Annotated in this window: 46 protein-coding genes and 2 tRNA genes (1 of these 48 only partly in view); 11 read left to right on the forward strand and 37 right to left on the reverse strand. The window is 63.8% G+C overall.

Annotated elements, in window-relative coordinates; translation table 11 throughout:
• A protein-coding gene (locus CBW66_RS17630) for a quinone-dependent dihydroorotate dehydrogenase (RefSeq protein WP_086139987.1) crosses the window boundary here: on the reverse strand, positions 1-325 show its beginning. 725 nt of this gene lie to the left of the window's left edge; only the first 325 of its 1,050 coding nucleotides appear in the window; the start codon lies at positions 323-325; its stop codon lies beyond the left edge, outside the window.
• A 223-nt stretch (positions 326-548) separates the two neighbouring features.
• On the opposite strand from CBW66_RS17630, the gene CBW66_RS17635 reads away from it, so the two are divergent.
• Entirely contained in the window at positions 549-3,842 is a 3,294-nt protein-coding gene (locus CBW66_RS17635; RefSeq protein ID WP_230492057.1) for a S41 family peptidase, read from the forward strand.
• A 48-nt stretch (positions 3,843-3,890) separates the two neighbouring features.
• On the opposite strand, the gene CBW66_RS17640 is transcribed toward CBW66_RS17635, so the two are convergent.
• From CBW66_RS17640 to CBW66_RS17650, 3 genes are read right to left on the reverse strand one after another with little or no spacing between them, the layout of a single operon-like run.
• Positions 3,891-4,613, reverse strand: coding sequence for an arginyltransferase (locus CBW66_RS17640; protein ID WP_086139985.1), 723 nt, complete (start codon positions 4,611-4,613; stop codon positions 3,891-3,893).
• 54 nt (positions 4,614-4,667) lie between these two features.
• The gene (gene aat / locus CBW66_RS17645; protein ID WP_086139984.1) at positions 4,668-5,384 is read right to left on the reverse strand and encodes a leucyl/phenylalanyl-tRNA--protein transferase; all 717 of its coding nucleotides are present in this window, start codon (positions 5,382-5,384) and stop codon (positions 4,668-4,670) included.
• Positions 5,385-5,414: 30 nt separating this feature from the next.
• Positions 5,415-5,993: an NUDIX hydrolase gene (locus tag CBW66_RS17650; RefSeq protein WP_086139983.1), complete on the reverse strand. Its 579-nt coding sequence runs from the start codon at positions 5,991-5,993 to the stop codon at positions 5,415-5,417.
• Between the two features lie 186 nt (positions 5,994-6,179).
• Between CBW66_RS17650 and CBW66_RS17655 the strand changes: the two genes are divergently transcribed.
• Positions 6,180-6,256 (forward strand) — tRNA-Met (locus tag CBW66_RS17655).
• A gap of 129 nt (positions 6,257-6,385) precedes the next feature.
• A tRNA-Met gene (locus CBW66_RS17660) sits at positions 6,386-6,462 on the forward strand.
• A 46-nt stretch (positions 6,463-6,508) separates the two neighbouring features.
• Here CBW66_RS17660 and CBW66_RS17665 read toward each other — a convergent pair.
• Positions 6,509-7,309: a helix-turn-helix transcriptional regulator gene (locus CBW66_RS17665; RefSeq protein WP_086139982.1), complete on the reverse strand. Its 801-nt coding sequence runs from the start codon at positions 7,307-7,309 to the stop codon at positions 6,509-6,511.
• A gap of 110 nt (positions 7,310-7,419) precedes the next feature.
• Here CBW66_RS17665 and CBW66_RS17670 point away from each other — a divergent pair, with 110 nt between their 5' ends.
• Positions 7,420-8,646, forward strand: coding sequence for an MFS transporter (locus CBW66_RS17670; protein ID WP_086139981.1), 1,227 nt, complete (start codon positions 7,420-7,422; stop codon positions 8,644-8,646).
• Here CBW66_RS17670 and CBW66_RS17675 read toward each other — a convergent pair.
• The 5 genes from CBW66_RS17675 to CBW66_RS17695 form a co-directional block, all read right to left on the reverse strand.
• Positions 8,643-9,431, reverse strand: coding sequence for an anti-sigma factor (locus CBW66_RS17675; protein WP_086153648.1), 789 nt, complete (start codon positions 9,429-9,431; stop codon positions 8,643-8,645). The two genes, CBW66_RS17670 and CBW66_RS17675, sit on opposite strands and share 4 nt — an antisense overlap.
• Positions 9,428-9,955 (reverse strand): RNA polymerase sigma factor, encoded by a 528-nt coding sequence (locus CBW66_RS17680; RefSeq protein WP_086140587.1) that lies wholly within the window; start codon positions 9,953-9,955, stop codon positions 9,428-9,430. Before CBW66_RS17680 ends, CBW66_RS17675 begins: the two co-directional genes overlap by 4 nt.
• Before the next feature lie 21 nt (positions 9,956-9,976).
• Complete coding sequence (locus tag CBW66_RS17685; protein WP_230492074.1) at positions 9,977-10,306, reverse strand: hypothetical protein; 330 nt, start codon at positions 10,304-10,306, stop codon at positions 9,977-9,979.
• A gap of 99 nt (positions 10,307-10,405) precedes the next feature.
• Entirely contained in the window at positions 10,406-11,323 is a 918-nt protein-coding gene (locus tag CBW66_RS17690; RefSeq protein ID WP_086140589.1) for a DNA-3-methyladenine glycosylase, read from the reverse strand.
• A gap of 66 nt (positions 11,324-11,389) precedes the next feature.
• Positions 11,390-12,397, reverse strand: a complete 1,008-nt coding sequence (locus CBW66_RS17695; RefSeq protein WP_086140590.1) for an XdhC family protein — start codon at positions 12,395-12,397, stop codon at positions 11,390-11,392.
• Positions 12,398-12,495: 98 nt separating this feature from the next.
• Between CBW66_RS17695 and CBW66_RS29025 the strand changes: the two genes are divergently transcribed.
• Positions 12,496-12,636, forward strand: coding sequence for a hypothetical protein (locus CBW66_RS29025; RefSeq protein WP_170933097.1), 141 nt, complete (start codon positions 12,496-12,498; stop codon positions 12,634-12,636).
• A gap of 145 nt (positions 12,637-12,781) precedes the next feature.
• Here CBW66_RS29025 and CBW66_RS17700 read toward each other — a convergent pair whose 3' ends face one another.
• The 15 genes from CBW66_RS17700 to CBW66_RS17770 form a co-directional block, all read right to left on the reverse strand.
• A complete protein-coding gene (locus CBW66_RS17700; RefSeq protein ID WP_086140591.1) occupies positions 12,782-13,885 on the reverse strand; it encodes a M48 family metallopeptidase in 1,104 nt (367 codons plus the stop codon).
• 136 nt (positions 13,886-14,021) lie between these two features.
• Entirely contained in the window at positions 14,022-14,471 is a 450-nt protein-coding gene (gene dut, locus CBW66_RS17705; RefSeq protein WP_086140592.1) for a dUTP diphosphatase, read from the reverse strand.
• A 19-nt stretch (positions 14,472-14,490) separates the two neighbouring features.
• Entirely contained in the window at positions 14,491-15,711 is a 1,221-nt protein-coding gene (gene coaBC / locus CBW66_RS17710) for a bifunctional phosphopantothenoylcysteine decarboxylase/phosphopantothenate--cysteine ligase CoaBC (RefSeq protein ID WP_086140593.1), read from the reverse strand.
• Between the two features lie 17 nt (positions 15,712-15,728).
• Entirely contained in the window at positions 15,729-16,238 is a 510-nt protein-coding gene (gene lspA / locus CBW66_RS17715; RefSeq protein ID WP_046685968.1) for a signal peptidase II, read from the reverse strand.
• A gap of 196 nt (positions 16,239-16,434) precedes the next feature.
• A complete protein-coding gene (ileS, locus tag CBW66_RS17720) occupies positions 16,435-19,335 on the reverse strand; it encodes an isoleucine--tRNA ligase (protein WP_086140594.1) in 2,901 nt (966 codons plus the stop codon).
• Positions 19,336-19,402: 67 nt separating this feature from the next.
• Entirely contained in the window at positions 19,403-20,374 is a 972-nt protein-coding gene (locus CBW66_RS17725; protein WP_086140595.1) for a bifunctional riboflavin kinase/FAD synthetase, read from the reverse strand.
• Positions 20,375-20,564: 190 nt separating this feature from the next.
• Complete coding sequence (locus tag CBW66_RS17730) at positions 20,565-21,776, reverse strand: hypothetical protein (protein ID WP_086140596.1); 1,212 nt, start codon at positions 21,774-21,776, stop codon at positions 20,565-20,567.
• A 78-nt stretch (positions 21,777-21,854) separates the two neighbouring features.
• A complete protein-coding gene (locus tag CBW66_RS17735; RefSeq protein ID WP_176741207.1) occupies positions 21,855-22,286 on the reverse strand; it encodes a biopolymer transporter ExbD in 432 nt (143 codons plus the stop codon).
• 105 nt (positions 22,287-22,391) lie between these two features.
• Positions 22,392-22,820, reverse strand: coding sequence for a biopolymer transporter ExbD (locus tag CBW66_RS17740; protein WP_034754165.1), 429 nt, complete (start codon positions 22,818-22,820; stop codon positions 22,392-22,394).
• Between the two features lie 5 nt (positions 22,821-22,825).
• A complete protein-coding gene (locus tag CBW66_RS17745) occupies positions 22,826-23,758 on the reverse strand; it encodes a MotA/TolQ/ExbB proton channel family protein (RefSeq protein ID WP_166448878.1) in 933 nt (310 codons plus the stop codon).
• An 86-nt stretch (positions 23,759-23,844) separates the two neighbouring features.
• On the reverse strand, positions 23,845-24,501 hold the full coding sequence (locus tag CBW66_RS17750; RefSeq protein ID WP_034754161.1) for an energy transducer TonB: 657 nt from the start codon (positions 24,499-24,501) through the stop codon (positions 23,845-23,847).
• A 539-nt stretch (positions 24,502-25,040) separates the two neighbouring features.
• Positions 25,041-26,642: a SpoVR family protein gene (locus CBW66_RS17755; RefSeq protein WP_046686270.1), complete on the reverse strand. Its 1,602-nt coding sequence runs from the start codon at positions 26,640-26,642 to the stop codon at positions 25,041-25,043.
• Positions 26,642-27,910 (reverse strand): YeaH/YhbH family protein, encoded by a 1,269-nt coding sequence (locus CBW66_RS17760; protein WP_086140597.1) that lies wholly within the window; start codon positions 27,908-27,910, stop codon positions 26,642-26,644. The genes CBW66_RS17755 and CBW66_RS17760 overlap by 1 nt, the downstream gene beginning before the upstream one ends.
• Before the next feature lie 72 nt (positions 27,911-27,982).
• Positions 27,983-29,905: a PrkA family serine protein kinase gene (locus CBW66_RS17765; protein WP_034754154.1), complete on the reverse strand. Its 1,923-nt coding sequence runs from the start codon at positions 29,903-29,905 to the stop codon at positions 27,983-27,985.
• A gap of 328 nt (positions 29,906-30,233) precedes the next feature.
• Positions 30,234-30,485, reverse strand: coding sequence for a hypothetical protein (locus CBW66_RS17770; protein WP_139841791.1), 252 nt, complete (start codon positions 30,483-30,485; stop codon positions 30,234-30,236).
• Between CBW66_RS17770 and CBW66_RS17775 the strand changes: the two genes are divergently transcribed.
• Positions 30,484-31,515, forward strand: coding sequence for an adenosine deaminase (locus tag CBW66_RS17775; RefSeq protein WP_086140599.1), 1,032 nt, complete (start codon positions 30,484-30,486; stop codon positions 31,513-31,515). The two genes, CBW66_RS17770 and CBW66_RS17775, sit on opposite strands and share 2 nt — an antisense overlap.
• 23 nt (positions 31,516-31,538) lie before the next feature.
• The gene (locus tag CBW66_RS17780) at positions 31,539-34,070 is read left to right on the forward strand and encodes an ABC transporter permease (RefSeq protein ID WP_086153649.1); all 2,532 of its coding nucleotides are present in this window, start codon (positions 31,539-31,541) and stop codon (positions 34,068-34,070) included.
• 81 nt (positions 34,071-34,151) lie between these two features.
• Here CBW66_RS17780 and CBW66_RS17785 read toward each other — a convergent pair whose 3' ends face one another.
• Entirely contained in the window at positions 34,152-35,057 is a 906-nt protein-coding gene (locus tag CBW66_RS17785; RefSeq protein WP_230492058.1) for a helix-turn-helix domain-containing protein, read from the reverse strand.
• A 129-nt stretch (positions 35,058-35,186) separates the two neighbouring features.
• On the opposite strand from CBW66_RS17785, the gene CBW66_RS17790 reads away from it, so the two are divergent.
• Positions 35,187-35,756, forward strand: coding sequence for a GNAT family N-acetyltransferase (locus CBW66_RS17790; RefSeq protein ID WP_086140601.1), 570 nt, complete (start codon positions 35,187-35,189; stop codon positions 35,754-35,756).
• Between the two features lie 12 nt (positions 35,757-35,768).
• On the opposite strand, the gene CBW66_RS17795 is transcribed toward CBW66_RS17790, so the two are convergent.
• Positions 35,769-36,776, reverse strand: coding sequence for a response regulator (locus CBW66_RS17795; RefSeq protein WP_086140602.1), 1,008 nt, complete (start codon positions 36,774-36,776; stop codon positions 35,769-35,771).
• Between the two features lie 3 nt (positions 36,777-36,779).
• Positions 36,780-38,222 carry a HAMP domain-containing sensor histidine kinase gene (locus CBW66_RS17800; protein WP_230492059.1) on the reverse strand — a complete coding sequence of 481 codons (1,443 nt, stop codon included), beginning with the start codon at positions 38,220-38,222 and terminating at the stop codon, positions 36,780-36,782.
• Positions 38,223-38,264: 42 nt separating this feature from the next.
• Here CBW66_RS17800 and cqsA point away from each other — a divergent pair, with 42 nt between their 5' ends.
• A complete protein-coding gene (gene cqsA / locus CBW66_RS17805) occupies positions 38,265-39,509 on the forward strand; it encodes an alpha-hydroxyketone-type quorum-sensing autoinducer synthase (protein WP_086140603.1) in 1,245 nt (414 codons plus the stop codon).
• Positions 39,510-39,518: 9 nt separating this feature from the next.
• Here cqsA and CBW66_RS17810 read toward each other — a convergent pair whose 3' ends face one another.
• The 3 genes from CBW66_RS17810 to CBW66_RS17820 are packed head-to-tail and all read right to left on the reverse strand — an operon-like array spanning position 39,519 to position 41,672.
• Positions 39,519-39,986 (reverse strand): MarR family winged helix-turn-helix transcriptional regulator, encoded by a 468-nt coding sequence (locus CBW66_RS17810; RefSeq protein ID WP_086140604.1) that lies wholly within the window; start codon positions 39,984-39,986, stop codon positions 39,519-39,521.
• Between the two features lie 57 nt (positions 39,987-40,043).
• Positions 40,044-40,391 carry a GIY-YIG nuclease family protein gene (locus CBW66_RS17815; protein ID WP_086140605.1) on the reverse strand — a complete coding sequence of 116 codons (348 nt, stop codon included), beginning with the start codon at positions 40,389-40,391 and terminating at the stop codon, positions 40,044-40,046.
• Positions 40,392-40,403: 12 nt separating this feature from the next.
• Complete coding sequence (locus CBW66_RS17820; protein ID WP_086140606.1) at positions 40,404-41,672, reverse strand: MFS transporter; 1,269 nt, start codon at positions 41,670-41,672, stop codon at positions 40,404-40,406.
• 132 nt (positions 41,673-41,804) lie between these two features.
• Here CBW66_RS17820 and CBW66_RS17825 point away from each other — a divergent pair, with 132 nt between their 5' ends.
• Both CBW66_RS17825 and rmuC read left to right on the forward strand, forming a co-directional pair.
• On the forward strand, positions 41,805-42,200 hold the full coding sequence (locus CBW66_RS17825) for a group II truncated hemoglobin (RefSeq protein ID WP_086140616.1): 396 nt from the start codon (positions 41,805-41,807) through the stop codon (positions 42,198-42,200).
• Between the two features lie 5 nt (positions 42,201-42,205).
• Positions 42,206-43,567, forward strand: coding sequence for a DNA recombination protein RmuC (gene rmuC / locus CBW66_RS17830; protein WP_086140607.1), 1,362 nt, complete (start codon positions 42,206-42,208; stop codon positions 43,565-43,567).
• 27 nt (positions 43,568-43,594) lie between these two features.
• Here the strand turns inward: rmuC and CBW66_RS17835 are convergent, their stop codons facing one another.
• From CBW66_RS17835 to CBW66_RS17860, 6 genes are all read right to left on the reverse strand, one after another.
• Positions 43,595-44,380 (reverse strand): hypothetical protein, encoded by a 786-nt coding sequence (locus CBW66_RS17835; protein ID WP_086140608.1) that lies wholly within the window; start codon positions 44,378-44,380, stop codon positions 43,595-43,597.
• A gap of 57 nt (positions 44,381-44,437) precedes the next feature.
• A complete protein-coding gene (locus CBW66_RS29260) occupies positions 44,438-45,352 on the reverse strand; it encodes an MHFG family PEP-CTERM protein (RefSeq protein ID WP_086143003.1) in 915 nt (304 codons plus the stop codon).
• Positions 45,353-45,618: 266 nt separating this feature from the next.
• Positions 45,619-47,466, reverse strand: a complete 1,848-nt coding sequence (gene glp, locus CBW66_RS17845) for a gephyrin-like molybdotransferase Glp (protein ID WP_230492061.1) — start codon at positions 47,464-47,466, stop codon at positions 45,619-45,621.
• Positions 47,467-47,528: 62 nt separating this feature from the next.
• Positions 47,529-48,650, reverse strand: coding sequence for a GTP 3',8-cyclase MoaA (moaA, locus tag CBW66_RS17850; protein ID WP_086140613.1), 1,122 nt, complete (start codon positions 48,648-48,650; stop codon positions 47,529-47,531).
• 98 nt (positions 48,651-48,748) lie between these two features.
• Entirely contained in the window at positions 48,749-50,848 is a 2,100-nt protein-coding gene (locus CBW66_RS17855) for an HlyD family efflux transporter periplasmic adaptor subunit (protein ID WP_170933151.1), read from the reverse strand.
• A gap of 11 nt (positions 50,849-50,859) precedes the next feature.
• On the reverse strand, positions 50,860-51,823 hold a 964-nt coding region (locus CBW66_RS17860; protein ID WP_139843058.1), incomplete at its 5' end, for an efflux RND transporter periplasmic adaptor subunit.

A 51,823-nucleotide genomic window follows, 5' to 3' on the forward strand; every position in this document is an offset into this window, starting at 1 on the left:
CCTGCGGCAGGCGGAACATGCGCGGTTTCGGATTGCCCGCCTGCGCGCGCGGCGTGACGGTGCCCACTTCGATGGAGCCGAAACCCAGGTCGGCCAGCGCGTCGATGTAGGCGCCATCCTTGTCCAGGCCAGCGGCCAGACCCACGGGATTGGGGAAGGTGATGCCCATCACCGTGCGCGGGTCGGCAGCCGGCTTGCCGGCCAGCTTCGTCAGGCCCAGCGCGCTGGCGCGTTTCAGGGCGGGCAGGGTGAGATGGTGGGCCGCTTCGGCATCCATCGAAAACAGCAGCGGGCGGGCGAGGGAGTACAGGAATTTTTCGGACATGGGGCGCTTTGAGTAGGTGTGCGGGCTGCCGGGAAGGGCTGGCGGCGCGCGAAATTAAGTGCCGTATTTTACCGTGTTCCGCGCGGCTGCCGGGTGTATAGTTCTCTTTGGTCTAATGCAACATTGATTCCTTGTCAATTCGCATTCGACCGCGGATCTTCCTGTTTTTTCTCTGTTCTGTTGACTTCTATAAGCGAGACATCGATTGAAAAAGACACGCATCTTGACCGCCATCGCGGCCGCCAGCGCACTGCTGCTGAGCCACCCGGCCCTGGCCCTGCCCAATACCCAAGACACCCGCATGCTGAGCGAACCGGCCGTCTCCAGCCGCCATATCGCCTTCATCTATGCGGGCGATGTATGGCTGTCCAACCTCGATGGCGGCGGCGCGCGGCGCCTGACCTCCGACCTGGGCGGCAAGTCCAATCCCGTGTTCTCGCCCGATGGCAGCCAGATCGCGTATAGCGCCAACATCGACGGCAATGTCGACGTGTATGTGATCGCGGCCGCGGGCGGCGTGCCGCGCCGCCTGACCTTCCACCCGGGTGTCGACCTGGCGCAGGCGTTCACGCCCGATGGACAGTCCGTGATGTTCACCTCGCCCCGCGCCGCCTTCAACAACCGCTTCCAGAAGCTGTTTACGGTGCCGGTGGCGGGCGGCGTGGAAACCCAGCTGGAGATCCCGAACGCGTCGCGCGCCACGTATTCGCCCGATGGCCAGCGTATCGCGTACAACCCGCTGGCGCCCGCCTTCAAGCAGTGGAAGCGCTACCGGGGCGGCACCAATTCCTGGCTGTGGCTGTTCTCGTCCAGCGACAAGTCGATCGAAAAAATCCCCCAGCCCACGACGCGCTCGAACGACGTTGACCCGATGTGGATAGGCGACACCGTGTACTTCCGCTCGGACCGCAACGGCGAATTCAACCTCTTTGCCTATGACGTGAAGACGAAAGCCGTGCGCCAGCTGACGCGGCACGCGGATTTCCCCGTGCTCAATGCATCGGCCGCGAACGGCACCATCGTCTACGAGCAGGCCGGCTATCTGCACTCTTTCGACATCGCCAGCGGCCAGGCGCGCAAGCTGACCATAGCCGTGGCCAGCGACCTGGGGCAAACGCGCCCCCGCTGGGTCAAGAACGCGAAATACATCCGCGACGCGTCGATTTCGCCGTCGGGCGCGCGCGTGGCGTTCGAATACCGGGGCGAGATCGTCACCATCCCCGCCGACAAGGGCGACGTGCGCAACCTGACGCAGTCGGCCGGCGCCCACGAGCGCACGCCGATCTGGTCGCCCGATGGCCGCTCGGTCGCGTATTTCTCGGACGAGTCGGGCGAGTATGAACTGCATGTGCGCGCGCAGGACGGCAAGGGCGCCGTGCGCAAGTTCAAGCTCAATGGCAGCGGCTTCTATGACAATGCCGTCTGGTCGCCCGACAGCAGAAAAATCGCGTTTGCCGACAATGGCTGGAGCCTGTACGTGATCGACATCGGCACTGGCAAGCTGCAAAAAATAGCCACAGAGCCGATGTATGGTGTCGACAAGAGCATGCGCGCCGCGTGGGCGCCCGATTCGCGCTGGCTGGCCTACACGCTCAATTCGCCCACCTACACGCGCAGCGCGTATATCTATTCGATTGAGCAGAACAAGTCGATGCCCGTGACCGATGGCCTGTCCGACGTGGCCCAGCCCGTGTTCGACAAGAGCGGCAAATACCTGTACTTCTTCGCCTCGACGAATGCGGGCCCCAGCAACAACTGGTTCTCGCAGCAGAACGAAGACAACCTGGTGACGCGCACCGTGTGGATGGCCGTGCTGCGGCGCGACTTGCCGTCGCCCTTGATCAAGGAAAGCGACGAGGAAAAGGCCGCTGGCGCGGACGCCAAAAAGGACACGGCGAAAGCGGAAGCGGAGCCGAAGAGCGAGCCGAAGATCGATCCGAAGACGGGCCGCGACGATCCGAAAGTCACGGTGGCCCCCGTGGCGCCGATCCGCATCGACTTCGACGGCATCGCCACGCGCATCGTCGACTTGCCGCTCCCGGCCGCGCAGTTTTCCAGCCTGGCCGCTGGCGCCGCGGGGCAGATCTTTTTGCTGCGCGAAAGCGACGGCAAGAAGGCCGTGCAGCGCTTCGATCTGAAGGAGCGCAAGGCGGAAACCGTGGTGGCCGAAGCTGACGATTTCGAGGTCTCGGCCGACGGCAAGAAGCTGCTGTACCGCCATAAGGACAACTGGGCCATGGGGAGCGCCACGGGCAAGCTGCTGGCGCCCGGCGAAGGCAAGATCAAGGTCGACGCCATCGAAGTGAAAGCCGACCCGCGCGCCGAGTGGACGCAGATTTTCAATGAAGTATGGCGCATCAACCGCGACTACTTCTATGACCCGGGCATGCATGGCGTGGACTGGAAGGCCATGCGCGACAAGTACGCCGTCTTCCTGCCCGAGCTGTCGAGCCGCGCGGACCTGAATCGTTTGATCCAGTGGATGTGCAGCGAGCTGGCCGTGGGCCACCATCGCGGCGGCGGCGGCGACGATTTCATCGAGGCGAAGAAGGTGCCGGGGGGACTGCTGGGTGCCGACTATGAAGTGCGCGACGGCCATTACCGCTTCAAGAAAGTGTATGGCGGCTTGAACTGGAATCCGGCCCTGCGCGCGCCGCTGACGGAGCCGGGCCTGAACGTGCAGGCGGGCGAATACCTGCTGGCCGTCGACAGCCGCCCGCTGGCGCCGCCGACGAATCTCTACAGCGCTTTCGAGAACACGGCCGGCAAGGCCATCGACCTGACCGTGGGGCCCTCGGCCGACGGCAAGGGCGCGCGCACGATCACCGTGGTGCCCGTGCCGACCGAGGATGCCTTGCGCAACCGCGACTGGATCGAAGGCAATATGCGCAAGGTGAACGCGGCCACGGGCGGCAAGGTGGCGTACGTCTACGTGCCCAATACGGCGGGCCTGGGCCACACCTACTTCAAGCGCTATTTCTTCCCGCAGGCGGACAAGCAGGCCATCATCGTCGACGAGCGTTTCAACGGTGGCGGCAGCGTGGCCGATTACTACATCGAGATCCTGCAGAAGAAGGAAATCGCCTGGTGGACCATGCGCTACGGCGCCGACATGAAGACGCCGTCCGCTTCGATCCAGGGCCCGCGCGCCATGCTGATCGACGAGACGGCCGGTTCGGGCGGCGACCTGCTGCCGTGGATGTTCCGCAAGAACAACATGGGCCCGCTGATCGGCAAGGCGACATGGGGCGGCCTGGTGGGCATCCTCGGCTTTCCCGTGCTGATGGATGGCGGCACGATCACGGCGCCGAACCTGGCGTTCTGGACGCGCGAAAACGGCTGGGGCGTGGAAAACGAAGGCGTGCCGCCCGATATCGAAGTCGAGCAAACGCCGGCCGACGTCATCGCCGGCCGCGATCCGCAGCTGGAAAAGGCGATCGAGGTGATCCAGGCTGAACTGGCGAAGAACCCGCCCGTGCGTCCGCCACGTCCGACGTTTCCGGACAAGAGCAAGTAGCAAGTAGGTCGGATTACGCGCTTGCGCGCTAATCCGACCTACCTGATGTTAGAGGATGACCCACTGCCCCTTGATCCGTGCTTCCAGTGGCTTGAAGTTGATTTTATACGCCATCTTCGGACTCTGTTCTATCCAGTAGCCCAGGTAGATGTAGGGCAGGCCCAGTTCGCGCGCCTGGGCGATCTGCCACAGCACGTTGTAGGTGCCGTACGAGGCGCCCGGCACGTCGGGGTCGAAAAACGTGTAGACGGACGACAGGCCATCGGCCAGCACGTCGATGATGCTGACCATGCGCAGGGTACCGTCGGGGTCGCGGAATTCCACCAGGCGCGTGTTGACCCGGCTTTGCAGCAGGAATTGCGCGTACTGGTCGCGGCTGTCCTGATCCATGCCGCCGCCCGCGTGGCGCGTGCTCTGATATCGCAGGTACAGCTCGTAGTGCTCGTCGAGGAAGGAGAGGGTGGCCACGCCCGCTTGCAGGCTGGCGTGCCGGCTCCAGGCGCGGCGCTGGTTGCGGTTCGGTGCGAACGCGTTGGTCACCACGCGCACGGGGATGCAGGCCTGGCAGCCGTCGCAATACGGGCGGTAGGTGAAAATGCCGCTGCGGCGAAAGCCGTTGCGCACCAGTTCCGAATACACGTCGCTGTTGATCAGGTGCGAAGGCGTGGCCACCTGCGAGCGGGCCTGGCGGTCGTCCAGATAGCTGCACGGATACGGTGCCGTCGTGTAGAACTGCAGGGTGGCAAACGGTAGTTCGTTCAGGTGCGTCATGCTGATCCTGTCTGGTCTGTCAGCGGCGGTGTGCCTGGAGCTATCATAGCTTTTTTACGCCGGTGGCGCAGCATGCCAATCGGTGATTTGCGCTGCTTCAATGGCGATCCTCACATGGGCCAGGAAGCGCGCGCGCGAAATGGGCGCCGCGCCCAGCGAGGCCAGGTGTTTTGTTTCTTGCTGACAGTCAATCATGGCCACGCCGCGCGCCCGCAAAAAGCGCACGAGGTGCGCCAGCGCGATCTTCGAACCATCCGAAACGCGGGCGAACATCGATTCGCCATAGAACATGCGCCCGATCGACACGCCATACGCGCCGCCCACCAGTTCGCCATCGAGCCACAGCTCGGACGAGTGCGCGTAGCCCAGCTTGTGCAAGCCCGTGTAGCCGGCGATGATTTCGTCGGAAATCCACGTGCCCGGACCATCCTTGCGCGGCGCCGCGCAGGCGCGCATGACGGCCTCGAAATCGCCGTCGAAGCGCAGCTGCCAGCGCCCGTCCGTGGCGGCGCTGCGCTCGACCTTGCGGATCGCCTTGGCCAGGCTGTCGGAGACCTTGAAGTCCGCCGTCATCAGCACCATGCGCGGGTCGGTGCTCCACCACAAAATAGGCTGGCCTTCGGAAAACCAGGGGAAGATGCCGCGCCGGTAGGCGTCGAGCAGGCGCGCGGGCGACAGGTCGGCGCCGGCCGCCAGCAGGCCGGGTGCCTCGTCGGTCAGGGCGCGCGAGACGTCGGGGAACGGGGTGTGGATGTCGAGCCAGGGAATCATGCGGCGTCAAAGGTGGCAGGTGAGAGTGGCTTACTCGGCATCCGCGCGCGCCATCGGGCGCGTGATGTCGCCCGTATGCACGCCGTAGCTGCCGCCTTCGCGGATTTTCACGCGGTCGGCAAAGAACAGTTCCAGGGTGGCGCGGATGGTGGGGAAGGCCAGGTCATCCCACGGAATTTGCGCTTCCGTAAACAGCCGCACGTCCAGGCTTTCGATGCCGGGCGCGAAATCGAGGTCGCGCAAACGCGCCAGGTAGAACAGGTGCACCTGGTGCACGCGCTGCACATTGAGCAGCGAAAACAGGGGCCCCAGCTCGATATTCGCGCCCGCTTCCTCCACCGTTTCGCGCTCGGCCGCGTCGGACGTCGTTTCATCGTTTTCCATGAAGCCGGCCGGCAGGGTCCAGTAGCCGAGGCGCGGCTCGATGGCGCGCTTGCATAGCAAGACCTGCAGCTGGCCATCCTCTTCCCACACGGGAATCGAGCCGACCACCATCTTCGGGTTCTGGTAATGGATGGCGTCGCAGTTGGCGCACACATAGCGCGGACGGTTGTCGCCTTCCGGAATGGACAGGCTGACAGGGTGGGCGCATTCGGAGCAGAATTTCATGGGCAGTCTTAGGATAAGAGATGTCTGGTTTAACGCTTACTGTACACCGATTGCGTGCCGCGTGGCGAGCTGCGCAGGCACGATTGGCTGCCGCTCATGCAGCCCGTGAATTCATTAGATTGGTCTATTACAGTTGAATTTGAGATAGCTATTGCCTAAGCCACCCGTTTGCCCTTATAATTCTTGTGCGGGGTGGAGCAGTCTGGCAGCTCGTCGGGCTCATAACCCGAAGGTCACAGGTTCAAATCCTGTCCCCGCAACCAATGCCGGAAAGCCGCTGATACTTGAAAAAGATCAGCGGCTTTTTTCATTCTCAAACCGCCCACGCAGGTCTTGCAGCCGCCTGCCGCGATTAGCTCCCCGCAGTGCAGCAAACTGGTATATAATTCGCCTGCGGGGTGGAGCAGTCTGGCAGCTCGTCGGGCTCATAACCCGAAGGTCACAGGTTCAAATCCTGTCCCCGCAACCAATTCGAAGCCGCTGGTTCCTCGCAAGAGGGCCAGCGGTTTTTTCGTTTACGGCGCGATGTTGTCTGCCAGCTGGCGCGCATACACCACCAGCCTCAGGTGGCGGTCCGCATCGATGGTCAGCGAGGTGTGTTCATACGCGACTTGCTCGCCGCCGACGTCCAGCTGGCGCACGCCGGCGCACGGCGCATGCACGTCATGGCGGCGCCACCACAGCCTGAATTCGGGCGAGACTTTTTCCAGTTCCGCCACCAGCGCGTGGATGTCCGCTTCCTGCGTGGCGCGCGCATAGTCGCGGCGAAAGCTCGACAGCATCAGCGGCGCCTGCTCTTCCCAGGCCGTGAAGCGTGCGCGCAGCAGCGGGTCGGTAAACAACAGCCACAGCAGATTGCGGCGCGCCGGCACATGCGCGCCGAAGCCGAACAGGGCGTCCGCGCCTGCATTGAACGCCAGCACGTCCCAACGCAGGTTGAGCACATAGGCCGGATGCGCCAGCTCGTGCATCAGGCGGCGCACCGGCGGCGGCACCACGCAAAACGTCTTGCCTTCCTCGGCGGGCGGGCGCGCGTGCGCCAGCAGGAACAGGTGGCGGCGTTCTGCCGCATCCAGTTTCAGCACTTCGGCCAGCTTGTCGAGAAAGGCGCTCGAGACGCCGATGTCGCGCCCTTGCTCGAGCCAGGTGTACCAGGTCAGCCCCACGCCTGCCAGCGCCGCCACTTCTTCGCGGCGCAAACCCGGCGTCCTGCGCCGCCCGCCGCCAGGCAAACCGACGTCCTCGGGCGACAGGCGCGCGCGCCGTGCCTGCAGGTAGGCGGCCAGTTCGTGGCGGGTGCGGGCCAAAGTGCGCATGGTGCGGTCTTTCCGGTGAGGCTGTTGCTATCAGTAATAGCATAAACAGTTAAATTGTAATTGTTTATATTGTATTCCAGAATGCCTGCTTTCTTCCTGAGGGCTGGCCCATGTCTGACTATTCATCTTCCCGCACGCCTGTATCTGCTGATGCCGCGCTGCCCGTCGCCGTCTACCTGATTGCCATGGGCGCGTTCGCGCTGGGCATGGCGTCGTATGTGACGGCGGGCCTGATGCCGCTGATCGCCGGCGCGTTTTCCGTTTCCCTGGCGATGGCCGCGCAACTGGTGACGGCGTTTACCCTGGCCTATGGCCTCGGTTCGCCGCTGGCCGTGGCCTTGCTGCCGGCGCGCGCGCAGCGCTCCGGCCTCTTGCTCGCCCTGGGCGTGTTCGTGCTGGCGAACGGGGCCAGCGCGCTGGCGCCCGGGTTCGGCAGTCTGCTGGCATGGCGGGCCATGGCCGGCATCGGCGCCGGCGTCTACCTGGCGCTCGGTATCGCGGCGGCGGCGGGCGTGTCGGCGCCGCCGCAGCGCGGAAAGGCCATCGGCGCGATCATGGGCGGCATGGCCGGCGGCACGGTGCTGGGCGTGCCATTGAGTTTGCTGCTGGCGCGGCAATTGGGCTGGACGGCGGCCCTGTGGCTGGTCGCCATGCTCGGTGCGCTGGCGCTGGCGGGCTTGCTGTGGAAACTGCCTCCACTGCCGGCCGCACCGGCCATTTCACTGCGCCGCAAGCTGGCATTGCTGGCCGATGGGCAAGTGCTGGCCATCCTGCTCGTGTCGCTGCTGGCGGCCATCGCCAGCCTGGGCATGTACACGTTTATCGCGCCGCTGCTGGCGTGGTCCGCACAGGGGGCGGCGATGTCCGCCACGCCCTTCCTGTGGGCGTGGGGCATGGGGGGAATCGCGGGGAGCGTGCTGGTCGGGCGATGGGCCGACAAGGTGGCGGCGCCGAAACTGAGCTGCTTCATCTTGCTGTTGCTGGTGCTGGCCTTGTGCGCGCTGCCGCTGGCGGCCGGCTGGTCGGCCTGGCTGATGCTGGCGCCTATCGTGCTGTGGGGCGCGGCTGGCTGGGCCCTGCAAGTGCCGCAGAACCAGCGGCTGCTGGCCGTGCGCGCGCGGCAGGGCGACGGCAATCTGGCCGTCGCCCTCAACGAATCGGCGCTGTACCTGGGCAGCGCCATCGGCGCCGCCGCAGGCGGGGTACTGCTCTTGCTCCACTGGCCGATGTGGCTGCTGGCGGCCGGCGCCGCCTCGGTTGCCGCCGCCGCGTTGCTGCTGCAATGGTGCGGCGTGAAATGGATTGCAGAATTCCGGAAAATGGAAGAGTCTGTTTAGTGACTTTCCAGCTGCGCGTACACGGCGTCGGCGATCTTGCCCAGTTCCTGTTTGGGCAGGCTCGCCGAGAGGGCATAGCCGAGCTGGCCGTCGATCCAGTAAAACACGCTCAAGTCCTTTTCCTGCGTGTAGCGGAAGGCCGTTTCCTGCCTGCCGGCCCGCTCCCGGGCCACGTACAGGGTCAGGCGCTTGCCGCCTCCATCTTCGTACATGAATTGCGCCACGGGGCCGTCGCCATCGCCGGGCAGCAAACGTCCGCCGATCAGATGATAGCCGAGCGGCGACAGCGCGGGCGGCTGCAATTTGCTGCCCAGGCGTTTCGACAGCCATTGCACCAGGTGCGCCTCCTGTTCCACGCCCACCTCGACGGGGTGGCGCACTTCGGGCGTGTAGACGGCATGGGCGATGGCGGCGCTGCGCGCCAGCGACATCGGACTGGCGCTGGCGGTCGGCATGTCGCCGCCATCGCCGCGCAGCAGCCAGCCGCCCGCGCCGCCAGCGAGCACCAGCACGATGGCAGCTGCCGCCTGCATGGCGGGGCGCCGCCAGGCGCCGTTCGCCGCCGGCGTCGCCGCCGCCTGCCGCAGCGCCGAGGGTAAGGCTTCGTCCAGCACGGGATCGAACAGGTCGCGCAACTGGCGGTTCTGTTCCTGCCAGGCGTCCACCCTGGCGGCGTCTTCGGGATGCGCGCGCAGGTGGGCGTCGACGGCCGCGCGCTGGTCTTCGGGCAGGACGCCGTCGGCCAGGGCGTGCAATTGCGCTTCGCTGATGGCTTGCCTTGTCATTTCACGACTTTCAGGGTGGGTGGGCCGCTGCCCTGGCTGCCGGCAGGGCGGCCGTCGAGCAGGGTGCGCAGCTTGTCGCGCCCGCGCGACAGGCGCGACATCACGGTGCCGACGGGGATGCCGAGGGTGGCCGCCACCTGCTCGTACGGCATCTGTTCGAGCGCGACGAGCAAAATTACTTCGCGCTGCCCCAGCGGCAAGCGGGCCAGCGCCGCATCCATTTCGCCGATGGCGATGGCTTGCCCCGGCGCGTGTTCCGGCGCGGGCAGGAGCTCGTCGTCGTCGAGTTCCTGCAGCGCCAGGCCGGGGCGGCGCAGCTGGTCCACGTGCAGGTTATGCATGATGGAAAACAGCCAGGGCCGCATCTCGCCGCCGCGCTGCAACTGATCGAGCTTGCGCCAGGCCCGCTCCACGGTGTCCTGCACCAGGTCGTCCGCGTGCACGGCGCCCGCCAGCGCGCGCGCATAGCGGCGCAGGCCGGGCAGGCACGCTTGCAGCTGGCGGCTATCGTCTTGCGTGGTCATCGTGACGGCGGGCAGGGCTGCTTACGGCTTGACGACGTGCCACACGTTCTTGAAATTGTCGCCGGCCACGTCGCCCGGCTTCTTGTCTTCCTTGTACAGGTACAGGGGCTTGCCCTTGTAGGTCAGCTGCATGGCGCCGTTGTCTTCGCGCTTGATGCTGCCATACGGGGCGGCGGGCGCCGCTTCGGTGGCGATGACGGCGGGCCAGGCCACCAGGCAGCCGCCGCTGCAGGCGCTCTTGCCGCTGTCGGCGACATCCTTGTCGAACACATACACGGTCATACCGCTGGCGTTGACCAGCATGCCGTTGGCGGGCATGACGTCGGCGGCGAAGGCCAGCGGTGCGGCCATGGCGGTGAACAGGGCGGTGGCGGCGAAAGTGGTAAAGCGCATGATGGTCTCCTTGAGGTTTTGAGGGCTTGCAAGGGATAGACGCGTGCCGCCCGCCGTTTATTCCCGCGCGGTTGACATATTTTTTGCCGGCGCATGCAGGCTGGCCCACAGGTGGGCGGCCGCCATGGTGCGGTGCGGCGCATACTGGCGCAGCCACTGTTCCGTGCGCGCCATGTCCGGTTTCGTTTCTTCGCCGAGCAGCTTTTGCAGGGCGGCGCGGATGCCCACGTCGCCATGCAGCGAGCAGTCGGCATAGCCGTAGCCGCGCAGCAGCGCGTAGTTGACGGTCCACGGGCCAATGCCCTTTACGGCCAGCAGCGCCTGCGAAATGGCCGCCACGTCGCCGGAAGGGGGCAGCTCCAGCGACAGTGCCCCGTCATCGACGAGGCGCGCCAGGCGCAGCACGGTTTCCGCCTTGGCGCGCGAGAATTTGCGGCTGGTCAGCTCCTCGATTTCCAGCTGCGCCACGTCGCGCGCCTCCGGGTAGCACCACAAGCCGCTGGCGTGCCGGCGCCCCGCCTGCAAAATAAAAGTGCGGCGCAGGGAAATGGCGAACGACAGGTTGATCTGCTGGCCGATGATGGCCCAGGTCAGCGCCTCGAAGGGGCTGGCCGATTGCACGATGCGCAAGCCGGGATTGAGCCGGACCAGGGGCGCCAGCAGCGGATCGCCGGCGGCCAGCTGCGCGAACGGCTGCGGGTCGATGCGCAGGCCGAGAATATTGAGCAGGGCGCCGTGCAGCGCCGTTTGCAGAGCGTCGCTGGCGCTGCCGTCGATCTCGGCGCGGCAGACGGCCGTAGCGTCCGTGAAGGCCACCTCCAGCACCACGGGCACGCCGTGCAGCAGGATGCCCTTGCGCAGGCCCGTCGGCGTGACTTGTTCCGCCACCGCTTCCCCGTCGCGGCTGTGGAAGGCGATGACATCGTCGCGGCGGTAGCCGGCGGGCAGGGGGAGGGTCCAGTGCAGCAGGGTCATGGTGGCCAAAATCAGTGAAGGTAGCAGGGGCGCGCCGCCGGCGCACCGCGTTTCTTGCTGCGGTTCTTAACGGACGCAGATATCGGTGGTGGGCGGGCTCAGGGCCGCCGCGTGCTGGATCTGCAGCGCGTCGGGCACGCCATTTTTCACGGCCGTCAGCTCGGCCAGGATGGAAATGGCGATTTCGGCCGGCGTCTTGCTGCCGATGTACAGGCCGATGGGACCATGCAGACGCGCAAGCTGTTCCGCGCTGACGTCGAACTGCAGCAGCCGTTCGCGGCGCTTGGCGTTATTCGCGCGCGAGCCGATGGCGCCGACATAAAAAGCTGGTGATTTCAATGCTTCCATCAGGGCCAGGTCATCGAGCTTGGGGTCGTGCGTGAGGGCGACGACGGCGCTGCGGCTGTCGAGTTTCAATTCCAGCACCAGGTCGTCCGGCATGGCGTGCAGCAGGGGCACGCCGGGCACGTTCCAGCCGCCCCGGTATTCCTCGCGCGGGTCGCAGACGATGACGTGGTAATCCATGGCCGTGGCGATCTGCGCCACGAAGCGCGACAGCTGGCTGGCGCCGATGATCAGCAGGCGCCAGCGCGGGCCGTGCTGCGTGGTGAGCGCCGCGTCTTCCAGGGCCAGCACGGCGCCCGGCGCGGCGCGCCGCAGGCTGACGGCGCCGTTGCGCAGGTCGAGGCGGCGCTCGACCAGTTCATGCGCTTCCAGGCGCGCCAGCAGTTCGGCCACACGGCTGCCCGCATGCAGCGGTTCGATGGCCAGTTCGATGGTGCCGCCGCAGGGCAGGCCGAAGCGGTGCGCCTCGTCGGCACTGATGCCGTAGCTGACGATTTCCGGCAAGGTGCGCACGATGCCGTGCATGCGCACGGTGTCGATCAAGTCATCCTCGATGCAGCCGCCGGAAACGGAACCGACCACCGTGCCATCGTCGCAGATGGCCAGGGTGGCGCCCACGGGGCGGGGGCTGGAGCCCCAGGTCTTGATGACGGTGACGAGCTCGCAGCGGTGTCCGGCGGCGAGCCAGGCGGCGCTGGTTTTCAGAACTTCGAGGTCGATGCTGTCCATGGGGCGCGGGAGTGATGCCGCATGTTTGCGGCAAAATATGGAATAGTATTCAAGATTGTGGATATACTACCTGTTCCACCACCCTGCGGAGAATTTTCATGTCAAATGAAGTCAAGACGCAAGAAGACGGCATCCCCAAGTTTGGCAAACTGCTGATCGCCCTGTTTCTGGCGGTGGTGTTTTGCGGCGCCCTGACCTGGATCATGGGCACCTACTTCCCCAACTTCCCCGGCGCCTGACCAAACCTGCTGCATCAGGATGCAGAACGTCTAACAGAACCGTAGCGAGCGGCAGCGATTTGTGGCCGAGAAGCGCAACTGTGCTTGAGCACAGTGAGCATCGCAGACCGCAAAGCGCGACGCGCAGTAGGTTATGGTAGGCGTTCTAAGGCTTGAGCGGTTTCTTCGCCGCCTGCTTGGCACGCACGTCGGTCACGGCGCGGTTGACGGCGGCCATGCGCGAGTTGGTGCCCGGGTGCAGGGCCGTGTAGCCGTTGGCGACCGTGGCCGGTACTTGCGTGGCCAGGCGCTGCCAGAAGCGGGCGGCGTTGTCGACGTTGTAGCCGGCGCGCGCCAGCAGGTAGATGGCCAGGGTGTCGGCTTGCACGTCGAGTTCCTGCGGCATGGCCTTGATGCCGGCGGCGCCCGTCAGCATCGACACGTCGGGCTGCACGGCGCCCAGGCTGTCGATGATGCTGCCGGCCGTACCCGCCGTGCGCTGGCTGCGCGCGTGGTCGAGGATGTTGTGCGCCATTTCGCGGGCGATGACGAAGGCGATGCCTTCGTCGTTTTGCGCCGCATTGACCATGCCGCGCGTGAGCATGATGCGCGAACCGTCCGAATACGCGTTGATATTGTCGGCATTGCCCAGGGCGACGCGGAAGGCGCAGGCGCGCGTGACGGGAATCTTCAGGTCCTGCTGCTGGCCGTCGCGCGCGATGGTCATGTTCAGGCTCGCGCTTTTCGAGGCCAGCGGGCCGACGATGGCGCCGAACGGGCCTTCCGCTTTCGCGCCGGCCGGCAGCGGCTTGCCTTCTGCGGCCAGCAAGCCGTCGCCCTTGCGCAAGCCGGCGCGCGCGGCGCCGCTGCCCGGCAAGACGCCGGAGACCTGCATCTGCTCGCCGTAGCCGAGGGCTGCCTGCGCCGCATCGGCATAGATACCAGGGTAGGAATACTTGTTCTGCGCCGTGAAGCCGAGCAGGTTGCGCGCATACGTCTTGCACAGGTCCGCGTTGTTGATCAGCAGGGGCGCCGAGACTTTCGACAGGCGGTCCTGCAGCGCCACCATCTTCACCAGCTCTTCCTGCGCCGCCTTTTGCTGCGCCGTCGGCGCGGACGCATCGGGCGCCGGCACGACGTTGAACGGGCCGCTGACATTCGTCGTTGGCGTGGTGCAGGCAGAGAGTAGGGCAACGCAAGCCACCAGCAGTGGCGAGGCCAGATGGCGCAGCGAAGTCGTGGCTGGGGTCAGATGGCGTAAACCTGGCATAAGACAATCCTTCTTGTAACTCCTGACAAAACCTACTGCGCGGCGCGGGTCGCGGCCTCCGATGCTCACTGTGCATTTCACAGCTCCGCTTCTCAGCCACAACTCACATCCACTCGCTACGGTTTGTCAGTCGCTGTTAATGTTTGCCGGTGCTGCCGAAACCGCCAACACCGCGTTCGCTGTCGCCGAATTCCTCGACGACGTTAAAGCCCACTTGCAGCACCGGCACGATAATCAGTTGCGCCAGGCGTTCCATGGGATTGAGCGTGAAAGCGCTCTGGCCCCGGTTCCAGGTCGATACCATCAGCTGGCCCTGGTAATCGGAGTCGATCAAGCCTACCAGATTCCCCAATACGATGCCGTTTTTGTGGCCCATGCCGCTGCGCGGCAGGATCATGGCCGCATACGACGGGTCGCCGATGTGGATCGCCAGGCCGGTGGGAATGAGCACGGTCTGGCCGGCTTCGATGGTGATGGGCGCATCGATGCAGGCGCGCAGGTCGAGGCCCGCGCTGCCCGGGGTGGCGTAGGCCGGCAGCAGTTCCTGCATGCGGGCGTCGAGGATCTTGATGTCGATATTTTTCATTAATTTAGAACGTAAGGGGTTACTTGAGGAGCGAGTTTTTTGCCAGCCGCTTCGAGATTTCCGAAATCAGCTGGCGCGCCAGGTTCAGTTTCGAGGCGCGCGGCAGCACGGTATGGCCTTCCTCGTCGAACAGGATGATGGTGTTGTCGTCCTGGCCAAAGGTGTTCTGTCCGATATTGCCGACCAGCAGGGGAATGCCCTTCTTTTCGCGCTTGACCGAGCCGAATTCCACCAGGTTTTCCGATTCGGCGGCAAAGCCCACGCAATACGGATAGCCGGCCAGGTTGGTGCGCGCCGCCACGGTGGCCAGGATGTCGGGATTTTGCGCGAACTGCAATTCGGGCACGGAGCCGTCGGCCTGCTTTTTCATCTTCTGGTCGCTGGCGTTGGCCACGCGCCAGTCGGCGACGGCGGCCACGGCGACGAAGACGTGCTGGCCATCGACGTGGGCCAGTACCGCATCATGCATCTGCTGCGCGCTTTGCACGTCGATGCGGCGCACGCCGAAGGGCGCGTCCAGGGCCGTGGGGCCGGAAATGAGCAGCACTTCGGCGCCCGCTTCGCGCGCCGCGCGCGCCACCGCATAGCCCATCTTGCCCGAGGACAGATTGGTGATGCCGCGCACGGGATCGATGGCTTCAAACGTGGGGCCGGCCGTGACCAGCACGCGCTTGCCCGCCAGGACTTTCGGCTGGAAGGCGGCGATCAGTTCCGTCAAGAGCTGTTCCGGTTCCAGCATGCGGCCCAGGCCAACTTCGCCGCAGGCCTGTTCGCCGGCGGCAGGGCCGAACAGCTTGATGCCGTCGTCGCGCAGCTGCTGCACATTGCGCTGCGTGGCGGGGTTCTGCCACATTTCCACGTTCATGGCCGGCGCCACGAGCAAGGGCAGGTGGGAGGGACGGGCCAGGCACAGGGTCGAGAGCAAATCGTCGCACACGCCATGCGCGAGTTTACGCAGAAAATCGGCCGAACACGGCGCGATCAGGATGGCGTCCGCATGGCGCGTCAGATCGATATGCGCCATGTTGTTGTCTATGCGCGCATCCCACTGGCTCGTGTGCACGGGGTGGCCGGACAGGGCCTGCATGGTGACGGCCGTGATGAAGTGGCTGGCCGCATCCGTCATCACCACCTGCACCGAGGCGCCGGCCTTGGTCAGTGCGCGGCACAGTTCCGCCGCCTTGTAGCAGGCGACGCCGCCCGAAAGTCCCAGGACGATTTTTTTGCCGGACAATTCCATGCCGTTCTCCCGCGTGTTTATTTGTTTACCCGGCGCAGTTCATCGATGATGAACAGGGCCGCGCCGATGCAGATGGCACTGTCGGCGATATTGAAAGCGGGGAAATGGCCCCAGCTTTTCCAGTGGAAGTCGAGGAAATCGACCACGTGGCCGTAGACCAGGCGGTCGATGGCGTTGCCCAGCGCGCCGCCGAGGATCAGCGCCAGGGCCCAGCAGAACATGCGCTGGCCGGCGTGCTTTTTCAGCAGGTAGACGATGTAGATGGCGGCCGCCAGGGCGATGCCGGTGAAGAAATAGCGCTGCCAGCCGCCCTGGTCGGACAGGAAGCTGAACGCGGCGCCCTTGTTATACGCGAGCACCAGGTTGAAATACGAGGTGATGACCATCTCTTGCGCATAGCGGAAGGTCTTCAGGATCGTGATCTTGGTGATCTGGTCAAACAGGATGACGATGGCGGCAATGCCCAGCCAGGGCACGAGCGATGCCGAGGATGACGATTTCGATGAAAAACGGTTTTTAGTGGCCATATTTTTCCAGGGAAGATAAAGCCGCCGCCTGGCAGCAGGCGGCGGTTGGACTCATAGCATACAACGACGGGCAAAATCGTAGCGAGCGGCAGCGAGGCTCGGCGCCCCCGTTGGCCCGAGACGCGCAGCTGTACTTTAGTACAGCGAGCATCGCAGGCCGCAAATCGCGACGCGCAGTAGATTTTGACGACGTTGTCTAGGCGAAGCGGCGAACTTCGCCCTTGCCAAACAGGTTGCTGACACAGCGGCCGCACAGGGTAGCATGCGCGGCGTCCGTACCCACGTCCGCACGGTAGTGCCAGCAGCGCTCGCACTTCGGCGCCGTCGACGCGGCCACGACCACTTCCTCGGCCGCTTCGTCGGCTACTTCGGCCACGGTGGCCTGCGAGGTGATGAAGACGAATTTCAAGTCGTCGCCCAGGGTGGTCAACAGCTTGTACTTCATCGGCGCGGCCTTGATCGTCAGTTCCGCCTGCAGCGAGGAGCCGATGGCGCCCGAGGTGCGCAAGTCTTCCAGCTGTTTCGTGACGTCAGTGCGCACGGCGCGCAGGGCCGTGTATTTCTCCAGCAGCTCGGCCGCGTCCGAGACTTCCGGCAGCTGCCACCAGGTTTGCGTGAAGATGGTTTCATCGCTGGCGGCATAGGCTTCGCTGCCGGCGAAGACGGCCCATGCTTCTTCGGCCGTGAACGACAGGGCCGGGGCCATCAGGCGCAGCAGGCTTTGCGTGATGTGCCACAGGGCCGTCTGCGCCGAACGGCGCGCGTGCGACGTCAAGCCCGAGGTGTACAGACGGTCCTTCAGGATGTCCAGGTAGAAGCCGCCCAGATCTTCCGAGCAGTAGGTCTGCAGCTTCGACACGACGGGGTGGAACTCGTAGCGCGCATAGTTATTTTCGATCTGCTGCTGCAGCGATGCCATATTGGCCAGCGCATAGCGGTCGATTTCGAACAGTTCCGCCACCGCCACGGCGTCCGTGGCCGGATTGAAGTCCGAAGTGTTCGCCAGCAGGAAGCGCAGGGTGTTGCGGATGCGGCGGTACGATTCCGTCACGCGCTTGAGGATCTCGTCGGAGATCGACAGTTCGCCCGTGTAGTCGGTCGAGGCGATCCACAGGCGCAGGATGTCCGCGCCCAGCGTGTCCGAGATCTTTTGCGGCGCCAGGGTGTTGCCCAGCGACTTGGACATCTTCTTGCCTTCGCCGTCGACCGTGAAGCCGTGCGTCAGCAGCGCCTTGTACGGCGGGCGGCCATTGAGCATCGACGACACCAGCAGCGACGAGTGGAACCAGCCGCGATGCTGGTCCGAGCCTTCCAGGTACAGGTCGGCCGGGAACTGCAGCTGCGTCGAGTGCGAACCGTGGGCCTGCGGGCCGCCCAGCACCGTCTGGTGCGTGGCGCCGGAATCGAACCACACGTCCAAGGTGTCCTTGTTCTTCGCGTAGATGGCCGCTTCGTCGCCGATCAGGTCTTGCAAGTCCAGCGCCTGCCATGCCTCGATGCCGTCTTTTTCGATCAGCTTGGCCACTTGCTCGAGCAGTTCCGGCGTGCGCGGATGCAGGTCGCCCGTTTCCTTGTGCACGATGAAGGCCATCGGCACGCCCCACTGGCGCTGGCGCGACAGGGTCCAGTCGGGACGGTTGGCGATCATGCCGTGCAGGCGCGCCTGGCCCCAGTCCGGGAAGAACTCGGTGTCGGCGATGCCTTGCAAGGCCGTCTCGCGCAGGGTCGCGCCGCCGTCCTTCGGCGTCACGTCCATGCCGGCGAACCACTGCGAGGTGGCGCGGTAGATGATCGGCGTCTTGTGGCGCCAGCAGTGCATATAGCTGTGGTCGAACATCTTGACTTCGAACAGCGCGCCCGCTTCTTTCAGGGCGTTGCAGATCGGTTTCGACGCTTCCCAGATGCTCATGCCGCCGAACAGGGGCAGGGTCGAGGCGAACTTGCCGTCGCCCATGACGGGCTTGATGAAGTCGTCGTCCTTCATGCCGTGCGCCTTGCACGAGATAAAGTCGTCCAGGCCGTAGGCTGGCGCCGAGTGCACCACGCCCGTGCCGCTTTCCGTGGTCACGTATTCGGCCAGGTACAAGGGCGACAAACGGTCGTAGAAGGCATCGCTTGCATGCAGCGGATGGCGGAAGCTGATGCCGCCCAGGGCCGCGCCGTCGCAGGTGGCGATCGTCGTGCCTTCGAGCTTGAAGCGCGCCAGGCTGGCCACGACCAGGTCTTGCGCCAGGATCAGCAGCAGCGGCTGGCCATCGCGCTCGGTTTTCACCAGCGCGTATTTGACTTCCGGGTGCACGTTCAGCGCCTGGTTCGACGGGATGGTCCACGGCGTGGTGGTCCAGATGACGATGAAGCCGTTATCGGTCGGCAGCGACGGCAAGCCAAAGGCGGCCGCCAGTTTTTCCGGCTCGGCGAACTTGAACCCCACGTCGATGGACGGATCGCGTTTTTCCGCGTATTCCACTTCCGCCTCGGCCAGCGCCGACTGGCAGTCGAAACACCAGTTGACGGGCTTCAGGCCGCGGTAGACATAGCCTTTTTCCAGCAGCTTGCCCAGCGCGCGCAGCTCGTCGGCTTCATTGCCGTGCGCCATGGTCAGGTAGGGGTTGTCCCACTCGCCCAGCACGCCCAGGCGGATAAAGTCCTTCTTCTGGCGCTCGACCTGCACGTTGGCGTAGGCGCGGGCCTTTTCCAGCACGTCGGCCGTCGGCAGGTTCTTGCCGTGCAGTTTTTCGATCTGGATCTCGATCGGCATGCCGTGGCAATCCCAGCCAGGTACATACGGCGCGTCGAAGCCGGCCAGCGAGCGCGACTTGACGACCATATCCTTGAGGATCTTGTTGACGGCGTGGCCCAGGTGGATGTCGCCATTCGCATACGGCGGGCCGTCATGCAGGATGAATTTCGGACGGCCGGCGGCGGCCTTGCGCACGCGCTCGTAAATTTTCTTGTCTTGCCATTGCTGCACCCATTGTGGCTCGCGCTTGGCCATGTCGCCGCGCATCGGGAACGGGGTTTCCGTCATGTTGACCGGGTATTTGCTTTCAGGCTTCTTGTTCTGCTTGGGCGTGGCTGGCTTGTTTTGATCGGACATAATCTTCTTTAATGATATTGAATGGTTTGCGGCGACAGGGGCCGCCAGGCGGCGGAGTTGGCCGGCGTCAAATTCGGTCGGTGGCGGTAATGGCGCCGCTGCGCTGCTCGAACCAGGCGCGCGCCTGGTTTGAGTCGCGCTCGATGGCGGCCGTCAGGGTGGGCAGGTCGTCGTACTTTTCCTCGTCGCGCAGCTTTTGCAGGAATTCCACGCGCACCAGCTTGCCGTAGCACGACTGGGCGAAATCGAACAGATGCACTTCCAGCAAGACGCGGCCGCTGTCGTCGACGGTGGGACGCACGCCGAGGCTGGCCACGGCGGGCAGCGGCCGCGGTCCCAGGCCGTGCACCTGCACGACGAAGACGCCGGACAGGGCGGGGCGGTGCGCCACGCGCAGGTTCAGGGTGGGGAAACCGAGGGTGCGGCCCAGCTTCTGGCCGTGGATGACGTGGCCGGAAATGGCGTACGGGTGACCCAGCAGCTGCGTGGCCAGCGGGAAATCGCCGGCGGCCAGGGCCAGGCGCACGGCCGACGAGGAGATGCGCGTGCTGCCATTCATCACCGTCGGTAAGGTTTCTACATGGAAACCGTACTGGCGGCCCGCTTCCTGCAGCATGGCGACGTCGCCGGCGCGCCGGGCGCCATAGCAGAAATCGTCGCCGACCATCAGCCATTTCACGTGCAAGCCGTCGACGAGGACTTTTTCCGTGAATTCCTGCGGCGTCAGGGCGGCGAACTGGGCGCTGAAGTGCTCGACGACCACCCGGTCGATGCCGGCGTCGTCCAGCGACTGCAGCTTGTCGCGCAGGTTGGCGATGCGCTGCGGCGCTTTCGACAGGTCGCCCGCACGCTGCGCGAAGAATTCGCGCGGGTGCGGTTCGAACGTCATCACGGCCGCTTCGATGCCGAGTTCGGTAGCTGCTTCGCGCACGCGCGCCAGCAAGGCCTGATGGCCGATGTGGACACCGTCAAAATTGCCGATGGTCAGCGCGCAAGGCGCGCGTGCCTGGGCATTGGGAAGTCCGCGGAATACCTTCATAGGAATCTGATGAAAAACTGTGCCAAAAGGGGGATTATACGGACTGTTTCAGGGATGCACACCCGACAGGGCGGCCGCAGGGGTAATTTCCCTGCTGAAATGATAAAAAGCGTTGCCGGCGGGTGTGCTGGCAACGCTTTTTGCTGCGGGCACTCGACTAGCTGCCCGACAGTATCTTGGAGATATAGTCTTACTTGTTCATTAATGCCCAGTAGCGTGCCAGGTCCGCAGCACCATCCGTGCCCTTGACGGCTTTGAGCGCGGTCGATGCGTTGGATTTCTTGCCGGCGTGGATGTAGGCGATGCCCAGATGCAGCTTGGCTTCTTCCGCATACTTGGCGGTGCCCATCTTCACGGCGTCATTCATCAGGCCCAGGCCTTTGTCGGCCTGACCATCGTAGACCAGGGCGAAGCCCAGCTTGCTCAAGCTGTCGGCGTCCTTGTTCTTGACGTATTCCGCTTCCGACTTGGCGGCGTTGGCTTTCAGGTCAGCCTGGGTCTTCAGGGCCAGGTCTTTCAGGCGCTGGTGACGGGCGGCATCGGCGCCGGTGCCCAGCACGCCTTTTTTGTAGCCCTGCTCGATGATGCTCAGCGCTTCGCCAGGATTGCCTGCTTGCAAGGCCAACTGGCTGATTTCCATGTATTCGGATGGCTTGGTGAACAGGCCATTAGCCAGGCGCAGGCGCTGGACGTCCAGGCCCAGGCGTTGCGAGAAGCCGGGTTTGCCGGAAACGCGGTTCAGCAGGTCGGCCCAGTAGCTGGTTTTCGGATAGCTCGATGCCAGTTTTTCCAGGGTGGCGACATAGCCAGCCTTGTCGTTCTGCTTCAGCTGGATATTGGCCAGCATTTGCAGGCTCGCTTCCGAGTTGCCGCCGCGCGCTTGCAGCTCTTTCGCCGCTTCGGCGTAGTTGCCGCTGACGTAGTAGGTCTGGATCAGCAGTTCGCGCATCTGTGGATCTTCGCGGTCTTTCAGCGAACGTTTGATCCAGGTGATGGTGTTTGGCCAATCCTTGGCGCGGTAGTACATGCCTGCCAGCGCTTGCGTGAATTTGGGGGCTTCGGCGGCGCTCAGGCGGCCGGAGTTGATGACGGCTTCGAAAGCCTTGATGGCGGTGCCGTTGTCGCCGGCGGCGGCAGCGGCCGAGGCGCGCACGCGCTCGATCTGGTAGCTTTCAAAGGCGGTCTTGCCGCCGACGCTGTCAGCTTCGCGCAGCTTGGCCAGCGCTTCCTTGTTTTTGCCGCTGCTAGCGAGTTTCTGTGCTTCTTGCAGTGGCTTGCCCACTTCGGCACGCACGGTGTCCGCGGCGTATGCCAGCGAGCCCAGGCCGATTACGGGAGTTGCTGCGGTAAAACCGATAGCGGCCATGACGAGGCCGAGATGAGCGAGACGAAACTTGGACATAAGAAAGTCTTTCAGTAAAAAGCGAATAGGCAGGAAGTCCTGCCTATTCGGATGTAAAGAGAACCTGATTGCTGCAGCTTACTGGAATTGCTCGTTGCCGACCAGACCGATTTTGGTCACGCCCAGACGCTGCGCCGACGCCATCACACCGGCGACGACTTTGTATTCCACCAGCTTGTTCGGACGCAGATGCACTTCCGGCTGGTCTGCTTGCGCAGCAACATTGCTCAGCTTGGCTTCCAGCGAAGCGCGGTCAGGAACGACCTGATTGTCCCACAAGATCGTACCGTCAAAATCGACATCGATCGTGACGACCACTGGTTCGGTTGTCGGTGGCGGCGGGGTGCCGACCGGCATGTTCAAGTTCACCGAGTGGTTTTGCTTAGGAATCGTGATGATCAACATGATAATCAGCACCAGCATCACGTCGATGAGGGGCGTCATGTTCAGTTCCATCATTGGTTCCGGATCCGCGCCTGGAGCGCTTCCCGAACCGACATTCATACTCATAGTGTTTCCTTTAAGAAGTCCAACGAAGCACCGGGCGAAACTGCCGCCCGGTCAGCTTCCGGCAGTGGCGTCCCCGTGTTGCCGGGACGCCGCCGCCAGTCGCTATCAGCCCTTGTCAGGTGGTTCGGTGATGAAGCCGACCTTCTGGATCCCGGCACGTTGGGTCGTGTAAATAACCCGGCCGATCGATTCGTAGCGTGTTTCTTGGTCGCCACGAACGTGTACTTCCGGCTGCGGTACTTTCACTGCTTCAACTTTCAGATAATCGAACAGTTCGCTCGTATCTTTCAGTTTCTTCTGGCCCAGATAAATCTCGCCATCCTTGTTGACGACGATGTTGACGTTTTCTGGCTTGCTTTGAAGGGCTTGGTTGGCCTCGATCGGCAGATCGATTTTCTGCAATTTGAGGACAACCGGACTTGTGATCAAGAAAATGATCAGCAAAACCAACATGATGTCGACGAGCGGCGTCGTGTTGATTTCTGACATTACTTGATCTTCATCTCCGCTGTCGGAGCCGACGGACATCGACATGATTCTTATCCGATCTTTTTAGCGCCGGCAGCACGGCCAGCTTCGCTGGTCGACATGGCGCCGGAGATCAGTACCGAGTGAACGTCGGCGCTGAACGAGCGTACGTCTTCCATTGCGGTTTTGTTACGACGCACCAGCCAGTTGTAACCCAGAACGGCAGGAACGGCGACCAGCAGACCGAAAGCGGTCATGATCAGTGCTTCACCAACTGGACCTGCAACTTTATCGATCGACGCGTTACCGGTCATGCCGATGTTGGTCAGCGCGCCATAAATACCCCACACGGTACCGAACAGACCGATAAACGGTGCGGTCGAACCAACGGTTGCCAGGAACGACAGGCCATCTTGCAGACGCGACTGGACTTTGTCCGAAGCGCGCTGGATCGACATCGTCACCCAGGTCGACAGATCGATTTGTTCCAGCAGGGCGCCGTCATGGTGAGCCGTTGCCTTGGTGCCCGATTCAGCGATGAAGCGGAATGGCGAGCCTTCGGTCAGGGTTGCCGAACCAGCAGCGATCGAAGGGGCTTTCCAGAATTTGGCAGCGGTTTCTTTAGCTTGCTTGAAGATCTTCATTTGATCCATCAGCTTGGTGATGATGATGTACCAGCTGCCGATCGACATGATGGCCAGGATGATCAGGGTGGCGCGTGGCACGAAGCCGCCGTCCCACACTGCTTGCAGGCCGAACGGGTTGTGGACTTCTTCGGTTTTGGCTGGAGCTGCAGCGTCAGCGGCTGGAGCTGCTGCGTCTGCTGCTGGAGCGGCTGCGTCAGCAGCTGGTGCTGGTGCTGCTGCAGCGTCTGCCGCTGGAGCCGAAGCGGCAGCCGATGCTGGCGCGTCAGCGAATGCCGGAGCTGCTACCAGAGCGGTAGTAGCGGTAACGGACAACAGAACCGCGGCAAAAAATGCGGACAAACGGGTATTCTTAAACATGCTTCCTCCAAAATTAAAAATAACAGATCGCTGAACGTAATGACAACGAAATCATAGTGTGAGACAGGGGATAACTGCCTCGGGTTTTAATCCAGCGACCAAACGTATTGCATTTGCTGCCAGCCTTGTTCCGGCTTGCCGTCAACTGTTGCCGGCTTAAATGTACAGCGGCTAATACCTTGCACTGCGGCTTTGTCCAGGTCTCTGAAGCCGCTGGACTTCACGATCTTCGAATCAGCGACCTTGCCGTCTACACCGATCAGGAACGACAGTGTCACCACACCGGTTTCCTCATTGCGCTGCGACGACTTTGGATAAGCCGGCTTTTCGCAGACACTGAAGTCAACCACGGCCGGCGTACGCACCGATTTGGCTGGTCCAGGAGTTGGCGCAGGCTGTGCAGGCGGTGCTGGCGGTGCCAATACATTCGTGGCTGGCTTCACAGCAGTCGTATTTGCAATCACGTTTTGCTGTGGTGGCGGCTGCTGCACGTTCACCTCGACTGGCGGAATGAATGGCGGCGGTGGCGCTTTCATTTCTGGCGGCGGTGGTGGCGGTGGAAGATCCTTCGGTGGAGGCGGTTTGACTTCCTCGATAATCTTGGTTTCAACCGGTTCCATCATTTTGGTGACCAACCGCTTGCCCAAGCCCGTCACGATCCCGTAAGCCGCGAGAACGTGCAGCAGGACAACGATAGTGATGCCTGTGTAGTTCTTGGGACTTTTCTCGTTCGAAAAATTCATGCCTGCTTTCTCCAAATACCATCTCTTGTCTTGCAACTGAACCCCAAAATGACGACACAAAGCTCCAGCCGTATCCGGGACGTCGCCGAATTATACATACGAATTCTTTATTTTACACAGATTTTTAACGCCTAAAACCGGTTAAATTTTTGGCGCTTTTGCGCCCTGAAAACGTACTTGCTTATGTCATCTTTGCACGCTTTCGGACATAAAAAAAGGCGGTCTTATCGGTTTTTTACAGCCGTTTTGGGCTACCACTGCTAAGTTCTCCGATGTGCCCATCTGGCGGAATTATATTTCGTGATATTCAATATGGAAACCGCTAAATTTGGAGGAAAATCTTTCCTTTTGGAAATGTTTTAGCTCGGAACCAGACCACTTAGCGGCGTGCGCGCACCAAACGGGTGCGGAAGGGACTTTATCCAGGTCAAAAAAGGCGGTCCTGGCGGCCCTTTTGACGCCGCCAGGCCATACGGAATTCCTATGTAGGCATAGGAAACGCTTATATTCTTGCCATTGATTATTATCAATAAATCATTTCATGGCCGGACGACAGGGTCGTCGCGCCGGTTGCGTTTTTCCCGCCGGCAATTCAGAGTGCCCAGGACGACGCCCTGCGGATCGACCGTATCGAGGTGGACATCGAAGCCCCACAGCCGCGCCACGTGCTTGAGCACCTCGGCCGCCTGCTGGTTCAGCGGGCGGCGCTGGAACTGCGTGTGGCGCAAGGTTAATGCGCGGTCGTCGCGCGTATTGACGGACCAGACCTGGATGTTCGGCTCGCGGTTGCCCAGGTTGTACTGTTCGGCCAGCTGCTGGCGCACGTAGCGGTAGCCGGCATCGTCGTGGATGGCGGAAATGGCCAGCTTTTCATTCTTGTCGTCGTCGAGCACGGCAAAGAAATGGAATTCGCGGATCAGCCGCGGCGATAGATACTGGGCGATGAAGCTTTCATCCTTGAAATTGCGCATGGCAAAGTCCAGGCTCTTGCGCCAGTCGCTGCCGGCCATGTCGGGAAACCAGGCGCGGTCTTCGTCCGTCGGGTGCTCGCAGATGCGGCGGATGTCGCTCATCATCGCAAAACCCAGCGCATACGGGTTGATGCCGCTGTAATACGGGCTGTCGATGGGCGGCTGGTAGACGACGTTGGTATGGCTTTTCAAAAATTCCATCATGAAGCCGTCGCCCACCACGCCTTCGTCATAGAGCTGGTTCAATATGGTGTAGTGCCAGAAGGTGGCCCAGCCTTCGTTCATCACCTGGGTTTGCCGCTGCGGATAGAAATACTGGGAAATCTTGCGCACGATGCGCACCATCTCGCGCTGCCACGGTTCCAGCAGCGGCGCGTACTTCTCGATAAAGTACAGCAGGTTTTCCTCGGGTTCGGGCGGAAAGCGGGGGGCGGCCTTGCGCTGGTCGTCCTCGTCTTCGTCCTCGTCGCGCCGGGGCAGGGTGCGCCACAGCTGGTTGATCTGCGACTGCACATAGGCTTCGCGCTCTTTCTGGCGCGCATATTCCTTCGCCATCGACAGTTTCGCCGGGCGCTTGTAGCGGTCCACGCCATAGTTCTGGATGGCGTGGCACGAGTCGAGCAGCAATTCCACGGCATCGACGCCATGGCGCTGCTCGCATTCGGCGATGTAGTTCTTGGCAAACACCATATAGTCGATGATGGCATCCGCATCCGTCCAGGCACGGAACAGGTAATTGCCCTTGAAGAAGGAATTGTGGCCGTAGGCCGCATGCGCGATCACCAGCGACTGCATGGTCAGGCTGTTTTCCTCCATTAAATAGGCGATGCACGGGTTTGAGTTGATGACGATCTCGTAGGCCAGGCCCATCTGGCCCCGCTTGTAGCTTTTCTCGGTCGACAGAAAATGCTTGCCGAACGACCAATGATTATAGGAGACGGGCATGCCCACCGAGGTGTAGGCATCCATCATCTGTTCGGCCGTGATGATTTCCAGCTGGTTCGGATAGGTGTCGAGGCCAAACTGTTTCGCCACACGGCGGATTTCCTCGTGGATTTGCTCGATCAGCTCGAACGTCCATTCCGACTGCTCGGGCAGGGCGTTCGGGTGGCGCAGGCGCACGAACGGTTCGCCCGGAGTATTGCTGGCGCGATCAAAGGCTGCACTCATCATTTCACCTGTTTCTTGAACAGTTCGCGGAAGACCGGGTAGATATCGGCCGGCGTGACGATCTTTTGCATGGCGAAATGGGCGTGATGGTCGAGCACGCCCGCATATTGCTCCCACAGGTTTTGCTGCGGGCCGTCGGTGATCTCGACATAGGTGTAGTACTGCACCTTGGGCATGATGGTATTGATCAGCAACTGGCGGCACAGCATGGAATCGTTGTCCCAGTTGTCGCCGTCGGAGGCCTGCGCGACATAGCTGTTCCATTGCCCGGCGCCATAGCGTTCGTCGATGATGGTATTGAGCAAGTGCAGCGCGGACGACACGACGGTGCCGCCGGACTCGCGCGAATTGAAGAATTCATGCTCGTCGACCTCCGCCGCCGCCGTATGGTGGCGGATGAAGACCACCTCGATCTTGTCGTAGACGCGCTTGAGGAACAGATATAACAGGATGAAGAAGCGCTTGGCCGTGTCCTTGCGCGACTCGTCCATGGAGCCGGAGACGTCCATGATGCAGAACATCACGGCTTGCGTCATGGGCTTGGGCACCTTGATGCGGTTGCTATAGCGCAAGTCGAACGGGTCGATGAAGGGAATCGCCAGCAGGCGCGTGTGCAGGTGGTGGATCAGGCGGCGCAGTTCCGTGACGAGCGGGTCGCTGTCGGGCGCGCCTTCGTGCAGCAGGGTCGCCAGGTCTTCCTCTGCCTGCGCCAGCTGCTTGCGGGCGCCGCCGCCGACGGCGATGCGCCGGCCCAACGCGCCGCGCAGGGAACGCAGCACATGGATGTTCGACGGCGTGCCCGACATATTGTAGCCGGCGCGCTGGTTCTTGAATTCCGTGGTGGCCGTCAGCTGGGTTTTCACCATGTGCGGCAATTCCAGGTCCTCGAAGAAGTAATTCATGAATTCTTCGCGCGACAATTCGAAGATGAAATCGTCTTCCGTCGTCTCGTCGCTATTGCCCGCCTTGCCCCGCCCGCCGCCGGCGCCGCCTTTCGGCCGGGCGATCTGGTCGCCCTTCAGGTATTCCTTGTTGCCGGGATTGACCACTTCCCATACGCCGCCATGCGCGTGGCCAAACGACGGTTCGCCCACGTCCTTGACGGGGATGCTGACCTTCTCGCCGTTTTCAACGTCCGTGATCGAGCGCCCCTTGATGGCGCGCCCCACGGCATCCTTGATCTGGCCCTTGTAACGCCGCAGGAAACGCTCGCGGTTGACGGCGGATTTATTCTTGCTTTGCAAGCGCCTGTCGATAAGGTATGTCAAAGGGTGCCTCCTTGCTTCTCGTCTTGCGCGCCCCGCCGGTCGTCAGGCCGGAGCGCGCCTCCGCTGTCCGCGCTAGGATGACTTGCGTACTCGCAAGTACCATTCGCATAACAGGCGTACCTGCTTGGCCGTATAGCCTTTTTCCACCATGCGGGCCACGAAGTCGGCGTGCTTGTTGGCATCGTCGGCACTGGCCTTGGCATTGAAGGAAATCACGGGCAGCAATTCCTCCGTATTCGAGAACATTTTCTTTTCGATCACGGTGCGGAACTTTTCATAGCTGGTCCAGGCGGGATTCTTGCCGCCGTTCGATGCCCGCGCACGCAGCCCGAAGTTGACGATTTCGTTGCGGAAATCCTTCGGATTGGAAATGCCCGCCGGCTTCTCGATCTTTTCCAGCTCATTGTTCAGCGATTCGCGATCGAAACTTTCGCCCGTATCCGGATCGCGGTATTCCTGGTCCTGTATCCAGAAATCGGCGAACGTCACATAGCGGTCGAAGATGTTTTGCCCGTATTCCGAATAGCTTTCCAGGTAGGCCGTCTGGATCTCCTTGCCGATGAATTCCACGTAGCGCTGCGCCAGGTGCTCTTTAATATAGGAGAAGTAGCGCTGTTCCAGTTCCGGCGCGAACTGCTCGCGCTCGACCTGCTGTTCCAGTACATATAATAAGTGCACGGGATTGGCGGCCACTTCGGAATTGTCAAAGTTGAACACTTTCGACAGGATCTTGAAGGCAAAGCGCGTCGACAGGCCGTTCATGCCCTCGTCCACGCCCGCGTAATCGACGTATTCGTGCATGGACTTGGCTTTCGGGTCCGTATCCTTGAGGTTTTCGCCATCGTAGACGAGCATCTTCGAAAAGATGCTGGAGTTTTCCGGGTCTTTCAGGCGCGACAGGATGGCGAACTGCGCCATCATGCGCAGGGTGCCGGGCGCGCACGGGGCTTTCACCAGCGAGGAATTGGCCACCAGCTTGTCGTAGATCTTGATTTCATCGGACACGCGCAAGCAGTACGGCACCTTGACTATATAGATACGGTCAAGAAACGCCTCGTTGTTGCGGTTGTTTTTGAATGTCTTCCATTCCGACTCGTTCGAGTGGGCCAGGATGATGCCGTCGAACGGTATCGCACCGAAGCCTTCCGTGCCCTTGTAGTTGCCTTCCTGCGTGGCCGTCAGCAGCGGATGCAGCACCTTGATCGGCGCCTTGAACATTTCCACGAATTCCATCAAGCCCTGGTTGGCCAGGCACAGGCCGCCCGAATAGCTGTAGGCATCGGGGTCGTCCTGCGCATAGTCTTCCAGCTTGCGGATGTCGACCTTGCCCACCAGGGACGAGATATCCTGATTGTTTTCGTCGCCCGGCTCCGTTTTCGAGATGGCGATCTGTTTCAGCACGGACGGGTAGCGCTTGACGACGCGGAACTGGTTGATATCGCCATTGTATTCATGCAGGCGTTTCACGGCCCACGGGCTGGGGATGTTGCGCAGGTAGCGGCGCGGGATGCCGTAATCCTCTTCCAGGATGGTGCCGTCCTCTTCCTCGTTGAACAGGCCCAGCGGCGACTCGTTGACGGGCGAGCCTTTCAGGCAATAGAAGGGCACGTGTTCCATCAGCGACTTGAGTTTTTCCGCGATGGACGACTTGCCGCCGCCGACAGGTCCCAGCAAGTACAGGATCTGTTTGCGTTCTTCCAGGCCTTGCGCCGCGTGGCGGAAATACGAGACGACTTGCTCGATGACTTCCTCGGTGCCGTAGAACTCGCGGAAGGCGGGATAAATCTTGATCACCTTGTTGGCGAAGATGCGCGACAGGCGCGTGTCGTTGCGCGTGTCGACCAGTTGCGGCTCGCCGATGGCGGCCAGCATGCGTTCGGGCGCGCTGGCATACGTCAGCTTGTCCTTCTTGCACAGGGCCAGGTACTCGGTGAGCGACATTTCCTCTTCGCGGGTGCGCTCGTAGCGTGCTGCATAGTTATCAAAAATGGTCATGTCAATGTCCTTTAATGTCAACCTGAACTGCCGTCACCATGGCCGCCCGCCTGGCACTCGCCTGGGCTTGCCGTCTGAACTTTTCCTGTACCTCGTACCGATTTTTATTGTTGTTTCAAGCCCGGCTGTCTTTGCGAGTCCGGATTGCCCGGACCAAAAAACTGGCGCTTGATGCCGTGCGCTGACGTGGCCAGCCGGCTTATTTTTTCACTGTTGATAGCGCTTGTTGCACCTACCTTTACCCCATGAAATTAATTATTGCTCTAAAGGATCAGGAAGTCAAAAGATATGTCAACATATCCTTAATACTTGTTTGTAAATTGTTGATTTAATTGGATAAATCATCAAATTTTCCATCCATTTCAATGAACTTTTGTAGACCTTTTAAGCCATCATACGACAATTCGCCAGCGCGTGCCGATGCCGGCCATGGCGCCGCCGCTGGCGCCATGGCGGCCGGGCGCCGGTGCGGCTGGCCATCTTGCGCTAAGATGCCTGCATGTCTGATGGCCCTGCGCGCCGCGCGTGCGCGTGCGCGCGCCAGCATCATTTTTATCGTCACCCTATAAGGAACACCCATGATGAACCCCCAATTGCGCGCGATCGTCCGCGGCATGCCAAAAGCCGAACTGCATATCCATATCGAAGGCTCGCTGGAGCCAGAACTGATTTTCGCACTGGCCGAGCGCAATGGCGTGCCGCTGGGCTATGAATCGGTGGAACACTTGCGCAGCGCCTATGCTTTTACGGATTTACAGTCTTTTCTCGACATTTATTACGCTGGCGCAAGCGTGCTCTTGAAAGAGCAGGATTTCTATGACATGACGCAAGCCTACCTGCGCCGTGCCGAAGCCGATAACGTCTTGCACACGGAAATCTTCTTCGACCCGCAGACGCACACGGCGCGCGGCGTGGCCATGGCCGACGTGATCAACGGCATCCACCGCGCCTGCCAGGACAGCCCCGTCAGCGCGGCCCTGATCCTGTGCTTCCTGCGCCACCTGAGCGAGGAGGAGGCGTTCGAGACCCTGGAAGACGCGCTGCCGCACCGCGACAAGTTCATCGGCATCGGCCTCGACTCGTCGGAAGTGGGCAACCCGCCCGAGAAGTTCTCGCGCGTGTTTGCCCGCTGCCGCGAACTGGGCCTGCACCTGGTGGCCCACGCGGGCGAGGAAGGCCCGCCAGCCTATATCCGCACGGCGCTCGACGACTTGAAAGTCGAACGCATCGATCATGGCGTGCGCTGCCTGGAAGACGCGGAACTGACGGCCCGCCTGGCGCGCGAACAGGTCGCGCTCACCGTCTGCCCCCTGTCGAACACCAAGCTGCGCGTGTTCGACCAGATGCATGACCATAATCTGGTGCAACTGCTCGACGCCGGCCTGCTGGTGACGGTGAACTCGGACGATCCCGCCTACTTCGGCGGCTACATGAACGACAATTTCGACGCCATCTTCGATGCGCTGCCGCTGGGCCTGTCCCACGCGCAACGCCTGGCGCGCAATGGTTTCATCGCCGCCTTTTTGCCGCAGGCGCAGAAAGACGTTTTCCTCGCCACCGTCGATGCGTATTTCGCGCAGCACGCGGCGGCCCACGGCGCCACGCAGTAAACCAGCATAAAGACCCGCCGCCCATGCTCCGTCTTTCCCTGAAAATGACCGGCCGCGACTGGCGCGCCGGGCAACTGCGTTTCCTGCTCGTCGCGCTGATCGTCGCCGTGGCGGCCCTGTCGGCCGTCGGCTTCTTCGTCGACCGCCTGCGCGCTGGCCTGAACCGCGACGCGCACCAGCTGCTGGGGGCCGATCTGGTCATCAACGCCGACCAGCCCGTCAATGCGGCCTGGCGCGCCGAAGCGCAGAAGCGCGGTTTTATCCTGGCCGACACGGTGACGTTTCCCAGCATGGCGCAGGCGGGCGAGGGCGAGCAATCGCTGTCGCAGCTGGCGTCCATCAAGGCCGTCTCGCCCGGCTACCCGCAGCGGGGCAAGCTGAAAATCACGACCAAACCGAGCGAAGCGCAGGATGCCGTGGGGCGGCCTACGGATCAGGTGCCGGCGCCCGGCACCCTGTGGGTCGATGCGGCGATTTTGTCCAGCCTGAATGCGAAGCTGGGCGACACTGTGACCTTGGGCGACAAGGCCTTTACCGTCACGCAACTGATCGCCAGCGAACCGGACCGCGGTGCTTCCTTTTTGAACTTCGCCCCGAGAGTGATGCTGCCCTTGAGTGATCTTGCCGCCACGGCGCTGGTGCAGAACGGCTCGCGCGTGTCGTACCGGCTGCTGCTGTCGGCGCCACCCGCCAAGGCGGCGGAACTTGCGCAATATCAAGCCTGGCTGGAAAGCCAGATCAAGGCGCAGTCAATAAAAGGCGTGCGCATCGAATCGCTGGAATCGGGCAGTCCGCAGATGCAATCGACCCTGGACCGCGCCGACCGTTTTCTGTCGCTCGTCGGCCTGCTGTCGGCCATGCTGGCGGCCGTCGCCGTGGCCATGGCGGCGCGCCGCTTCATGCTGCGCCACCTCGATGCCTGCGCCATGCTGCGCTGCCTGGGCCTGACGCAAAACCAGGTGACGGCCATGTACGTGATCGAATTCCTGCTCGTCGGCCTGGTGGGCAGCGTGATCGGCGTGCTGGTGGGTTTCGGCGGCCACCTGGTGCTGCTGGAGTTGCTGGGCAAGCTGGTGCAGAGCGATTTGCCGCCCGTGTCCCTGCTGCCCGCGCTGCAGGGCGTGGCCACCGGCATGTTGCTGTTGCTGGGTTTCGCGCTGCCGCCGATTTTGCAGTTGCGCAATGTCCCCCATAMCCGCGTGATCCGCCGCGAACAGGAACCGCCGCGGGCGCTGGCCATGGCCACCTACGGCCTGGGCATCGCCGCCTTCGTCGTGCTGCTCTTGTGGCAGGCGGGCGACGTGAAACTGGCCTTGCTGACGGCGGCCGGCTTCCTGGGCGGCTTCGCCCTGTTCGCTCTGGCCGGCTGGCTGGGCATCAAGTCGCTGAAAAGCCTGCGCGGCGCCTTCAGGCACCAGGGCTGGCGCTTTGCCGTCACCTCCCTGCAGCGCCGCCCGGGCGCCACCGTGATCCAGGTGGTGTCGCTGGCGCTGGGCCTGATGGCTTTGCTGCTGCTGACCGTGGTGCGGGGCGACCTGATGGTGGCCTGGCGCAATGCCACGCCGCCCGATGCGCCGAACCGCTTCATGATCAATATCCTTCCCGAGCAGAAAGACCCGATCGCCGCGCGCCTGGCGCAAGCGGGCGTGGCCAACGCACCGCTGTATCCGATGATACGGGGGCGCCTGGTGGCCGTGAACGGCAATGCCATCACGGAGAGCACCTACGAGGATGACCGCGCCAAGGGCCTGGCCGACCGCGAATTCAACCTGTCGACGATGGCAACCATGCAGGAAGAAAACAAGCTGGTGGCCGGCAAGTGGTTCAGCGACAAGCCCGGCGCGCCGGCGGAGGCGTCGGTGGAAGAGGGCATCGCCAAGACCCTGAAGCTGAAGCTGGGCGACAAGCTGCGCTTCGACATCGCCGGCCAGAGCGTGGAAGCGGCCATCACGAGTTTGCGCAAGCTGGAATGGGGCTCGATGCGCGTCAATTTCTTTGTCATCATCAATCCGGCCGCCATGGCGGACACGCCGCAGACGTGGATCACGGCGTTTCACTTGCCGCCGGCGCAGGCGGACCTGGGCAACGCCCTGCTGCGCGACTATCCGAACCTGACGGTGGTCGACGTGGGCGGCGTATTGAAACAGATACAGGGCGTGCTGGACCAGGTGGTGACGGCCGTCGAATTCCTCTTTGCCTTTACCCTGGCCTCGGGCTTGCTGGTGCTGTATGCGGCCTTGATGGGCTCGCAAGACGAGCGCACGCGCGAAGCTGGCTTGCTGCGCGCCCTGGGCGCCACGCGGCGCCAGCTGGCGCAGGCGCAGCTGATCGAGTTTTCCCTCGTCGGCGCGCTGGCCGGCTTGCTGGCGGCATCGGGCGCGGCGGCCATGGGCTGGGCCCTGGCCACGTATCAGTTCAGGTTCGCCTGGAGCTTCGCACCGGGCGTGTGGGCCTTCGGCCTGCTGGCCGGCGCCCTGTGCGCGATCGCCGGCGGCTGGCTGGGGCTGCGCAACGTGCTCAAGCATCCGCCCTTGCAGACCCTGCGCGAAGGCTAGTACAGGCTGTTGTCGGCATGCGCGGCAAGTCGTCCGGGGACGGCTTTTGCCGAAGGCGATGACGGGGCGGGCGCCGCAGGGTCAGTTGCGAGCGCCCAATTCCTTCCCGTCAGCGGCATGGAGCCCCATGGTTGCCCCTTTACGATAACAGGAGAGCGAGATGCCGGTCTGCCGTTTGAAGTAGCGGCACAGGTAGGAGGCATCGTCAAAACACAGCTGGTCGGCGATCCGGCCTATCGGCATGTCGCTATAGGCAAGCAAGGCCTTGATTTCCAGGATGACCTGGCGATCAATCAAGCCTTTGGGGCTGTCATTGAAAAATAGTTTCGTCAGTTCGGAAAGATAGAACGGCGTGATGCTGAGGGCGGTCGCATAGAACGTCACGCTGCGGTGGTGAACACAATGTTTGCCGACGAGTTCCCAGAAACGCCAGCTGATCGTCTCCTTGCGATTCCATACCCTGCCAGTTGCCTGTTCCGTAGGGATCTGGCCGGCGATTTTCAGAAACAAGGTTTGCAACTGATTGCGGAGCATGAGGTGCTTGTAGCGTTGACAATTGCGCGCAAGGTCCCGCACTTGCGTCAGCCAGGCCGCCACCAGCGGCTGGTCCTGTTTGCCCGGGACGCAATGCGGGTGTGCATGCAAATACATGAACAAAGCGTTGGGCAAGGGATACGCCACCTCCGCGGCAACGTTTTTGGGCAGCAAGCAGAAAAACATCGTGAAGCTGCGCGAGCGGCGCCTGAGCAGCGCGATCGTGTCCTCTGCAAGCACCAGTACATCCCCAGGCTTGATGGCACACTCCTTGAAATTGAGCGAGAAGCGCGCGACGCCAGTCTGGCAGACGAGCAGCGTCAGATAGGCGTGGCCGAAGGAGAGCGGCGCGCCGATGCCGTCGGCAAAGCTGCTGGCGCCGACGAGGGGCAAATCGTCGTGCCCGATTAATTGCGGAATATGATGATGCACGTCGGCCTTCAAGGAATGCAAGGGGCTACATCATAGAGCAAGGCCGCATGGGAGTTGCGAAAAACACCGAAAGCGCCGAGGTATTGCCATCAACAGGCACCCTGTCCCTCTATAAGATATTCACTTCGACAACACCTCGGGAACAAAACAATGCGACTCGAAACACCGCGCCTGCTACTGCGTCCTTGGCGGGAGACTGACGCCGCCCATCTGTATGATATTGCAAGGGATCCCCGCGTTGGCCCCATTGCGGGCTGGCCTGCGCACACCAGCGTAGAACAAAGTGCCGAAATCATCCGAACGGTTTTCAGGCACCCCGAAGTCTATGCACTTGAACTGAAGGAAAGCGGCCGTGCGATCGGCTGTGTCGGTATTCTCATCGGCAAGGATAGCAATTTCGATATTGGCGACGACGAGGGCGAGATTGCCTACTGGATTGGCGTGCCGTACTGGGGCCAAGGCCTGACTCCGGAAGCCGTGCGCGAAGTGATGCGGCACGCCTTTGCCACCCTGAAGCTCAAGGCACTCTGGTGCGGCTACTTCGCCGACAATAGCCAATCCCATGCGGCGCAGTCCAAGTGCGGCTTCCGCCATCATCATACGGAAGAGAACAAGTACAACAAGTTTCTGCAGGACTATCGCACAGAGCATATCAGCCGTATTACCTGGCAGCAGTGGCTCGAATCGGCAGGGAACAGCACGCCACCGTTGGCCCCGTGACGCGCTGCGCGCCTAGGCGCTGACGCTGTCGCCCGCGCCCGCGCGTAAAAATTGGGCGTAGGACAGGACCGGCTGCCCCAGCTGGTGCGCCGGCACCTCGAACAGGGCCCAGAAATACGTCACGCGGCCCAGGCAGATGGTGGGCGCGGCGCAGTAGCGGAACCAGTTCTCGCCGATCTGCGCCGCGTACATGCCGTCGCTGTCGGCATCGGAAAAGTAGGGAATCACGCGCATTTCCAGCAGGGCCAGCAGCAATGATTCGGGTGCGTCGCTGTCGCGCGCCATTTCATACTGCGTGTGCAGGCTGCGTTCCGTCTCGATGATCATCAGCTTGGCGTGGCCGTCGCGCGTGAAGAACAGGATGCCGCTGGGATTGGGAAAGATATAAAACTCGACGAAGCCGTGGCGCTGGCACAGCTCGTGCACGACGGCGGCCAGCGCCTCGTCTTGCAGAAAACTGTAGTCGTGCAGCATCAGCAGATCGCGCACGGTTTCCGATTGCTGCAGGAAGAATTCGCGCTGCAGGGCAACGATTTCCTGTTCCAGGATGTCGAGCGCATCGTCGTCGCTCTTCTTGATGTAGCGGTCGATCAAGCCCCGGTTGAAGGCCGTCACGGCCACCTTTTCATCGGCCGCGCCCGTAAATAAAATCTTCTTGCACGGCAAGTCGCGCACGGCCTGGCAGAATTCCAGGCCATTCATCTGCGGCATCGAATAATCGACCACCAGCACGGAAGGCACGGCAAAGCGCTGCGCCTGGCCACTGATGCGCCAGATGCGTTCGATGTCGAGCGCCACGTTGCACTGGTCGGGCGGCAGGTTTTGCGTGTCGAAGTTGACGTGCAGCGGCGTCTCGCCCGGCTGCGTACTCTGGCGCAGCCAGTGCAGCGCGCTGCTCGTGTCGTGGAACGTCTTGCGCGCCAGGCCGGGATCGAGCTGGAACGCCATGCTTTTCAGGAAGGAATCGCTGTCGTCGATCAATACGGTCAGGGTCGGATGGGTGTAGACGGGCAGTTGCATGCGTCACCTCGCGCGGTGGATGGATGGAAAACGGGTGTGCGTGGGCACGGGCAGGGGCTGGGGAAATTCCAGCACGAAGATGGCGTAGGCGCCTTCGCGCGCGACGCAGCGGATGCGCGCCTGCCAGGCTTGCATGATTTGCCGGCACAGGGCCAGGCCGATGCCGCTGCCGTTATGCGAGGGATACGAATAGAAGCGGTCGAAGATCAGCGGCAACCGGCTGGTGGCGATGCCGCAGCCCGTGTCGATGAACAGCAGGCGCGGCACGGGATGGGCGCCATCGATGATGATGCGCACTCTTCCCTTGCCGGCGCGGTGGATGCTTTTCAAGGCATTGCGCAGCAGGTTCAGCAGGATGACCACGCACAGCTCGGACTGGCCGGGAAAGGTGAAATCGGCGCGCACGTCGACCTTGACGATGTCGCGCTGGGCCGTGCTGGTAAACGGGTAGCGGCGCAGCACGGCCGTCACGCTGTCGTGCATGGCCACCGCCTCGTTGGCTTCGAGCTTGCGGTTGACGGCGCTGGCGCTGAGCAGGAACAGGTCGATCATGTGGTGCATATGGCGCACTTCGAACTGGATGCGCGCCAGCGCTTCCCGGCTGGCCTCGTCCGGCGGCTGTCCTTGCAGGTTTTGCTGCAGCCCGCGCTGCAGGCCGCGCACGTTTGCCTCGACGCTGACGAGAGGCGTGCGCAATTCATGCGCCACGCTGCCCAGGCCGGCCGCCAGCCCGGACAGTTTCTCCTGCGCGCCCACGTTGCGGCCCACCTTGACGACGGACAGTACGGCAATCGTGAACCAGTGCACGGGCAATTGCTGCAAGACATCGCGGCTGAGCAGGAAGGCGGGATCGCCGGCCACGGCAAACGCCAGGCATGCCAGCAGGGTGCCGCTCAGGTAGGCCAGCATGGCGATGCGCGTATCGAAATGAAACAGCACGACCAGCGCCACCAGCAGTGAATGCATCCACAGCGTCGAGGCGTGGTTCATCAGGAACATATATGTAAAGAAAAACGGCAGTTCGAAGGTCAGTCCCAGGAACAGGTAGACGCTGAACCAGGTATTGCTGAAGCGGTCAGGCCATAGCGCGGGCAGGAACAGCAGGGCGGAGATGGTGCGCAGCAGCGGCGATTCGTATTCTTGCGGAAAGAAGTAATGCCACAGCGCGTAGTACAGGGGCATGCCCAGTGCACCGATGAGCGCCAGGGTGCGCACCTGCGCACGCCGCACGGGCGTGTGTTCGATGGCGTCGTGGAAATGCAGGAAAGGCTGGAGCAGCTTGCCTTGCCATCGTTTTCCGGAAGGGGACTGCGCATGCATCATGATCAGGGGGGCGTGTTCGTTGAGGCGTATCAATGCAACATGATCGGCGGGTTCTCTCTGTATCAGCAGGATATCGGCACAACTGTTGAGCTGTATCAAACGCTTGCCGGATGACTCGCGCATGTTGGACGCGGTAGTTCCCACCGCAACCAATCAGGAGTTCCTATGTTAAACGCCATTTCCCCCCTGTCGTCCCGCGCTGTTCACGCAGAACAACACATGCCCGCCTTCGTGCGCGCGCGCATGGATGAACATTACGTCGAGCGCATCGAGAAGCTGCTCGGCGGCGAGCACTTGCATGAATGGCAAGCCGCGCCGGCCGGTGCGGTCATGCTGGCAGGCAATGATTATCTGAACATCGCCGGCGAGGCGGCGCTGCTGGCGGCCCAGGCGCGCGTCTTGCAGGGCGGCGGCGCCATGCTGATGTCGTCCGTGTTCCTGCAGGAAGGCAGCCGCCAGCACCGGCTGGAACACAAGCTGGCGGATTTTCTCGGCAGTGAAGCGTGCGTGCTGGCGCAGTCGGGCTGGGCCGCCAACGTGGGCTTGCTGCAAAGCCTGGCCGGACCCGGCATCCCCGTGTACCTCGACATGCAGGCGCATGCGTCGCTGTGGGAAGGCGTGCAATCGGCGCAAGCCGTGCCCGTCGCCTTCCTGCACAACGATGGCGCCCACCTGCGGCGCCAGCTCGACAAGCATGGCCCCGGCATCATCATCGTCGATGCGCTGTACAGCACGAATGGCAGCGTGGCGCCTCTGCTGGACATGGTGGAAATTGCCGAACGCAGCGGCAGCATGCTGATCGTCGACGAGTCGCACTCGCTGGGCACGCACGGCCCGCAGGGCGCGGGGCTGGTGGCGGAGCTGGGCCTGGCCGAGCGCGTGCATTTCCGTACGGCGTCACTGGCCAAGGCGTTCGCGGGCCGGGCCGGGCTGATTACCTGTTCGGCCCGTTTCAAGGGATATTTTTTGTCCGCCTCGCGGCCCGCCATCTTCAGTTCCTGCCTGCTCGAACACGAGCTGGCGTGGTTCGATGCGGCGCTCGATTTCATCCGCGCCGCCGATGGCCGCCGCGCCGCGCTGCACCGCCACAGCGTGCAGCTGCGCCAGGGGCTGATGGATCTCGGCTACAACGTCAGCGACGGCACCGAGCAGATCATCGCGCTGGAAGCGGGCAGCGAACCCGATACCTTGATCCTGCGCAAGGCACTGGAACGACACGGTATCTACGGCGCCGTCTTTTGCGCGCCGGCCACGCCGAAGAACCGTTCACTGGTGCGCCTGACCCTGAATGCGGGCTTGCGCGAGGACGAGTGCGCAAGAGTGCTGGCCGCCTGCGCCGCCATCCGCGACGAGACGGGCATGGCGCGCTGGCCATCGACGCGGCGCCTGCGCAAGCTGGCGCTGGTGTAAGGGACGGTATCAGCCGCCGGCCGGCTGCTTGCCGGCGATCGTGACCAGCAGCATGGACAGAGGCGCCAGCTGGTCCGCGCTGGCATTGCCCAGCAATTCCTGGCCCAGCGCCTGCGCCGTCGTGTTCGCGTGCGCCAGCAATGCCAGTCCCGCCTCGGTGATGGCGGCATAACCGACGCGCGCATCGCGCTGGTCCGCCTGGCGCGCCACCAGGCCGATTTTTTCCAGCGGCATCAGCGAGCGCGTGATGCCGGACGCCGTCAGCGCCAGGCGCTCGGCCAGGTCGATGCGGCGCAGGCGTCCGCCGGGCGCCCGCTGCAAGTGGTACAGCAATTGGTAATCGCTGAAACTCAGGCCGTGCAGATTGCCCAGGATGCTGTCGAAGCGGCGCACGATGAGCGCCTGGGCGCGCGCCAGGCGCAGGCAAAAATCCAGCGCGCCGCCGCCGTCCGGCGTCGGGAGAGTGTGATCGGTCATGACATCCTTTTCATTTGCTGTGCAGTGCGTGAGTGCGCAAGTGTAAAGCATGGCGGTTCAATAGCGTGCCTGTCCCTGTTCCAGCAGCTGCGCCTGGTGCAGCGCCAGCAGGGCGTCCAGCTCGGCATCCGCGTCGAAGGCGGGATCGGCGGATAGATTGACGGTGTCGATGATGTCGAAGCGGAAAGCCGCCGCGCCGTCGCGCCGCCAGTCCGTCTGCAGGCGCGCATTGCGGTGCGTGCCCAGCGCGAGTTCGAAACGGTGGCGGTTCAGCGCGCCGGGCGCGTTGCGGCTGCGTTCGAGCAGGGTGCAACCGCTGGGCAGGTGGCGCAGCGCGATGATGCCCAGCGCGGGCGCTTGTTGCCGGTAAGCTGCTTTCAAGGCTGCTTGCTGTGTCTTATCCATGTTGTGATTTCCTTAAGCTTGGGTGACGTAATCGGTGCTTGCGATGTGGGCAATATCCGTGAACAGGGTGGCAGCGATGGCAGCGGCCAGCAGCAGGGCGCCGCCGGCGCAGAACAGTTCGCCCACGCTCAGGTGGCGCAGCAGCGCGCCCGTGGCTGCCGCCGACAGGGGCGCCAGACCCAGGAAGATGCCCATGAACAGCGCCATCGCCCGGCCCAGCATGGCGGGCGCCACGCGCCGCTGTATCCACGTAAAGATCGCCACCTGCACATAGCCGCCCAGTACGCCCGTGACGGCCAGCAAGGCCGCGCCGTGCCAGGCCGAGCTGATTTGTCCCAGCGCCATCAACAGGCAAGCCACGATGGCGTCGGCGGCCAGCAGGGTCGCGCCGAAATGGCGCCGCAGCCAGGCGCCGCCCAAGCCGGACGCCAACATCCCGGCCAGGGTGCCGGCGCCGTGCGCGCCCATCAGCACGCCCAGCGCCGCGGCGCCGTGCAGGCGCTCGCTGGCCAGCACGGGCAAGGCGACTTGCAGCGGACCCATGACGAAGAATGCCACCACGGCCCAGTAGGCATAGCAGCTGCGCAAGGCCATATCGCGCCACACCATGGCCAAGCCCGCCGTCATGTCGCGCCACATGCCGTGCGGCGCGGCAGTCGCGGTCGGCGGCCGCAGCTTGACTTGCCGCAAGGTCCAGGCGGAAAACACAAACGTCAGCGCATCGATGGCAAAGGCGGCGGCCAGCGCCGTCATGCTGGTTTGCTGCCCGCCATCGCGGGTGCCCATCACGAGCGCCGCCAGCAGGGGACCGGCCAGCAAGGACAGCTGGCGCACACCCATCTGCAAGCCATTGGCTTTCTGCAACGATGATGCCGGCACGGCTTGCGGCAGGATGGCCGTGCCGGCCGGGATGCCGAAGGCGGCCGCGATGCCCAGTGCCAGCGCGGATGCATACGCGAGCGCCAGGCTGGCCTGGTCCAGCACCAGCAGCCCCGCCAGTGCCAGCAGGATGGCTGCGTTCGCATATTTGCTCAGCAGCAGCACGCGCCGGGGCGAATAGCGGTCGGCGATGGTGCCGCCCAGCAAGATGAGCGCGGCGCGCGGCGCGCCCATCAGTGCCACGGCGATGCCGAGGCTGAGGCTATCGCCCGTCAGGCTCAGCACCAGCCAGGGCAGGGCCAGCAGGCTGAACTGGTCGCCCAGCATGGAGACGAGTCCGCCGCCGAGCAGCCAGCGGAAGTTGGTATTGCGCAGCAAATCAGTGTCTGTGGCGGTTGGCATATTCGTCTTGTCTCTGTTTTAAAATTGCATAGTAGTTGATAAAAGCTTGAGTAGTCAAGTATATTGCTGTTTATTGTGGCAGGCAGCGCCAGTGGCGCATGCAGCGCCGATGCTTGCGCTATCATGGCGGCCATGACTGATACCACTGCCCCCACCCTGTACGAGACCATCGGCGGCGCCCCCGTGCTGCGTGAAATGGTCGACCGTTTTTATGACTTGATGGAACTCGAAGCCGAGTTCGCCGGCATCCGCGTCATGCATCCGCCCTCCACGGACGGTTCGCGCGACAAGCTGTATTTCTTCCTCACGGGCTGGATGGGCGGACCGGACTTGTATATCGAAAAATTCGGCCACCCGCGCCTGCGCGCGCGCCACTTGCCTTACGCCATCGGCACCAGCGAGCGCGACCAGTGGCTGCGCGCCATGGCCTGGGCCATGGAAGACACGGGCATCGAAGAATCCTTGCGCCTGCGCCTGATGGAATCGTTCTATCAGACGGCCGACTGGATGCGCAACAAACCTGACTGACACCCATGAGCCCTATCGAGTTCTACAGCCTGCTGGGCGCCGCCATCGTCGCCATCGTTCTGTTGCTATTGATCTTGCTGCGCCCCCGTGGCGCGGCCGGCGATGGCGCCACCACCCTGGCCCTGGTGCAGCAGCACCAGCAGCAAAGCCTGGAACGCATCGACCGGGTCGAGCGCGAAGTGCGGCTGCAACTGCAGGCGTCGGCGCAAGCGACGCGGCAAGACCTGGCCGCAGGCCTGGCGCAATTCCAGGCGGCAACCCTGCAGCAGCTCGACAGCCTGCGCACGCAGATGCAGGCGCAGGGGAAAGTCGGGCGCGAGGAACAGGCGCAAAGCCTGGCGCGTTTTGCCGACAGCACCAACCAGACCCTGGCCCAGCTGACGGAATCGAATGCCCAGCGCATGCTGGAAGTGCGCGCCACGCTCGAGAACAAGATCCGCGACTTGCAGGCCGACAATGGCGCGCGCCTGGAAGAGATGCGCAAGACGGTCGACGAGAAACTGCACGCCACGCTGGAAACGCGGCTTTCCGCCTCATTCCAGCAAGTGTCGGAGCGGCTGGAAAAAGTCCACCAGGGACTCGGTGAAATGCAGCAGCTGGCGCTGGGCGTGGGCGATTTGAAGCGGGTGCTCACCAACGTCAAGACGCGGGGAACCTGGGGCGAAGTCCAGCTGGAAATGCTGCTGGAGCAGGTACTCACTGTCGACCAGTACGCGAAGAACGTGGAAACGGTGCTGGGGACCGGTGCGCGCGTGGAATTTGCCTTGAAGTTGCCGGGCATGGTCGAGGGCGGCGCGCCCGTGTGGATGCCGATCGACGCGAAATTCCCCAAGGAACAATACGAACGCCTGGTCGAGGCGGCCGAGCGGGCCGATGCCGAGGGCGTGGCCCTGGCCGGCCGCGAACTGGAACGGGCAGTGCGGGGCGAGGCGAAAACCATCGCCGAGAAATACCTGGCGCCGCCGCAGACCACCGACTTTGCCATCCTCTTCCTGCCGACGGAAGGCCTGTATGCGGAAGTGCTGCGCCGCCCGGGCCTGGCCGACGAATTGCAGCGCCTGCACCGGGTCAGCATCGCCGGGCCATCCACTTTGACGGCCTTGCTCAACAGCCTGCAGATGGGTTTCCGCACCCTGGCGCTGGAAAAGCGCTCGTCCGAAGTGTGGCAGGTGCTGGGCGCCGTCAAGACGGAATTCGGCAAGTTTGGCGAGGTGCTGTCGCAAACCCGGCTGACCCTGGAAAAGGCGGCGAAGAATATCGAAAGCGCGGAAGTGCGCAGCCGGCAGATGGCGCGCAAATTAAAATCCGTGGAAGCCTTGCCGGGCGAGGCGGCTGCCTTGCTGCTGGGTAAGGCGGACGGCGACTAGCGCCGTCCTGTTCGCCGCAGCGGCCCGCTAGGCCTGTTGTTCCTCGTCCATCTGGCGCTTGACGATGGCAGCGGTGATGCTGCCGGGCGCCTCGAGCTCGCGCTGCGCCAGTGCGCGCATGGCGTCATTCGCCAGGCCGACCAGCAAGGCGGCGCACAGCGCGCCGGCTTCGGCGGCCTGTCCCTGGCCGCGCAGTACGGCAGCGGCGATCCGCACGTCTTTCACCAGATTCATCAACTCAGCCGCCAGGCGCGGTGGCGTGCCCGGCGCAGGAAGCAGGGGCTGGCTGGCGGCCAGGGCATTGACCGTGTCGAGGTGTGCCAGCGGGACGGGGCAGCGGTAGCGGTCCGCCAGTGCAAAATTGCCGACTTCGACGAGGGCTGGCAGCGCTTGCCAGGCATACTGGCGCGCCAGGTCCGGGGCGCTGGCGTCCAGCCGGGAGAACAGGTCGGCGGTGGAGCGGACATCGCCCAGCGTCTCGTTCATTTCCGCGATGAGAGAAAAACGCGATGTGCGGCCGAACGCGTCGCTTGCCGGCGGCGCGCTACTGTCGTGGCGTCCGAAATCGTGCTCGCCTGACAGCAGCAGCTGTATTTGCGCGTCACGCTCCACCTGCAGGGCGGTGTACGCCGGCGCGTAAGCCTCGGCCAAAAACTTCCACTCCAGCATGAGGATGAAATGGCTCGACCTTGCCGGATTCACGACTCGTCCGGCGTCGGCGAACAGCTGTTGCAGCAGCGGCAGCGCTTCCGCATGCCGGCCTTCCCTGCGCAGCGCAGTCATGCGTGTCAAACGGCTATCGATGTCGGGCATGGCGGTCCTTGTCTGGAATGCATCATAGTAACAAGTCCGCATCAGGCTGGCTATGTCTCAGGCGGCATGCTTGCCGGCCCGGCGTTTTCTGGTGGCAAAGGCCGTCAGCGCCAGTCCCGCCAGCAGCATGGCCCAGGTGTGCGGTTCCGGTACGGCCGGCAGGACTGTCGGGCCGGTGGGCGGCAGGGTCGGCAGGATCACTGCGGGCGGCACGATGATGCTGCTGCCCTGGTCTGGCGGCTTGCCGCCACCGCCGCCACCGCCGCCGCCCGTGCCGGCTGGCGGGCCGATATCGCTGACGGTACGCACATAATCGAAGGGCAGGAAAGGAATGCTGGCCACCTCGGGCGGCATGGCGCCGCCCGTGAAAGAACCGCCGCGCAAGGCGTCGGGATTGTCGATCAGGGGTACGCCTGCCGTTTCCGGGGCGGCGGGCGCGGCGGCAGCGGGTGCTGCACCGCCGGGAGCGGCACCACCGGCCGCCGGCGGCGCCGACGCGGGCGCCTGGGTGATGCGGCTGACGTTGCGGCAAATCGTCGGCACGAGGATGCACTGTCCCTGCACGCAATACACGAGTCCCCGTTCCTGCATCTGCTCGCTCCAGCCTGCGCGCGTGACGTTGCGGCATACGCGGCCGGGGCCGAAATGCATCTCGCTGATGCGCGCGTTGTAGTTGCCCTTGCCGCGGATGGCGTCGCGGCTGATCACGACGATCTCATCGTACTGGCGCGCGCGCATGCGCTCCTTCAATTGTTCGCGCACTGGCGGCGCGATATCCGTATAGCGGTCCACGGCCGCCACCACGTCGCCCATGAACGGGTCGACGCCGGGACGGTTCCAACTGCAGTTATCGAGCACGTCGGCGCGGGCCACGCCTTTCGCATACGCGGGCAGGGAAGCCAGAGACAACATGCCGAATAGGACTGCCGCACCCAGCATGCAGGTGCTCGCCAACCATGGGCCTTGTTTCATTGTTAGTTTCCTCGTGAAAACAATATCAAAATTGAACTTTTTTGTGCGAGTGCGAATGTTATCACCGAAGAAACTTCAATATCAACTAATAAATAAAATTATTACAATTAGTGTTGTGTTTATTGATTCATTTTAATGAGAAATGATTAATATTTTTATCTCTGCAGGCGCAGGTGTGCCGCACGGCAGGAAATTGATTGCGAAGGGGAAATGCAAACGGCCCGCGCAGGGCGGGCCGTCAAGGAGGGGGGGGGGGAGGCAGTTGCTTACATCAGGCCGTGAAATAGCACAACGTCAACCAGGTCGCCGGCCGCCACGTGGCCTTGCGCCTCATGCAGCACGATCATGCAATTGGCTTGCGTCATTGAGCGCAGGATGCCCGAGCCTTGCGCGCCCGTCACGCGCACGTGCTGGCGCCCGTCCGCGCCCCGCTCGACGATGCCGCGCTGGTATTCGGTGCGGCCCCGTTTCTTGCGGATCGGTGCCTGCGCCGCCACCTGCAGCAGCGGCAGGCTGGCCGTGTTCGCGTCGGCGCCCATCAGGCGCAGCAGGGCGGGGCGGGCGAGGAAATAAAACGCCGCCATCACGGCCACGGGGTTGCCGGGCAGGCCCAGCAGCAAGGCCGTGTCGCCCTCGCTGGCGATCCGGCCAAAGGCCATGGGGCGGCCCGGACGCATGTTGATCTGCCAGAAGGCGACGTCGCCGAGGCGCGCCAGGATCTCGCGCGTAAAATCGGCCGCGCCGCTGGACACGCCGCCCGAGGTGATGATGACGTCGGCCTTGGCGCAGGCGCCGCGCAGGGCCGCTTCCAGCGCCTGCGGATTGTCCTTGACGATACCCATGTCGAGCACCTCGCAGCCGAGGCGGGTCAGCATGCCCAGCAGGGTGTAGCGGTTGCTGTCGTAGATGCAGCCCGCATCGAGCGGCTCGCCGATCGAGCGCAATTCGTCGCCGGTGGAAAAGAAGGCCACGCGCAGGCGGCGGCGCACGGGCACCGTGGCGATGCCCAGCGAGGCCAGCAAGCCCAGTTCGGCCGGCCCGAGTATCTTGCCTTGCAGCAAGGCCGGCTGGCCCTGCATCAAGTCTTCGCCCTTGAAGCGGCGGTTGTCGCCGGGGCGGATGCAGTCCGGCGCCAGCGTGATGCTGGTTTCATGGGCGTGCAGCACCAGTTCCTGCGGCACCACGCTGTCGCAGCCGTCGGGCATGACGGCACCCGTCATGATGCGCGCGCATTGGCCGCGCTCAACTGTGACCGTGCCGGGACGGCCCGCCAGGATGGTGTCGACCACGGCCAAAGTCACCGGCGTGTCGCCGCCCAGGTCGGCGCCATGCAGCGCATAGCCATCCATGGCGGAATTGTCGTGCGCGGGCACGCTGATGGGCGAGATGATGTCGGCCGCCAGCATGCGCTCGAACGCTTGCGGCAGCGGCAGTTCCTCGATCCCGGCCACGGGCGCGACGGTGTCGGCCAGGATGGCTTGCGCCATCGGCACGCTCAATCCCCGCGCCTGCAGGGCGGCCAGTTCGTCCGGGGTATTGATGTTGCCGAACGCGGCGCCATCCTCGAACAGCACTTCGGCCAGCTTCAAGGGGCCGTGCCAGGTGCGCATGCGGCGTTCGCCACTGCGCAGATACGCATCGAGCTGGGGCAGTGCCGATGTTTTCACCAAGCAAAAGACGGGATGGGGGCGGCGCACGGCCGATCCCGTCGCCGGATCGAGCTCTTCGGTGACGGCGATGGCCAGGTCCGCATTGGCTTGCGTCAAACCGGCCGCCAGGCGCGCGGCCAGGTCGGGCGGCAGCAGGGGCGAGTCGCACGGCACGGTGAGCAGGTAGGGCGTGCTCGCGTGCTGCATGCCGCTGTGCAAGCCGGCCAGCGGACCCAGCTGGCCCGGCAGCGCGTCCGGCCACACGGGCAGGCCGAAGCGCGCGTAGCCGCCGGCATCGGCGTGGACACTGATGGCGAGCTGACCCACTTGCGGCGCCAGACGCTGCAGCACGTGGCGCGCCAGGGGCTGGCCATGCAGGGGCAGCATGCCCTTGTCGCGCTGGCCCATGCGCGTGCCCAGGCCGCCGGCCAGGATCAGGCCGGTAATGTCGTGTTTGTTGATCATGTCAGGTAGGAAAATGGGTGCATGCGCCATGGTAGCAGCGGCGGGCGTGCGCCGCGCCCGATTTAGCCGCCGATGTACGACATTTCCACTTTCTTTTTACCGTGCTCAAGCGCGCCGCCCGTCAAATCCGTCTGGCTGGTGCGCAATTGCGAATAGCGGTCGGCGCGGCCGCGCCACAATTGCGCCACGGCCGAGGAAATTTCCGCGTCGCTGTGGCCGCCGCGCAGCAGGCTGCGCAAGTCGTGGCCGCTGCTGGCGAACAAACACGTGTACAGCTTGCCTTCGGTCGAGAGACGGGCGCGGCTGCAGTCGGCGCAGAACGCCTGCGTGACGCTGGAAATAAGGCCGATTTCGCCGCCGCCATCGGCGTAGCGCCAGCGCGCCGCCGTCTCGCCCGTGTAGTTCGGGTCGATGGGCAGCAAGGGCATGTGTTCGCCGATACGGCGCACCACCTCGGCCGACGGGATGACTTCCTGCAAGTTCCAGCCGTTCGAGGCGCCCACGTCCATGTATTCGATGAAGCGCAGGATGTAGGGCGTGCCCTTGAAGTGGCGCGCCATGGGCACGATTTCCTGCTCGTTCATGCCGGCCTTGACGACCATGTTGACCTTGATCGGTCCCAGGCCCGCCGCATGCGCGGCATCGATGCCGTGCAGCACGTCGGCCACGGCGAAATCGACGTCGTTCATGCGCTTGAAGGTGGCGTCGTCGAGCGAGTCGAGCGAGACGGTGAGCCGGTTCAGGCCCGCCTCCTTCAATGCTTGCGCCTTTCTGGCCAGCAGGGAACCGTTGGTCGTCAGGGTCAGGTCCAGCGGCTGGCCCGACGGCGTGCGCAGTGCGGCCAGCATGGCGATGAGCTTTTCGATATTTTTGCGCAGCAGCGGCTCGCCTCCCGTCAGGCGGATCTTTTCCACGCCGTGCGCGACGAACAGGCGCGCGATGCGCGTGATTTCCTCGAACGACAGCAAATCCGTGTGCGGCAGATACACGTGGTTCTTGTCGAACACGTCCTTCGGCATGCAGTACACGCAACGGAAATTGCAGCGGTCTGTGATCGAGATGCGCAAGTCGTGCAGGGGCCGGCCCAGTTGATCGTTCAGCAGGCCTGTTGGCGCTTCCAGGGAGGCCGGGATGACCGGTGCGGCCCGTCGCCGCTCCGTCATCATGATGATTTTTTCTGACATGAGCCTAATAATCTTGCTGTTTTTCTAATTCCGGCGCCGGATAAGGGCCGCCTGATTCGCTCACCATACCACGATCGGGGCGCGGCCGCCGGCGGCGGCTAGAAACCCGCTTCGCGGCGCGCCACGCCCGCGGCCGCGCGCAGGAAACGCCATGCCGGCGCTTCCCATTCCCCGGCGATGGCGACCCTGCCGCGCCACGCTGGGCTGCTGGCCGGCAGTTCGGCGTCCGCATCGAGCAGCACCCGGTACATGGCCTGTTCTGGATACAGCACGCCGTTCTTTTCGCGCACCAGCACGTCGCCGCCGAACAGCGCCGCCAGTTCCGGCTCGTTCAGGGTGCGGCTGGCATCGCGGTCGATGCTGGCCACGGTCAGGCGCAGCGCGGGGCCGGCCAGGCCGTCGGCGAGGAACAGGGCACGGTCGCCGCGCGCGATGCGCCGCACGGCATCCTGGTCGACGTAGGCCACCACCTGCCAGCGCCCGGCGCCTACCAGCGAACCCAGATATTCCTGCCCTTTGAGCCATTCGCCGGGCCGCAGGTCGGGATCGACGTCGACCAGCACGCCCGCGAACGGCGCCAGCGGCCGGTAGCGCTGCAAGTCCGCGCCCACCGTCGCATGCTCGGCGCTGGCGTAGGCCAGCTGGTCGTTCAGCACTTGCCAGTCCTTGCGGCTGGCGGCGTCCAGGCCTGCCGCCGCCGATTGCCATGCCAGCAAGTCCTGGCGCGCGCCCGTCTCGCCTTCGCGCAGCGCCAGTTCGGGCGATGACAGGCGCAGCAGGGGCTGGCCGGCGGCGACGCGCTGGCCATTGGCCACCGGCAGCGCTTCAAGCGCCGCGTGCGCCGGCGCGTACAGCGCCAGGCGCGCCTGCGGCTGCAGCACGCCGGAGGTCAGCACCCGGTCCGGCCACGGCAGCATCAGCAGCAGCGGCAGCAGCGCGGCCAAGCCGGCGCTGCGCCAGGCGCGGCGGCTGTGCCGCAGGGCGTCGCGGCGCGAGCGCCACACCTGCAGTTCGCGCCACAGCGGCAGCGCGACAAACCAGCAAATCTCGACGAGGAACAGCAGGATGCCGACGGCCTTGATGAAGAAGTGGTACACGAGTGCGGCGATGCCCAGAAACAGCACCAGCCGGTAGATCCATACGGCCCAGGCGAACAGGATCAGGCCGGCGCGCCGGCGCGGCGGAAACGATTCCGGCGCCGGCTCGTTCAGCGCGAACAGGCGTTCGCGCAAGTCCCAGCGGGCCAGCGCGAATGCGCGGCTGTGCAGGTTGGGCAGGCCCAGGTAATCGGACAGCAGGAAGTAGCCGTCAAAGCGCATGAAGGGACTGGCATTGATGGCCACGGTGGTGATCCAGGTGGTGGTCGAAAGCAGGAAGGCGACCTGCTTGGGGCCGCCATCGGGCAGCCAGGTCCAGGCCAGCGTGGCCCAGGCGGCGATCATCAGTTCCGTCATGATGCCGGCGCCCGCCACGGCCAGGCGCTGCTCGCGGCGCGCCAGCTTCCACACTTCGTTGGTGTCCGTGTACGCCACGGGCCACATCACCAGGAACGCCAGGCCCATGGTCGGCACGCGGCAGCCGTAGCGCTTGGCCGTCAGCGCGTGGCCCATCTCATGGCAGACCTTGGCGAAGGTGATGGCGGCGCCGTACAGCAGGGCACCATGCCAGCTCAGCGTGTCGAGCAGGGTGGCGGAAAAGCGTTCCCAGTCGCGGTAAGCGCCGGCCACACCCAGCAGGCCGGCGGCCAGCGTCAGCCAGCGGAAGGCGGGCGAAAACAGCCACCCGAGGCGCGGCGCGAGCCAGTCCAGCCAGCGGTCCGGACGCACCAGCGGGATGCGGAAAAACAGGTAGTTATGCAGCAGCCATTGCTGCCAGCTGCCGCGCTGGCGCTGGCGCGTGGCAGCCATCGCCGCCGCAGTGCCCTGGCGCGGCTGCAGCAGCTGCTGTTCGCGCAGGAAGTCGAGCAGGCGCTCGATGGCGCCGCCGTCGAGTTGCAGGGTGGTACTCTGGTTGATGTCGTCGATGAGGGCCTGGGCGTCGTTGTTTTCCCAGCGGCGCAGCATCTCGAAGCTGGGCCAGTCGAGCTGGAAGAACAGGTTGCGCACGGGGTCGTGCAAGGTCCAGCTGGGCTGGCCGTCGGGCAGGCGTGGGCCGGCATGGATGGACAGCTCCTGGCGCAGCAAGGGTAAGGCGTGCATGCGGCTCCGTTCTACAGGGCGATGAACTGGCGGATGCTGGCCAGCGGCCGTCGCAGTATCCAGTAGAGCAGCGGCACCCGTTCGCCGCCCAGCTTGGCCGTGCCCTTCAGGCCGATGCGCTGGCCGGTGGCGCCGTCCAGCCTGGCGCGCACGCGGTAGGCATAGCTGCCGTCGGGGCGCGCGGTGGCGCGGTGGCTCATGTAACGCACATACGCTTCGAGCGGCGTCAGCGGCGCGGCCGCCAGGTACAGCTTGAGCGGGGCCCGCTCGGCCAGCGGAATGGCGTCGCCGATCGGCACCCACGCTTCGATCTCCACGTCGTCGGCGGCCGCCACCTGCATGATGCGTTCGCCCGTCTGCACGGGCCGGCCTATCCATTCCGACGGGTCGTCGAACAGGGCGATGCCGGCATGCGGCGCCAGCACGCGCGAGCGCTGCGCCTGGCCTTCCAGGAACGCCGCCTGCGCCTGCTTCTCGGCGATCTTGCCCAGCAGCGCGGCCAGCTGGCTCTTGGCGCGCGGGTCGTTGAGTACCATCTGCGCCGTTTGCCGGTACTCGGCCTGCGCCGTGGCCAGACCTTCGCGCGCGACGTCGAGGCGGCTGCCGATGGGGGCCTGGTCGAACGAGAACAGGGGCTGGCCGGCGCGCACGAGCTGATTCGGGCGCACGGAAAATTCGGCGATCACGCCATCGAGGGGCGCGCGGATGGTGGCCGGATTGGCCGCCACCAGCTCACCCGGCGCCAGTACCGTCAGGCGCACGGGAAACAGCAGCACCGCCAGCACTGCCAGCGCGGCGCCCAGCCGGCGACGCCAGCGCTGGCCTTGTCCATCGCCCTGCCACCACAGGCGCAGCCGCGCCGGCAGCGCCGCCGGCGACCAGCGCGCGGGACCTTGCCTGGCGCGCCACGCATGCTGCCAGATATCGGCCCATTCGGTGAGCAGGGCCAGCTGCCCGGGCTGCAGCGGCGCGTCG

Source organism: Janthinobacterium sp. GW456P, assembly GCF_002127655.1.
In the GTDB taxonomy this organism is placed as follows: domain Bacteria; phylum Pseudomonadota; class Gammaproteobacteria; order Burkholderiales; family Burkholderiaceae_D; genus Janthinobacterium.

Coding starts and splice junctions, on each gene's coding strand:
- cqsA (WP_086140603.1), top strand. CDS start 38,265: ATGTTAAACGCCATTTCCCCCCTGTCGTCCCGCGCTGTTCACGCAGAA.
- CBW66_RS17795 (WP_086140602.1), bottom strand. CDS start 36,776: ATGCAACTGCCCGTCTACACCCATCCGACCCTGACCGTATTGATCGAC.
- CBW66_RS17825 (WP_086140616.1), top strand. CDS start 41,805: ATGACTGATACCACTGCCCCCACCCTGTACGAGACCATCGGCGGCGCC.
- CBW66_RS17690 (WP_086140589.1), bottom strand. CDS start 11,323: ATGACCCTGCTGCACTGGACCCTCCCCCTGCCCGCCGGCTACCGCCGC.
- CBW66_RS17775 (WP_086140599.1), top strand. CDS start 30,484: ATGATGAACCCCCAATTGCGCGCGATCGTCCGCGGCATGCCAAAAGCC.
- moaA (WP_086140613.1), bottom strand. CDS start 48,650: ATGTCAGAAAAAATCATCATGATGACGGAGCGGCGACGGGCCGCACCG.
- CBW66_RS17725 (WP_086140595.1), bottom strand. CDS start 20,374: ATGAAGGTATTCCGCGGACTTCCCAATGCCCAGGCACGCGCGCCTTGC.
- lspA (WP_046685968.1), bottom strand. CDS start 16,238: ATGGCCACTAAAAACCGTTTTTCATCGAAATCGTCATCCTCGGCATCG.
- CBW66_RS17675 (WP_086153648.1), bottom strand. CDS start 9,431: ATGACAAGGCAAGCCATCAGCGAAGCGCAATTGCACGCCCTGGCCGAC.
- CBW66_RS17750 (WP_034754161.1), bottom strand. CDS start 24,501: ATGAATTTTTCGAACGAGAAAAGTCCCAAGAACTACACAGGCATCACT.
- CBW66_RS17700 (WP_086140591.1), bottom strand. CDS start 13,885: ATGCCAGGTTTACGCCATCTGACCCCAGCCACGACTTCGCTGCGCCAT.
- CBW66_RS17650 (WP_086139983.1), bottom strand. CDS start 5,993: ATGAAATTCTGCTCCGAATGCGCCCACCCTGTCAGCCTGTCCATTCCG.
- CBW66_RS17745 (WP_166448878.1), bottom strand. CDS start 23,758: ATGTTTAAGAATACCCGTTTGTCCGCATTTTTTGCCGCGGTTCTGTTG.
- CBW66_RS17680 (WP_086140587.1), bottom strand. CDS start 9,955: ATGACCACGCAAGACGATAGCCGCCAGCTGCAAGCGTGCCTGCCCGGC.
- CBW66_RS17835 (WP_086140608.1), bottom strand. CDS start 44,380: ATGCCCGACATCGATAGCCGTTTGACACGCATGACTGCGCTGCGCAGG.
- CBW66_RS17815 (WP_086140605.1), bottom strand. CDS start 40,391: ATGGATAAGACACAGCAAGCAGCCTTGAAAGCAGCTTACCGGCAACAA.
- CBW66_RS17685 (WP_230492074.1), bottom strand. CDS start 10,306: ATGGCCGCACCGCTGGCCTTCGCCGCCGACGTCATGCCCGCCAACGGC.
- CBW66_RS17855 (WP_170933151.1), bottom strand. CDS start 50,848: ATGCACGCCTTACCCTTGCTGCGCCAGGAGCTGTCCATCCATGCCGGC.
- CBW66_RS29025 (WP_170933097.1), top strand. CDS start 12,496: ATGTCAAATGAAGTCAAGACGCAAGAAGACGGCATCCCCAAGTTTGGC.
- CBW66_RS17670 (WP_086139981.1), top strand. CDS start 7,420: ATGTCTGACTATTCATCTTCCCGCACGCCTGTATCTGCTGATGCCGCG.
- CBW66_RS17740 (WP_034754165.1), bottom strand. CDS start 22,820: ATGTCGATGTCCGTCGGCTCCGACAGCGGAGATGAAGATCAAGTAATG.
- CBW66_RS17790 (WP_086140601.1), top strand. CDS start 35,187: ATGCGACTCGAAACACCGCGCCTGCTACTGCGTCCTTGGCGGGAGACT.
- CBW66_RS17735 (WP_176741207.1), bottom strand. CDS start 22,286: ATGAGTATGAATGTCGGTTCGGGAAGCGCTCCAGGCGCGGATCCGGAA.
- CBW66_RS17730 (WP_086140596.1), bottom strand. CDS start 21,776: ATGTCCAAGTTTCGTCTCGCTCATCTCGGCCTCGTCATGGCCGCTATC.
- aat (WP_086139984.1), bottom strand. CDS start 5,384: ATGATTCCCTGGCTCGACATCCACACCCCGTTCCCCGACGTCTCGCGC.
- coaBC (WP_086140593.1), bottom strand. CDS start 15,711: ATGGAATTGTCCGGCAAAAAAATCGTCCTGGGACTTTCGGGCGGCGTC.
- CBW66_RS17770 (WP_139841791.1), bottom strand. CDS start 30,485: ATGGGTGTTCCTTATAGGGTGACGATAAAAATGATGCTGGCGCGCGCA.
- rmuC (WP_086140607.1), top strand. CDS start 42,206: ATGAGCCCTATCGAGTTCTACAGCCTGCTGGGCGCCGCCATCGTCGCC.
- CBW66_RS17765 (WP_034754154.1), bottom strand. CDS start 29,905: ATGACCATTTTTGATAACTATGCAGCACGCTACGAGCGCACCCGCGAA.
- CBW66_RS17755 (WP_046686270.1), bottom strand. CDS start 26,642: ATGAGTGCAGCCTTTGATCGCGCCAGCAATACTCCGGGCGAACCGTTC.
- CBW66_RS17820 (WP_086140606.1), bottom strand. CDS start 41,672: ATGCCAACCGCCACAGACACTGATTTGCTGCGCAATACCAACTTCCGC.
- CBW66_RS17695 (WP_086140590.1), bottom strand. CDS start 12,397: ATGGACAGCATCGACCTCGAAGTTCTGAAAACCAGCGCCGCCTGGCTC.
- CBW66_RS29260 (WP_086143003.1), bottom strand. CDS start 45,352: ATGAAACAAGGCCCATGGTTGGCGAGCACCTGCATGCTGGGTGCGGCA.
- dut (WP_086140592.1), bottom strand. CDS start 14,471: ATGAAAAATATCGACATCAAGATCCTCGACGCCCGCATGCAGGAACTG.
- CBW66_RS17665 (WP_086139982.1), bottom strand. CDS start 7,309: ATGCGCACTTTGGCCCGCACCCGCCACGAACTGGCCGCCTACCTGCAG.
- glp (WP_230492061.1), bottom strand. CDS start 47,466: ATGATCAACAAACACGACATTACCGGCCTGATCCTGGCCGGCGGCCTG.
- CBW66_RS17800 (WP_230492059.1), bottom strand. CDS start 38,222: ATGCGCGAGTCATCCGGCAAGCGTTTGATACAGCTCAACAGTTGTGCC.
- CBW66_RS17810 (WP_086140604.1), bottom strand. CDS start 39,986: ATGACCGATCACACTCTCCCGACGCCGGACGGCGGCGGCGCGCTGGAT.
- ileS (WP_086140594.1), bottom strand. CDS start 19,335: ATGTCCGATCAAAACAAGCCAGCCACGCCCAAGCAGAACAAGAAGCCT.
- CBW66_RS17640 (WP_086139985.1), bottom strand. CDS start 4,613: ATGACGCACCTGAACGAACTACCGTTTGCCACCCTGCAGTTCTACACG.